At 72.4% G+C, this 55,939-nt stretch carries 54 protein-coding genes, 1 tRNA gene and 5 pseudogenes (2 of these 60 only partly in view); 17 read left to right on the forward strand and 43 right to left on the reverse strand.

Going from position 1 to position 55,939, the window contains the following annotated elements; translation table 11 throughout:
• Nucleotides 1-413, reverse strand: partial view of a cystathionine beta-synthase gene (locus tag Phou_RS14155; RefSeq protein WP_173056474.1) — the beginning only. It extends 961 nt beyond the left edge of the window; only the first 413 of its 1,374 coding nucleotides appear in the window; it begins with the start codon at nt 411-413; the stop codon falls past the left edge of the window.
• A 4-nt stretch (nt 414-417) separates the two neighbouring features.
• Entirely contained in the window at nt 418-771 is a 354-nt protein-coding gene (locus tag Phou_RS14160) for a YkvA family protein (protein ID WP_173056475.1), read from the reverse strand.
• A 94-nt stretch (nt 772-865) separates the two neighbouring features.
• On the opposite strand from Phou_RS14160, the gene Phou_RS14165 reads away from it, so the two are divergent.
• From Phou_RS14165 to Phou_RS14175, 3 genes are read left to right on the forward strand one after another with little or no spacing between them, the layout of a single operon-like run.
• Nucleotides 866-1,930 (forward strand): SGNH/GDSL hydrolase family protein, encoded by a 1,065-nt coding sequence (locus Phou_RS14165; protein WP_173056476.1) that lies wholly within the window; start codon nt 866-868, stop codon nt 1,928-1,930.
• Nucleotides 1,931-1,970: 40 nt separating this feature from the next.
• Complete coding sequence (locus Phou_RS14170; protein ID WP_173056477.1) at nt 1,971-2,759, forward strand: SGNH/GDSL hydrolase family protein; 789 nt, start codon at nt 1,971-1,973, stop codon at nt 2,757-2,759.
• Nucleotides 2,760-2,811: 52 nt separating this feature from the next.
• Nucleotides 2,812-4,059, forward strand: a complete 1,248-nt coding sequence (locus Phou_RS14175) for an acetyl-CoA C-acetyltransferase (protein ID WP_173056478.1) — start codon at nt 2,812-2,814, stop codon at nt 4,057-4,059.
• A 201-nt stretch (nt 4,060-4,260) separates the two neighbouring features.
• Here the strand turns inward: Phou_RS14175 and Phou_RS14180 are convergent, their stop codons facing one another.
• Nucleotides 4,261-5,754, reverse strand: a complete 1,494-nt coding sequence (locus Phou_RS14180; protein WP_173056479.1) for an MFS transporter — start codon at nt 5,752-5,754, stop codon at nt 4,261-4,263.
• Nucleotides 5,755-5,885: 131 nt separating this feature from the next.
• Here Phou_RS14180 and Phou_RS14185 point away from each other — a divergent pair, with 131 nt between their 5' ends.
• Complete coding sequence (locus Phou_RS14185; RefSeq protein ID WP_218579021.1) at nt 5,886-6,365, forward strand: TetR/AcrR family transcriptional regulator; 480 nt, start codon at nt 5,886-5,888, stop codon at nt 6,363-6,365.
• Nucleotides 6,275-6,616, forward strand: a complete 342-nt coding sequence (locus Phou_RS51100) for a TetR/AcrR family transcriptional regulator C-terminal domain-containing protein (protein ID WP_218579022.1) — start codon at nt 6,275-6,277, stop codon at nt 6,614-6,616. Before Phou_RS14185 ends, Phou_RS51100 begins: the two co-directional genes overlap by 91 nt.
• 178 nt (nt 6,617-6,794) lie before the next feature.
• Here Phou_RS51100 and Phou_RS14190 read toward each other — a convergent pair whose 3' ends face one another.
• The 3 genes and pseudogenes from Phou_RS14190 to Phou_RS14200 all read right to left on the reverse strand — a co-directional run bounded on the left by Phou_RS14190 (nt 6,795) and on the right by Phou_RS14200 (nt 8,156).
• Nucleotides 6,795-7,106, reverse strand: coding sequence for a hypothetical protein (locus tag Phou_RS14190; RefSeq protein ID WP_173056480.1), 312 nt, complete (start codon nt 7,104-7,106; stop codon nt 6,795-6,797).
• A gap of 71 nt (nt 7,107-7,177) precedes the next feature.
• Nucleotides 7,178-7,992, reverse strand: a pseudogene (locus tag Phou_RS14195) (Bax inhibitor-1/YccA family protein).
• Between the two features lie 83 nt (nt 7,993-8,075).
• Nucleotides 8,076-8,156: transfer RNA gene (locus Phou_RS14200), tRNA-Leu, on the reverse strand.
• Between the two features lie 97 nt (nt 8,157-8,253).
• Here Phou_RS14200 and Phou_RS52610 point away from each other — a divergent pair.
• Nucleotides 8,254-8,547, forward strand: a complete 294-nt coding sequence (locus Phou_RS52610; protein ID WP_246273544.1) for a hypothetical protein — start codon at nt 8,254-8,256, stop codon at nt 8,545-8,547.
• Nucleotides 8,496-10,094, forward strand: a complete 1,599-nt coding sequence (locus Phou_RS14205; protein ID WP_246273545.1) for a hypothetical protein — start codon at nt 8,496-8,498, stop codon at nt 10,092-10,094. The genes Phou_RS52610 and Phou_RS14205 overlap by 52 nt, the downstream gene beginning before the upstream one ends.
• A gap of 275 nt (nt 10,095-10,369) precedes the next feature.
• On the opposite strand, the pseudogene Phou_RS56035 reads toward Phou_RS14205, so the two are convergent.
• From Phou_RS56035 to Phou_RS14260, 13 genes and pseudogenes are all read right to left on the reverse strand, one after another.
• A pseudogene (locus tag Phou_RS56035) lies at nt 10,370-10,516 on the reverse strand (IS982 family transposase); the annotation flags it as partial.
• A gap of 141 nt (nt 10,517-10,657) precedes the next feature.
• Complete coding sequence (locus Phou_RS14210; RefSeq protein ID WP_173056481.1) at nt 10,658-11,977, reverse strand: NAD(P)/FAD-dependent oxidoreductase; 1,320 nt, start codon at nt 11,975-11,977, stop codon at nt 10,658-10,660.
• 106 nt (nt 11,978-12,083) lie between these two features.
• Entirely contained in the window at nt 12,084-12,401 is a 318-nt protein-coding gene (locus tag Phou_RS52615) for a hypothetical protein (protein ID WP_246273546.1), read from the reverse strand.
• Complete coding sequence (locus Phou_RS52620) at nt 12,398-12,625, reverse strand: hypothetical protein (RefSeq protein WP_246273547.1); 228 nt, start codon at nt 12,623-12,625, stop codon at nt 12,398-12,400. Before Phou_RS52620 ends, Phou_RS52615 begins: the two co-directional genes overlap by 4 nt.
• Nucleotides 12,622-13,959 carry a DUF58 domain-containing protein gene (locus tag Phou_RS14220; protein WP_173058370.1) on the reverse strand — a complete coding sequence of 446 codons (1,338 nt, stop codon included), beginning with the start codon at nt 13,957-13,959 and terminating at the stop codon, nt 12,622-12,624. Before Phou_RS14220 ends, Phou_RS52620 begins: the two co-directional genes overlap by 4 nt.
• A gap of 17 nt (nt 13,960-13,976) precedes the next feature.
• The gene (locus Phou_RS14225; protein ID WP_173056482.1) at nt 13,977-15,023 is read right to left on the reverse strand and encodes an AAA family ATPase; all 1,047 of its coding nucleotides are present in this window, start codon (nt 15,021-15,023) and stop codon (nt 13,977-13,979) included.
• The gene (locus tag Phou_RS14230; protein ID WP_173056483.1) at nt 15,020-15,613 is read right to left on the reverse strand and encodes a hypothetical protein; all 594 of its coding nucleotides are present in this window, start codon (nt 15,611-15,613) and stop codon (nt 15,020-15,022) included. The genes Phou_RS14225 and Phou_RS14230 overlap by 4 nt, the downstream gene beginning before the upstream one ends.
• Nucleotides 15,610-16,308, reverse strand: a complete 699-nt coding sequence (locus tag Phou_RS14235; RefSeq protein WP_173056484.1) for a DUF4129 domain-containing protein — start codon at nt 16,306-16,308, stop codon at nt 15,610-15,612. Before Phou_RS14235 ends, Phou_RS14230 begins: the two co-directional genes overlap by 4 nt.
• A gap of 58 nt (nt 16,309-16,366) precedes the next feature.
• Entirely contained in the window at nt 16,367-17,101 is a 735-nt protein-coding gene (locus Phou_RS14240; RefSeq protein WP_173056485.1) for a uracil-DNA glycosylase, read from the reverse strand.
• Nucleotides 17,102-17,116: 15 nt separating this feature from the next.
• Nucleotides 17,117-17,800, reverse strand: a complete 684-nt coding sequence (locus Phou_RS14245; protein ID WP_173056486.1) for a dienelactone hydrolase family protein — start codon at nt 17,798-17,800, stop codon at nt 17,117-17,119.
• Between the two features lie 165 nt (nt 17,801-17,965).
• Nucleotides 17,966-18,409, reverse strand: a complete 444-nt coding sequence (locus tag Phou_RS14250) for an LppU/SCO3897 family protein (protein WP_173056487.1) — start codon at nt 18,407-18,409, stop codon at nt 17,966-17,968.
• A gap of 84 nt (nt 18,410-18,493) precedes the next feature.
• Nucleotides 18,494-19,186: an HAAS signaling domain-containing protein gene (locus Phou_RS14255; RefSeq protein WP_173056488.1), complete on the reverse strand. Its 693-nt coding sequence runs from the start codon at nt 19,184-19,186 to the stop codon at nt 18,494-18,496.
• A complete protein-coding gene (locus Phou_RS14260; protein ID WP_173056489.1) occupies nt 19,183-19,515 on the reverse strand; it encodes a PadR family transcriptional regulator in 333 nt (110 codons plus the stop codon). The genes Phou_RS14255 and Phou_RS14260 overlap by 4 nt, the downstream gene beginning before the upstream one ends.
• A gap of 161 nt (nt 19,516-19,676) precedes the next feature.
• Here Phou_RS14260 and Phou_RS14265 point away from each other — a divergent pair, with 161 nt between their 5' ends.
• Complete coding sequence (locus Phou_RS14265; RefSeq protein ID WP_173056490.1) at nt 19,677-20,018, forward strand: hypothetical protein; 342 nt, start codon at nt 19,677-19,679, stop codon at nt 20,016-20,018.
• A gap of 1 nt (nt 20,019) precedes the next feature.
• Here the strand turns inward: Phou_RS14265 and Phou_RS14270 are convergent, their stop codons facing one another.
• A complete protein-coding gene (locus Phou_RS14270; protein ID WP_281365071.1) occupies nt 20,020-20,940 on the reverse strand; it encodes a Ppx/GppA phosphatase family protein in 921 nt (306 codons plus the stop codon).
• A 101-nt stretch (nt 20,941-21,041) separates the two neighbouring features.
• Complete coding sequence (locus Phou_RS52625; protein ID WP_246273835.1) at nt 21,042-21,230, reverse strand: hypothetical protein; 189 nt, start codon at nt 21,228-21,230, stop codon at nt 21,042-21,044.
• Between Phou_RS52625 and Phou_RS52630 the strand changes: the two genes are divergently transcribed.
• Nucleotides 21,189-21,515 (forward strand): NUDIX domain-containing protein, encoded by a 327-nt coding sequence (locus Phou_RS52630; RefSeq protein ID WP_246273780.1) that lies wholly within the window; start codon nt 21,189-21,191, stop codon nt 21,513-21,515. The two genes, Phou_RS52625 and Phou_RS52630, sit on opposite strands and share 42 nt — an antisense overlap.
• 103 nt (nt 21,516-21,618) lie before the next feature.
• On the opposite strand, the gene Phou_RS14280 is transcribed toward Phou_RS52630, so the two are convergent.
• The 4 genes and pseudogenes from Phou_RS14280 to eno all read right to left on the reverse strand — a co-directional run bounded on the left by Phou_RS14280 (nt 21,619) and on the right by eno (nt 24,658).
• Entirely contained in the window at nt 21,619-22,125 is a 507-nt protein-coding gene (locus tag Phou_RS14280; protein WP_173056493.1) for an amino-acid N-acetyltransferase, read from the reverse strand.
• Nucleotides 22,110-22,616 carry a DUF501 domain-containing protein gene (locus tag Phou_RS14285; RefSeq protein WP_173056494.1) on the reverse strand — a complete coding sequence of 169 codons (507 nt, stop codon included), beginning with the start codon at nt 22,614-22,616 and terminating at the stop codon, nt 22,110-22,112. The genes Phou_RS14280 and Phou_RS14285 overlap by 16 nt, the downstream gene beginning before the upstream one ends.
• Nucleotides 22,616-23,196: pseudogene (locus tag Phou_RS14290) on the reverse strand (FtsB family cell division protein). Before Phou_RS14290 ends, Phou_RS14285 begins: the two are co-directional and overlap by 1 nt.
• A 178-nt stretch (nt 23,197-23,374) precedes the next feature.
• Complete coding sequence (gene eno / locus Phou_RS14295; RefSeq protein WP_173056495.1) at nt 23,375-24,658, reverse strand: phosphopyruvate hydratase; 1,284 nt, start codon at nt 24,656-24,658, stop codon at nt 23,375-23,377.
• A gap of 206 nt (nt 24,659-24,864) precedes the next feature.
• On the opposite strand from eno, the gene Phou_RS14300 reads away from it, so the two are divergent.
• Nucleotides 24,865-25,554: a hypothetical protein gene (locus Phou_RS14300; RefSeq protein ID WP_173056496.1), complete on the forward strand. Its 690-nt coding sequence runs from the start codon at nt 24,865-24,867 to the stop codon at nt 25,552-25,554.
• 18 nt (nt 25,555-25,572) lie between these two features.
• On the opposite strand, the gene Phou_RS14305 is transcribed toward Phou_RS14300, so the two are convergent.
• The 4 genes and pseudogenes from Phou_RS14305 to Phou_RS55455 all read right to left on the reverse strand — a co-directional run.
• Complete coding sequence (locus tag Phou_RS14305) at nt 25,573-26,130, reverse strand: hypothetical protein (protein ID WP_173056497.1); 558 nt, start codon at nt 26,128-26,130, stop codon at nt 25,573-25,575.
• 81 nt (nt 26,131-26,211) lie between these two features.
• Complete coding sequence (locus Phou_RS14310; protein ID WP_173056498.1) at nt 26,212-27,822, reverse strand: DUF885 domain-containing protein; 1,611 nt, start codon at nt 27,820-27,822, stop codon at nt 26,212-26,214.
• Nucleotides 27,823-27,831: 9 nt separating this feature from the next.
• A complete protein-coding gene (locus Phou_RS14315; protein ID WP_246273548.1) occupies nt 27,832-28,890 on the reverse strand; it encodes an aminotransferase-like domain-containing protein in 1,059 nt (352 codons plus the stop codon).
• 164 nt (nt 28,891-29,054) lie between these two features.
• Nucleotides 29,055-29,228 (reverse strand): annotated as a pseudogene (locus Phou_RS55455) (GntR family transcriptional regulator); the annotation flags it as partial.
• Nucleotides 29,229-29,296: 68 nt separating this feature from the next.
• Here Phou_RS55455 and Phou_RS14320 point away from each other — a divergent pair.
• Nucleotides 29,297-30,106: pseudogene (locus Phou_RS14320) on the forward strand (EamA family transporter); the annotation flags it as partial.
• A gap of 23 nt (nt 30,107-30,129) precedes the next feature.
• Here the strand turns inward: Phou_RS14320 and Phou_RS52635 are convergent.
• The 3 genes from Phou_RS52635 to mfd are packed head-to-tail and all read right to left on the reverse strand — an operon-like array spanning nt 30,130 to nt 35,470.
• A complete protein-coding gene (locus Phou_RS52635; protein WP_246273549.1) occupies nt 30,130-31,077 on the reverse strand; it encodes a nucleoside triphosphate pyrophosphohydrolase in 948 nt (315 codons plus the stop codon).
• Nucleotides 31,074-31,802, reverse strand: a complete 729-nt coding sequence (locus Phou_RS14325; RefSeq protein WP_173056500.1) for a hypothetical protein — start codon at nt 31,800-31,802, stop codon at nt 31,074-31,076. The genes Phou_RS52635 and Phou_RS14325 overlap by 4 nt, the downstream gene beginning before the upstream one ends.
• A 53-nt stretch (nt 31,803-31,855) precedes the next feature.
• The gene (mfd, locus tag Phou_RS14330) at nt 31,856-35,470 is read right to left on the reverse strand and encodes a transcription-repair coupling factor (protein WP_173056501.1); all 3,615 of its coding nucleotides are present in this window, start codon (nt 35,468-35,470) and stop codon (nt 31,856-31,858) included.
• A gap of 144 nt (nt 35,471-35,614) precedes the next feature.
• Here mfd and Phou_RS14335 point away from each other — a divergent pair, with 144 nt between their 5' ends.
• On the forward strand, nt 35,615-36,601 hold the full coding sequence (locus Phou_RS14335; RefSeq protein ID WP_246273550.1) for an ABC-2 transporter permease: 987 nt from the start codon (nt 35,615-35,617) through the stop codon (nt 36,599-36,601).
• Nucleotides 36,602-36,677: 76 nt separating this feature from the next.
• Nucleotides 36,678-39,458, forward strand: a complete 2,781-nt coding sequence (gene ppc, locus Phou_RS14340; RefSeq protein WP_173056502.1) for a phosphoenolpyruvate carboxylase — start codon at nt 36,678-36,680, stop codon at nt 39,456-39,458.
• A 13-nt stretch (nt 39,459-39,471) separates the two neighbouring features.
• Here the strand turns inward: ppc and Phou_RS14345 are convergent, their stop codons facing one another.
• The 10 genes from Phou_RS14345 to Phou_RS14390 form a co-directional block, all read right to left on the reverse strand.
• On the reverse strand, nt 39,472-41,205 hold the full coding sequence (locus tag Phou_RS14345; protein WP_173058374.1) for an ABC transporter ATP-binding protein: 1,734 nt from the start codon (nt 41,203-41,205) through the stop codon (nt 39,472-39,474).
• Nucleotides 41,206-41,213: 8 nt separating this feature from the next.
• Nucleotides 41,214-41,630, reverse strand: a complete 417-nt coding sequence (locus tag Phou_RS14350; RefSeq protein ID WP_173056503.1) for a lasso peptide biosynthesis B2 protein — start codon at nt 41,628-41,630, stop codon at nt 41,214-41,216.
• 6 nt (nt 41,631-41,636) lie between these two features.
• Nucleotides 41,637-41,894, reverse strand: a complete 258-nt coding sequence (locus Phou_RS14355; protein WP_218579023.1) for a lasso peptide biosynthesis PqqD family chaperone — start codon at nt 41,892-41,894, stop codon at nt 41,637-41,639.
• 9 nt (nt 41,895-41,903) lie between these two features.
• Entirely contained in the window at nt 41,904-43,754 is a 1,851-nt protein-coding gene (locus Phou_RS14360) for an asparagine synthase-related protein (protein WP_173056504.1), read from the reverse strand.
• Nucleotides 43,755-43,925: 171 nt separating this feature from the next.
• Nucleotides 43,926-44,036, reverse strand: a complete 111-nt coding sequence (locus tag Phou_RS14365) for a keywimysin-related RiPP (RefSeq protein ID WP_173056505.1) — start codon at nt 44,034-44,036, stop codon at nt 43,926-43,928.
• A gap of 336 nt (nt 44,037-44,372) precedes the next feature.
• Entirely contained in the window at nt 44,373-45,089 is a 717-nt protein-coding gene (locus tag Phou_RS14370) for a DUF2705 family protein (protein WP_173056506.1), read from the reverse strand.
• Complete coding sequence (locus Phou_RS14375) at nt 45,090-46,001, reverse strand: ABC transporter ATP-binding protein (RefSeq protein ID WP_173056507.1); 912 nt, start codon at nt 45,999-46,001, stop codon at nt 45,090-45,092.
• Nucleotides 45,998-46,864, reverse strand: a complete 867-nt coding sequence (locus Phou_RS14380; RefSeq protein WP_173056508.1) for an ABC transporter permease — start codon at nt 46,862-46,864, stop codon at nt 45,998-46,000. Before Phou_RS14380 ends, Phou_RS14375 begins: the two co-directional genes overlap by 4 nt.
• Nucleotides 46,857-47,771 carry an ABC transporter ATP-binding protein gene (locus Phou_RS14385; protein ID WP_173056509.1) on the reverse strand — a complete coding sequence of 305 codons (915 nt, stop codon included), beginning with the start codon at nt 47,769-47,771 and terminating at the stop codon, nt 46,857-46,859. The genes Phou_RS14380 and Phou_RS14385 overlap by 8 nt, the downstream gene beginning before the upstream one ends.
• Nucleotides 47,772-47,852: 81 nt before the next feature.
• Nucleotides 47,853-48,545 (reverse strand): B3/B4 domain-containing protein, encoded by a 693-nt coding sequence (locus Phou_RS14390; protein ID WP_173056510.1) that lies wholly within the window; start codon nt 48,543-48,545, stop codon nt 47,853-47,855.
• A 77-nt stretch (nt 48,546-48,622) separates the two neighbouring features.
• On the opposite strand from Phou_RS14390, the gene Phou_RS14395 reads away from it, so the two are divergent.
• The gene (locus Phou_RS14395; protein ID WP_371872124.1) at nt 48,623-49,153 is read left to right on the forward strand and encodes a DM13 domain-containing protein; all 531 of its coding nucleotides are present in this window, start codon (nt 48,623-48,625) and stop codon (nt 49,151-49,153) included.
• Nucleotides 49,154-49,342: 189 nt separating this feature from the next.
• Nucleotides 49,343-50,872, forward strand: coding sequence for an adenylyl-sulfate kinase (gene cysC, locus Phou_RS14400; RefSeq protein WP_173056512.1), 1,530 nt, complete (start codon nt 49,343-49,345; stop codon nt 50,870-50,872).
• Here the strand turns inward: cysC and Phou_RS14405 are convergent.
• Nucleotides 50,829-52,847: a glycoside hydrolase family 26 protein gene (locus Phou_RS14405; RefSeq protein WP_173056513.1), complete on the reverse strand. Its 2,019-nt coding sequence runs from the start codon at nt 52,845-52,847 to the stop codon at nt 50,829-50,831. The genes cysC and Phou_RS14405 overlap by 44 nt on opposite strands.
• Before the next feature lie 202 nt (nt 52,848-53,049).
• Here Phou_RS14405 and Phou_RS14410 point away from each other — a divergent pair, with 202 nt between their 5' ends.
• Nucleotides 53,050-54,741, forward strand: coding sequence for a Wzz/FepE/Etk N-terminal domain-containing protein (locus Phou_RS14410; RefSeq protein WP_173056514.1), 1,692 nt, complete (start codon nt 53,050-53,052; stop codon nt 54,739-54,741).
• Nucleotides 54,738-55,939, forward strand: partial view of an O-antigen ligase family protein gene (locus Phou_RS14415; RefSeq protein WP_173056515.1) — the 5' portion only. It continues 151 nt past the right edge of the window; 1,202 of the gene's 1,353 nt are visible here — the first part of the coding sequence; its start codon is at nt 54,738-54,740; its stop codon lies beyond the right edge, outside the window. The genes Phou_RS14410 and Phou_RS14415 overlap by 4 nt, the downstream gene beginning before the upstream one ends.

Consider the following 55,939-nt stretch of genomic DNA (forward strand, 5'->3'; position numbering starts at 1 on the left):
TCCCGCGCCAGCCGGTCGGACACGTTGTAGTACGACCGGGGGTCCTCGGGGGCGACGGCGGTGGGGCAGACGACGACCTCCGCGCCGTACGCCCGGAGCACGTCCTGCTTGTCCTGGCTCACCTTGTCCGGGCAGACGAACACGCACCGGTACCCGCGCAGCTGCGCGACCAGTGCGAGGCCCACGCCGGTGTTGCCGCTGGTCGGCTCGACGATCGTGCCGCCCGCCTTGAGCAGGCCCGCCTTCTCGGCCTCGTCGACCATCTTCACCGCGATGCGGTCCTTGACGGAGCCGCCGGGATTTACGTACTCAACCTTGGCAAGGACCATCGCCTCGATGCCGGCGGCGACGCTCCGCAGCCTGACCAGCGGGGTGTTGCCAATCAACTCGACGACGTTGTCGTAGTAGCGCACCTGGTCAGACTACGTGCCCCGGGATGACGCTCCGTTGCCTGGCATCCCACTCGATGAAGCGCTCGGTCTCGGCCAGGATCGCGCCGGCCAGCCAGGCGATCACCACGGCGTCGTCGATGAGGCCGACGACGAGCAGAAACGCCTCGGGCACGAGGTCGATCGGGGAGGCCACGTACGCCGTGGCGGCCGCCATCATCGCCAGCCGCATCCCGCCGTCGTAACGGCCCGTAAACGTTGCCCACATCATGCGCGGCAGGGCGGCCAGGCGGGCGCCCAGCGACGGCCCGCCCCGCGCCCCTGCGGTCAGCGCCCGGCCGAGCGCGGTGAACGCCGCCGTGCGGTTCAAGGTCCTACCCATTCGCCCATAGTGCCCGGCCGTGACAAACCCCAAGCGTGTCGCCGGGCCGCGATAACCTCGTAAGCCTCAGGGGGTAAGGCGGCGGGGGGCGCTGATGAGTCCGAGGCGGAGCGATCCATGGCTGCTCGCGCGGCAGGTGGCGAAGGCGACGGCGGTCGGTGCGGGAATGGCCGGCGCCGCGGCGTTCGTGAGCGTGGGGGTGATCTTCGGCCAGGCCAAGGCGGCCCGGCGGGTGATCCCACAGGCCGAGGCGCCGCCGCCGCGCGGTGACGGTGTGTACGGTCCGCGGCTGCCCGGCAAGCCGATCACGATGGCCGTGCTGGGCGACTCTTCCGCCGCGGGCTACGGGGTGCACCGCCCGCGCGAGACGCCCGGCGCGATGCTCGCCACGGGTGTCTCCCGGCGCCTGCGCCGGCCCGTGCGGCTGCACCGCTTCGCGGTGGTCGGAGCGATGTCCACCGGGCTCGGCCCCCAGGTCGAGGCCGCGCTGGAGGTCAAGCCGGATGTCGTGATCATCCTGATCGGCGGCAACGACGTCACCCACCGCGTGACCACGAGCACCGCCGTGCGACACCTCGTCAACGCGGTACGCGACCTGCGCGCCGCCGGCGCCGAGGTGGTCGTCGGCACCTGCCCCGACCTGGGCACGATCCGGCCGATCAAGCCGCCGCTGCGGTGGCTGACCCGCCACTGGAGCCGCCAGCTCGCGGCCGCGCAGACGATGGCCGTGGTCGAGGCGGGTGGCTGGACGGTGTCGCTCGGCAACCTGCTCGGCCCCCGCTTCACCGCCGAGCCGACGCGGCTGTTCTCCTGGGACCACTTCCACCCGTCCGCCGACGGGTACGCGGTGGCCGCCGCCGCGCTGCTGCCGACGGTGCTGGCGGCGCTGGGCGCGGCCGAGGAGCGACGTCTGGTGCTCGCGCCGGACGAGGGCGTACGGTCGTTGCCGCAGGCCGCGCACGAGGCCGCCCGCCAGCCCGGCACCGAGGTCAGCCCTACTCAGGTCGCCGGCCGCGACCGCGGGCCGGAGGGGCGGTGGGCGCGGCTGCGGCGGCGCTCGGCGTGGTTTGGCCACTCGCGTGCGGAGGAGGCCGAGACCCCGGTCGATGTCGCCGTACCCTTGGAGGGGTTCGTCACCGGCGGCCAGGAGCGAGACTGAGCGGCCCCGGTGGGGTACCCCAGGACGAGAGGACGACGGCATGCCCACGGGGCGACAGCTGGGCCGCGCGACGGCGATCACGTTGGTCGCCGGGACGGTCGGCGGCGCCGCACTGCTGGCCGGTGAGGCGGTCATCGCCCGCAGCCGGCGGTACGCGCAGCCGGAGATGGGACTCGCGCTGCGCACCACCATGGGCCCGCCCACCGCACCTCCCCTGCGCCTCGTGCTGATGGGCGACTCGTCCTCGATGGGCGTGGGCGTGGAGCAGCTCGCCGACACCGTGGGCGGCCAGCTCGCCACGATGCTCGCCGAGGGCACGCCGGCCCTGCCCCCGCGGCACGTGCAGCTCTCTTCGGTCGGTGTGTCCGGTTCCCGTTCCACGGATCTGGCCACCCAGGTCGCGCGGGCGCTGCTCGGCGGCCGTCCCGACGTGGCCGTGATCCTGATCGGGGCCAACGACGCGACCACGCTGCGCCGCCCCACCGAGTCCGCCGCGTACCTGGGCGCGGCCGTGCGGCGCCTTCGTGACGCGGGCGTCGAGGTGGTCGTCGGCACCTGCCCCGACCTCGGCGCGGTCCGCGCGATCGCCCCGCCGCTGCGCCAGGTGACCGGGTGGCTGGGCCGCCGCATGGGTCGCGCGCAGGCCAAGGCGGTGCGGGCGGCGGGCGGCACGGTGGTCGACCTGGCCGGCGAGACCGGAGCGGTGTTCCGGGCGGACGCGGGCACGCTCTGCTACGACGGCTTCCACCCCTCGGCGGACGGCTACCGGGTGTGGGCTCACGCGCTGCTGCCGGCGGTGATCCACGCGGCCGTCCCCACCTCCCGCTGAGCAGGCCGGGGTTCCGCTTCCCGTTGAAGTTACCGGCGAGTACGGTAGCGGTATGCCGAACGCCGTCATCGTCGCCACCGCTCGCTCCCCCATCGGCCGGGCACACAAGGGCTCGCTGCGCGAGGTCCGCCCCGACGACCTGGCAGCCACGATCGTGCGCGCCGCGCTCGACAAGGTGCCCCAGCTCGACCCCGCCGAGATCGACGACCTCTACCTCGGCTGCGGCCTGCCCGGCGGCGAGCAGGGCTTCAACATGGCCCGCGTCGTGGCCACCCTGCTCGGCTACGACCGGCTGCCCGGCGCCACGCTGACGCGGTACTGCGCGTCTTCGCTGCAGACCACGCGGATGGCGTTCCACGCGATCGCGGCAGGCGAGGGCGACGTGTTCGTCTCGGCGGGCGTGGAGTGCGTATCGCGTTACGCGCGGGGCAACTCCGACGGCCTCCCGCCCGAGGCGCAGGCCCTCGTCGGCGGCGGCTGGGAAAACCCGCGCTACGACAAGGCGCGCGCCCGTTCGACGGAGCGGACCCAGGCCGGCGCGCCGGTGTGGCAGGACCCGCGGGACGGCGGCGAGCTGCCCGACGTCTACCTGGCGATGGGCCAGACCGCGGAAAACCTCGCCCAAATCAAGGGCGTGAGCCGCGAGGACATGGACGAGTTCGGCGTACGCAGCCAGAACCTCGCCGAGAAGGCCATCGCGGACGGCTTCTGGGCCCGCGAGATCACGCCGGTGACGGTGCCCTCCGGCGATGTTGTCAGCACCGACGACGGGCCGCGCCCCGGCGTGACGCTTGAGGGCGTGGCCGGCCTGAAGCCGGTCTTCCGCCCCGACGGCCGGATCACCGCCGGCAACTGCTGCCCGCTCAACGACGGCGCGGCCGCCGTGGTCGTGATGAGCGAGACCCGCGCTCGCGACCTCGGCATCACGCCGCTGGCCCGCATCGTCTCGACCGGCGTCACCGCGCTCTCCCCCGAGATCATGGGGCTGGGCCCGGTGGAGGCCACGAAGCAGGCGCTCAAGCGCGCCGGCATGACCATCGACGACGTCGACCTTGTCGAGATCAACGAGGCGTTCGCGGCGCAGGTCATCCCCTCCTACCGCGACCTGGACATCCCGCTGGACAAGCTCAACGTCATGGGCGGCGCCATCGCGGTCGGCCACCCGTTCGGCATGACCGGCGCGCGCATCACGGGCACGCTGCTCAACGCCCTCGACTGGCACGACAAGACGATCGGCCTGGAGACCATGTGCGTCGGCGGCGGCCAGGGGATGGCGATGATCGTGGAACGGCTCAGCTGAGAGCCGATCTTCAAGATGTGAGCTACCGCGACGCCCGTCGTGGTCCGGACCGTTGCTCCCGCGGCCTCACCCTGCGCGTTTGGTCGCGGTCCGGCCCCGTCGCTCCTGCGGGTTGGGTCGCGGTTCGGGCAGCGAGCGGTTCGGGCAGCGAAAAGGCCGGTGCCCTTTCAGGGCACCGGCCTTTGACGGACGGACCGCGGATCAGGCGGTGAGCTCGAGCTCCTTGGCCGCCTCGACGTCGGGCTTCCGCTTCGCGTCGCGCATGACCACGGTGGACAGGATCGCGGCGGCCAGCACGCCGACCGCGGCGATCAGGAAGGTCAGCGACATCGACGAGGTGAACGCCTCGCGTGCCGCGTCGACCAGGCCGCTGTCGCCCGCCGCGAGCGCGCCGCCGATCGACTCCCGAGCCTGCTCCGGCGCGCCGGCCGGCATCCGGCTGGCGTAGCCGCTGGTGAGCAGCGAGCCCAGGATCGCGATGCCGAGTGCGGTGCCGGCCTGCTGGATCGTGTCGTTCAGCGCCGAGCCGACGCCCGCCTGCTCGGCCGGGATGGTGCCCATCAGCGCGCTCACCGCGGCCGGCATCGCCATGCCGGCGCCCAGGCCGAGCAGGCCCAGCGCGACGGCCGGGACGGCGAAGCCGGTGTCCGGCGAGACGGTGGTCAGCAGGCCGAAGGACGAGGCCATCACCAGCATGCCGGCCAGCACCAGCGGGCGGTTGCCGAGCCGGGCCGCGTAGGTGGCGCCGATCGTGTTGCCCACGAGCGCCGTGACCGCCAGCGGCACGAACGCAAGGCCCGCCTTGATCGGCGAGTAGCCGAGCACGAACTGCAGGTACTGGGTCAGAACCAGCAGCAGGCCGCCGTTGCCGATCTGCAGCAGGGCCAGCGAGAGCGAGCCGCCGCTGAAGTTGCGGTGCTTGAAGAGCACCAGCGGGACCATCGGCGCGGGCGTGACGTTTTCCCAGATCACGAAGCCGACCAGCGCCACCACCGCGACCGCGAGGACGATGCCCGAGCGCTCGCCGAACGCGCCGTGCTTGGGCAACTCGATGATCCACCACACCAGCGCGGTCATGCCGACGGCGGAGAGCACCGCGCCGAGCGGGTCCGGCTTCTGCCACTGGCCCTTGGACTCAGGCATCAGCAGCACACCGGCCAGGATCGCGAGACCCACCACCGGAACGTTGATCAGGAAGATCGCCTGCCACGAGAAGTGTGCGATCAGCACGCCGCCGAGCACCGGGCTGCCGACCAGGCCGAGCATCGACACCGAACTCCACGCGGCCATCGCCTTGCCGCGCTCGGTCTCGTCGAAGACCGTAATGAGGATCGACAACGTGGACGGCATGATCAGCGCGCCGCCGACGCCCATCGCGACGCGCAGGGCGATCATCTCGCCCGGGTTGGCCACGAACATCGCACCCAGTGACGCCGCCCCGAAGAGCACCAGCCCGATCAGCATCACCCTCCGCCGGCCGAACCGGTCGCCGAGGCTGCCGGAGGTGAGCAGGAGCCCGGCGAAAACCAGGATGTAGGAGTCGAGGATCCACTGGGTGTCCTGCGGGCTGGCGCCGAGGTCCTCGGTCATGGCCGGCACCGCGACGGTCAGCGCCATGCCGTCCACGACCAGGACCAGGCTGCTCAGGCACAGCACGATGAGGATCCACCAGCGGTGTGGATTACGGGTTTCCATGGCGGCTTTCCTTTCGGCCTGCGTACGTCGTTCCGCTTCTGCGAACACTGTACGCACAGCGGAACAGCGTGCGCAAGGAAGAACTTCTGTACGCTGGCCGCGTACGATGTACGCAGCGAGAGGAGCGCATCATGGCCGCCAGGACGAAGCCGATCCCGTCCGTGTGGGCCCGGCAGGAGTCCGGGCCCGACCAGCCAGCGCTCAGCCGGGCGTCGATCGTGCGGCAGGCGATCGCGATGCTGGACGCCGAGGGCATCGAGGCGCTGAGCATGCGCAAGCTGGGTGCACGGCTCAATGCCGGCGCCACCTCGCTGTACCGTCACGTGGCAACCAAGGACGAGCTGATCGAGCTCGCGGTCGACGAGGTCTTCGGCGAGATCGCCATCCCCGACGCGGGCGGCGCTGGCTGGCGGGTCGCGGCCGCCGAAGCCGCCCGTTCCTTCCGCGCGACCGCGCTGCGCCACACCTGGCTGCCCCGATGCTCGGCCAGGCGGGGCTGGCCTACCTGGGGCCCAACCTCATGTCGTTTACCGAACGGCTGGCCGCACTCTTCGTCGAGGCCGGCTTTCCGGAGCCGAGCGGCGCGATCGACGCCCTGCTGTCTTACGTGATCGGGATGAGCACCACCGAGGCCGCCTGGCTCACCACGGTCGCCCGCTCCGGGGAGACGGAGGCGAGCTTCATCGCCCGGCTCATGCCCGCCGCGCAGCAGGCCGCCGTCGACTACCCGCACCTGGCCCAGGCGCAGGTCGACGCCACAATCGACCCCGCCGAGGTCCGCGAGAGCAAGTTCGCGTACGGCCTGGAGATCGTCCTGGACGGCCTGGCGACCCGCATGCCCACCGGCGGCGTTGACCACTGACGCGGTGGGGTTGGTTGGGCACCGCGGAGGGTGAGGCCGCGGGAGCAACGGTCTGGACCACCGCGGACATCGCGGTAGCCCGGCCTATCTCCGGACCCACCGACCGCCATCAGCCGCTGGCGCGCCCGGAGAAGGTCGGAGTCCGCGGCGCCGAGCATTGGTCGCGCGGCGAGGCCTGCTAGCCGAGCGCGGCCCGGACGGCCTGGACGTCGGCGGCGGCCTCGGCGATGACGGCGGCGGGCGGGTTGGCGGCGATGAGGTCGGCGGCCACCACGCGCAGCTGGTCGGTCAGCGCCGGGTCGGCGACGAGGCGGGGCACCGGGCGGCGTGGCTCGCCCTCGGCGTCGGCGGCGCGGTCGGCGATGCGTTGCACGAGGCCGTGGGTCAGGTCGCCGCGGGTGCCCGCCGCCCCGGCCGGCTGTGCCCAGCGGGACGCCGTCCAGTGTCCGGTTTGGCCGACGAAAAGGTCTACCGCACGCCGCAGGTCCACGAAGGGCTCCCCCACCACAAGCAACGAGGGCGCCCCCGGCCTGGGGGCGCCCTCGTCATACTGCCAAATTGTCAGTCGTCGCCCTGGAAGTAGCTGATGAGGCGCAGCATCTCCAGGTAGAGCCAGACCAGGCTGACCACGATGCCGAACGCGGCGACCCAGGAATAGCGCCGGGGCAGGCCCATCCGCACGCCCTCTTCGACCTCGTGGAAGCTCAGGATGAAGCTGAGCGAGGCCACCACGATGCAGACGAGGCTGAACCCGATCGCCAGCGGGCTGCCGTCGCGGAGACCGGTGTTGATGTCGAAGAAGAAGCCGAGCACGAAGTTGATCAGCATGACGGCGAAGACGCCGGCCATGGCGGCAATGACGCCTCGGACGAATCGGGGCGTCGCCCGGATCGCGCGGATCTTGTAGAGGATGGCCATGAGGAAGAAGACGCCGAAGGTCGCCGTCACCGCCTGGAGCACGATGCCGTCGTAGAAGCTCTCGTACGCCTTGCTCACCATGCCGACGAATACGCCCTCGGCGATGGCGTACGCCACGACGAGGACCGGGTTGGCCATCCGGGAGAAGGAGATGATCAGACCGAGGACCAGACCGACGACCGCGCCGCCCATCCAGGCCACGGTGGTTAGCGAATCGGGAACCAGCGCCCACGCGCCGGCCGCGGCGATGCCCAGGATGCCGAGCATGACCACGGTCTTGACCACAACGTCGTCGACGGTCATCGGCTGCACAGTGGGGGAGCAGCCGGGTAATCGGTCGTCGGGTACGGTCCGCCGTATTCTGGCTGCCCGTACTGGCCGACCGGCGCGTACCCGGCGGCCCGCTCGCGCTCGGCCGCCTGGCCGAGCCGTGCCAGCACCGGGTTGGAAGTCTTCACGTCAAGCCTCCCTGACAGGGTTGGTGCACCACTCCGTGCCCCACCAAGGGTAAACGCCAATCGCGACAAACAGGGAGACGAGGTGCCCGGGGCGGGACTCGAACCCGCATGCCTCGCGGCAGCCGCTTTTAAGGCGGCCGTGTCTGCCGTTCCACCACCCGGGCCGGCGTAGGGATGAATGTCGCGCAGAATGCCACGGTAGCGGGTCCACGCCCGCCAGGGCGCACCCGGACGGCGACGCGGGGCACTAGGGTCGAGCCCGTGACCAGCACAGCCCGCGCCGCTACCGGCCAGGCACATGCCAGCACCCCGAGCCCATCCCGCACCGTCGAGGCGATCGGCTCGCTGCGCACCAGGCTGGCCGCGCTGGCCAGGTCGCACGGGCGGGACGCGGCGGTCTGCCTCGCGTTCGTGGCGCTCGCCGGCTGGGTCACACACGGACTCTGGCCCGACCCCAACAACAGGGTGCTCGCCCTCAACCCCGAAGACCAGACCCTCTACGAGTGGTTCCTGGCGGCGGACACCAAGTTCGCCTTCGGGACTGGGGGCTGCTGACCCACCGGCTCAACGCGCCGGACGGGGTCAACCTGCTCAACAACACCACGGTGATCGCGCTGGGCACGCTGTTCACACCGGTCACTCTGGCTTTTGGGGTACCGGTGACGTTCGCGCTCATCGCCGGCACCAACCTGGCCGGCACCGCGATCGCCTGGTACTTCTTCTTCTCCCGCGTGCTGCGCGGCAGCCGGGCCGCGTCGGCGCTCGGCGCGGCGCTGTGCGGCTTCGGGCCGGGCATCATCTCGCAAAACAACAGTCACCTCCACATGACCGCCCAGTGGCTGGTGCCGGTGATGGTGTGGCTGGTGATCCGGCTGGCCCGCGCCGCCGACCCGGCCGCCCGCCCCGACGGGGTCGACCGCCGGCGGGTGCTCACCTCCGCGCTGTGGCTGGCCGCCGTCGTGACGCTCCAGGTCTTCATCGGCGAGGAGGTCCTGTTCCTCACGGCCGTGACAATGGTGATCATCGCGGTGGCGTACGGGCTGGCGCGCCGGGAGTACGCCCGCCGGGTGCTGCCCAAGTTCGTGGCCGGCATGGTGATCGCGGTCTCGGTGGCCGGCACCGCGCTGATGATTCCGCTGTGGTTTCAGTTCAAGGGCCCGGGGAGCATCCCCAACGGCGTGTTCAGCGCCTATTTCTTCTCCGCCGACCTGGCCAGCTGGACCGCGATCTCCCCACTGTCCGTGCTCGGCTCGCCCGAGTCGGCGCGGCTCTCCACGGGCTCGGCGGAGTACAACACGTTCCTCGGCTGGCCGCTGGTCCTCGTCGCCGCTGGCTGCGTGATCTGGCTTGTCCGCGAGCCGCTGATCCGCGCGGTCGCCACGGCCGGCGTGGTGATGGCCTGGCTCTCGCTCGGGCCCAAGATGGTGATCGACGGGGAGCGGACGAGCATCCCGGGGCCATACCTGGCGCTGGTCGGGCTCCCGGTCGTCGAGGGCGCGCTCCCGATGCGCTTCGCGCTGACGCTGCTGCCGCTGGTGGCGACGCTGCTGGTGATCGCCTTCGACCGCGCGCGGGCGCACGAGTCCCGCCCGGTGCGCCTTCTCGTGCCGGCCGCTGTCGCGGTGTCGCTGCTTGCGATCTTCCCCAAGCCACTGCCGACGGAGGAGCGCCCGCCGGTGCCGCAGTTCATCACCGGCGGCCACTGGCGGGAGTGTGTGAAGCCGGGCGGCGTGCTCGTGCCGGTCCCCCTGCCGACGCCGCCGGAGCCGTGGGCGATGCGGTGGGCGGCTGCGGCGAACGCGGAGTTCGGCATCCCGGAGGGCTTCTTCATCGGGCCGTACGGAAAGCGGGGCCGGGCGTCGATGGGCACGTACAAGCGGCCCACCTCGCAGCTGCTGGCACAGGTGGCCAAGCAGGGCGGGCGCCCCGAGATCGGCGAGCCGCAGCGGCGGGCCGCGCGGGATGACGTCGCGTTCTGGGGCGCGTCGTGCGTGGCTGTGGCCGCGGACCAGCCGCACCGCGAGGACCTGGTGGTCACGCTGGAGGCACTGTTCGGGCCCAGCACCAAGATCGCCGACGCCTGGACGTGGAAGGTGGGCTAGAGGTTCGGTCTGACCGATACCGCGCGGCGCGGACCGCGTTTGGGGCCGGTTGAAGCAGGCGGTGATCGCGCTGGCCGAGGCCGACGGCATCGGATGCCAAGCAGCTGGGTTCATTTGGGCCGGCCGTGGCCGGACTCGCTGACCACGGACATGGCCAATTCCAGCGAGGCGAATTGGGCCGCGCTGGGAGGGCGGAAGGTCGCTGCGGCGATCCCTGAACGCGACGGCCAGAAAGGCCAACCAGGCCCTTGACTGGCTCCGCGCACTCCCGGACGCGCTGCGGTTGACGCTAGGACGCGTACGGCGAGGTGTTGTTCCAAGCCGGGTTGGCCTTTGAGGGCGTCGTTGACTGACTCGATGATCTGACGCACGGCGCGTGGCGGTCTTCGGCAGGGGCGAGGTTTTTCGCCCCTGGCGTTCGGCGAGCGATCGTTCGCAAGGTGTCATCGATCGTCACGGACAGTGCGGTAGCGAGGGCATCCAGAGCGACGCGCACGAGACCTCCACGGTCATCGTCGCGTCAGCGACGTCGACCCTGGAGGCGTGCCCGTCGGAATAGCTCCCTAGTCAACGCGGGGCGTCACCCCGGTGAACTCCTCGCGCGGGTCGTGCAGCTGGCCGAGCGCGACCACCTCACGCCGCAGGAAGAAGGCCAGCGTCCAGTCGATCACCACGCGCACCTTGCGGTTGAAGGACGGGATGCGGCTCACGTGGTACGTGCGGTGCATGAACCAGGCGATCGGGCCCTTGAGCTTGATGCCGTAGACCTGTGCGACGCCCTTGTGCAGGCCCAGGCTGGCGACGCTGCCAACGTGCTTGTGCTTGTACTGCACGGGCTCCTTGCCCCGGATGACCGCGCGGATGTTGTCGGCCATGCGCACCGCCTGGCGCACCGCGTGCTGGGCGCTGGGCGAGCAGAACGTGCCGGGCGGGCCGGTCAGGTCGGGCACCGCCGCGCAGTCACCCGCGCTCCACACGCCCTCCAGCACCGTGTCGCCGTCGACCACCTGGAGCGTCGGCAGGCAGGTGATCCGCCCCCGGTTGTCGCGCGGCAGGTCGGTGTCGTCGAGCATGGGCGAGGGCTTGACGCCGGCCGTCCACACGAGCGTGTCGGAGGCGAAGCTGTCGCCGTCGGACAGCTTCACCACGCCGTCCAAACAGGACTCCAGGCGGGTGTCGAGGCGGATGTCCAGGCCGCGCTTGAGCAGCTGCTGCACCGTGTAGGCACCCATGTCGCGGTCGACCTCGGGCAGCACCCGCTGGGTCGCCTCGACGAGCACCCAGTGCATGTCGCCGACGGTCAGCTCCGGGTAGTACTTGAGCGCGTCGCGCGCCATGTCTTCCATCTCGGCGAGCGCCTCGATGCCCGCGTAGCCGCCGCCGACGAAGACGAACGTGAGCGCGCGCCGCCGCGTCTCCAGGTCGGTGGTGGCGGCCGCCACGTCGAGCCGGTCGAGGACGTGGTTGCGCAGGTAGATGGCCTCACCGATGGTCTTGAACCCGATGCCCTGCTCGCGCAGCCCGGGAATGGGCAGCGTGCGGGAGACCGAGCCGGGGGCCACGACGATGTGGTCGTACTCGATCTCCAGGGGCGGGCCGATGATCGGCTGCACGGTGGCCGCCTTGCGGGTGTGCTCGATCCGCGTGACCGCACCGGAAACGATCTTGCAGTGCTTCAACTCGCGTCGCAGCGGCACCACGGAGTGGCGCGGCGAGATGTTTCCGGCCGCTGCTTCCGGCAGGAACGGCTGGTACGTCATGTGCGGCTGCGGATCGACGACCGTGACCTCGGCCTCGCGCGCCCGGAGTTTCTTGGACAGCCGCAGGGCCGCGTACAGGCCGACGTGGCCGGCCCCCACCACAAGGATCCGTTGCGGACTCACGACCTACATCATTCCCCTGTGTGCGCCGTTACACCTGGTCCATGCCGGCATCTGTGACCGCCGATACGACCGGTGTGACGGCGGCTACCATGCCGCGCGGCGAGGCTCAGCGGCGGCGCAGCAGCCAGGCGAGCAGCGCGGTGGCGCCCAAAGCCACCGCCAGGCCGGCCAGCGCGGCCGCCAGCAGGTCGCGGTCGCCGCCGCGGTTGGCCGCGCTGAGCAGCAGCACGGTGAGCACGGCGGAGCCGAGGACCACCGCGAGCGCGCGGGAGAGCCAGCGCACCGTGACCTCGGCCGGAATGTGGGCGTCGTAGGGCAGGAGCGCGGTGAGCGCGGCGAGGCTGTGGGTCAGGTAGAGGAACGACGCGAGCGCGATCAGGCGCCACAGCTCGACCGGGTCGTCGTACCAGATCGTGGAGGTCACCCACCCCCGACCGCGACGAGGATCGCCACGGTGACCCACGGACTGCGCGGGAGGATGGCGGCGACGGCGGCCTGGATCACCAGCGCGGCGACGAAGTAGCCGCCGCGCAGCTCCGCCGGAAACGCGACCACGAGCGCGGCCAGCGCGACCGCGAAGACGCCCGCGCGGGCCAGCAGCGGTCCGACGGTGGCCCGCGACAGCACGTGCGAGACGCGGCCGATCATCGCAGGGCCCCCTTCGGCGCGGAGGCCATCCGCGCGACGTCGCGCAGCACCAGGTCGAGGCTGCCGGCGCCGGCCCAGCGCACCACCGGCACGCCGTGCTCGCGGAGCTGGCCGATCGTGTTGTCGCGCTCCAGCCGCCACAGCCGGTGCGCGACCTCGGTGTAGTCGCTGCGGTGCGGCGGCTTGACGCCCTCCGGCAGGGTGTCGACGGCGAGCACGAACCGGCCGGCGCGGGCCAGCCGGGCGAGCATCTCGGCCGAGCGGCTGTCGACCAGCGGGGTGAAGACCACCACGAGCGCGTCCGAGGAGAGCAGGTGCGGGCCGAAGACCTGGTCGTACGGCTCGTACGGGGACGGCTGCGCCTCGACGTCGAGGAGCCACTCCAGCACCGTCAGGTACTGCCGGCGGCCGGTCGCCGGGCGCAGGCGGCGGGCTGACGTGCCGTACTCCAGCATGGACACCCGGTCACCGCGGTGCAGGTAGTGCTCGGCGATGGCGGCCGCGGCCCGCACGGTGGTGTCGAGCACCGACGCGGTGCTCCCGACGCCGCCCGAGCCGCCCGCCTCGGCGAGCACGTCGAGCAGCAGCACCACCTCGGCGTCGCGGTCGGAGAGCGTGGCCGCCACATGCAGCTGCCGGGCCCGCAGCGACACGCGCCAGTCGATGCGGCGGAGGCGGTCGCCGGGCTGGAAGACGCGTACGCCGGCCAGCTCGCCGCCCTCGCCGGGCCGCCGCGACCGGTGGCCGCCGACCAGGCCGGCGGCGCGCGGCATCGCCTCGTCGGCGTCGAAGGGCTCGGTTATGGGGTACACCTTGACGTCCTGGGCGTACGCGACGCCGGGCCGGCTGATCAGGAGCCCGTCGCAGGCGGCGGCGCGCGCGGCGGCCGGGCCGAGCGGGTGGCGCCCCCACCGCAGCGCCGTGCCGCGCAGCTCCACCTGGTCGACGGCGCCCGGCGCGAGGGTCAGCACGGACGGCCGGTCACCATCCTTGATCCGCAGCCACCGCGGGATGCGGGTGCGGACCACCACCAGGTCGTACGCGGGCGGGTCCGGGTTGCCGACGGTGACCGCGGCCAGCGCCTCGGCGCCCTCCACGATGTAGCCCTCGTCGACGTCCAGCGCGATCCGCGGCCGCTCGCGAGGGCGGCGGTGCAGCGCCACGGCGGTGCCCAGCGCGAACGGGATGGCCAGCACCACCAGGTCGACCCGCCCGGCCAGCACGCCCGCGATCAGCAGCAGGCCGCTCACGAGTACCGCCCGGCCGAGTGCCCGCGTCGGCGCCCACTCCGGCTGGGTGTCGAGAAACTCGCCGCTCGCCTCGACCCCTGGCACCGCCGGCCGGAGGAGGGTCACCGGCCGTGCTCGAGCGGCTCGGTGACCCGCGTGCCGGGGTCCGGGCCGAAGCCGGCCGCGTACGTGGGCAGGGCGCCGCTCGCGGGAGCCGGCACCTTTTCCAGGACCTCGCCCACCACAAAGGACGGATCGACGCGGCGCAGCCACATCTCGGGGCGAAGCGTGATGCGGTGTGCCAGGGCCGGCGCGGCGACCTCCTTGACGTCTTCCGGGATCACGAAGTCGCGGCCGGCGAGCGCGGCCCGGGCACGGGAGAGCAGCAGCAGCGCCAGCGAGCCGCGCGGCGAGGCGCCGACCATCACCGAAGGGTGCTCGCGGGTGGCGGCGGTGAGGTCCACTATGTACCGCCCGATCGAGTCCTCGACCGCGATGTCCTCCAGGGCGGCCTGCATGCCGCGCAGCGTGCGGGCGTCGACCACCGCCTGGAGCTCGGCCTCCTCGCGGCGGCGGGACATCCGGCGGCGCAGCACGTCCCACTCTTCGTCGCGGGCCGGGTAGCCGAAGGAGACCCGCAGCAGGAAGCGGTCCAGCTGGGCCTCGGGCAGCGGGTACGTGCCCTCGTACTCGATCGGGTTGGCGGTGGCCAGCACGTGGAAGGGCTCGTCCAGCCGATACGTGACGCCCTCGACGGAGACCTGCTTTTCCTGCATCGCCTCCAGCAGGGCGGCCTGCGTCTTGGGCGGCGTGCGGTTGATCTCGTCGGCGAGCAGGAGGTTGGTGAAGACCGGGCCGGCGCGGAACGTGAAGTCGGAGCTGCGCTGGTCGTAGAGGAACGAGCCGGTGACGTCGGCGGGCAGCAGGTCGGGCGTGAACTGCAGCCGGCGGAAGTCGAGCCCCAGCGCCTGCGCGAACGAGCGCGCGGTCAGTGTCTTGCCCAGCCCGGGGAGGTCTTCGAGCAGCACGTGGCCGCCGGCGAGGATGCCGGAGAGCACCAGCTCCAGCGCGCCGCGCTTGCCCACCACGACTGTGCCGACCCTGTCCAGCACGGCGTGGGCGAGGCGGCCCACCTCGTACACCGGTATCGCTTGGACATCGTCGCTCATAGTTTCTCCAGTCGGGAGACGGACGCCGCCAACTCGCGCGGCGCCAGCGGGCGCTTGACCGGGGTGGTCAGGATCTTCCACAACTCTTCGCCGAGGAGCGCGCGGGCGCTGCGCGGGTCGCTGGCGATCGTAAGGCCATGGCGCTGCCGCAGCCGCTCGTCGGCGAGCTCCCGGAGCATCTTCGGCACGGTGCGCAGGTAGCGGTCGGCGTCTTCGCGGCGCGACCAGCCCAGCGGCACCTCCCACCGGTGCACCGCGAGACGCAGCGCGTCCTGGCTGGCCGACCAGTTGTAGTCGCCGCTCTCCTCGCCCATCACCCGGCGGAGCCCCACCTTGACCAGCGGCGGCGCCGCCACGGTCGCCACCACGCGGCGGAGCAGGAGCAGGGAGAGGCAGCCCGCGAACGCGAGGGGGATCGACAGCTCAAGCCCACCCATCCGCATGCCGAACACGGCGACCGCCGCGAGCCCCGCGGCGGTCAGCACCGTGCGGATCCACCACCCGACCCCGCTCGACTCCTTCTTGGCCTGCTGCTGCGGCGCCGGCTCCTCGTCATGCCGCAGCAGGTCGTCGATGCTCGCGTCGCTCACGGCCGCCCCACCCCCGCGGTCAGCTCGGCGCGCAGGCGCTGGAGGGCGGCGCGGGCCTGCTCGCGCATGCGCTCGTCGACGGCGTGCGTCGCGTACCGCGCCTCGCGGTAGACGTCGGCGAAGCTGCCCAGCACGTCACCGCTCACGTTGTGCTCGCCGAGCAGCCGGGTGACAAGGTCGGTGGGGGTGTCGGTGGCCTGGCGCGGCGTGCCGGCCGCGGCCGCCGCCTGCTCCAGCCGCAGCCAGCAGGCGATCACCGCCCGCCGCGGGTCGAGGTCGGCGTCCGAGAGGTCGATGAGGCCGGCGTCGAGCGCGGCGACGACCTCCTCGGCGCTCGCCGTGCGGCTCAGCTGCCGTGGCGGCATCTTTCCGCGCACGCGGCGGCGGGTCACCTCGCGGGCGAGGGTCCAGATCATCACACCCAGGAGTACGGCGAGGATGACGCAGCCGATGACCACGGCGGCGGTGCGCAGCCAGCCGGGCACCTCGGTCGGGTCGGTGTCGACGAAGTCGCCCGGCTGGGGGGTCACCTGCACCTCCCGCTCCTGAAACTCGGGAGCTGGGCCGGAACCCGTCGACGGCTCGTCGACCCGCCCTATCTGCGGCGACGAATGGGCGGCAGCGACCGTCGCGAGGGCGAGCAGCAGGACCACCGCGGCCAGGGGCCACCATTTGCGCAGGGAACCAGGAGTCATTTGGCGTTATGTCCGGAATGTTAAGCGTCGGGCGTGCCTGTAACCGTACCGTCCGGTGTCAGGCAAGCCCTGCGAGGTGCTTCGCGGCGGCGAAGACATCGTCCAGCATCGCCGGTGTGAGCCGCCCGGTAAAGGTGTTCTGCTGGCTGACGTGGTAACAACCCAGCACCGTTGGCACACCTTCGGCGCTCCACCTGGCGCCGTGGCCGAACGCGGGGCGGGGCACGGGCGGACGAAACCCGTACACCGCGGCCATGGCCGGCCACCACGCGGCCCAGGCGAACGCGCCGAGCGCGACCACCACCCGCACCGTGGGTTTGACCAACTCGATCTCGCGGTGCAGCCAGGGCGCGCAGGTGTCCCGCTCCCCGGGAGTCGGCTTGTTATCCGGCGGCGCGCAGCGGACCGCGGCGAATATGCGGGTGTCGCGCAGCGCCAGCCCGTCGTCGAGCGACACGCTGGTCGCCTGGTTGGCCAGGCCCGCGCGGTGCAGCGCGGCGAAGAGCACGTCACCGGAGCGGTCGCCGGTGAAGATCCGGCCGGTGCGGTTACCGCCGTGCGCCGCCGGCGCGAGGCCGAGGATGGCGAGCCGGGCGCCGGCCGCGCCGAAGCCCGGCACGGGGCGGCCCCAGTACTCCTGGTCGCGAAACGACGCGCGCTTGGTCGCGGCCACCTCCTCGCGCCAGGCCACGAGGCGGGGACACGCGAAACAGGACGAGACACCGGCGTCGAGGTCGGCGAGACTGGCCGACCGCCGCGCGCGTTCGGCCACCTCATCGGGGGTACGGATCATCCGGCGACGCGTGTGTCAGGCGAGCTTCTTGCGGAAGAAGTCGAGCGTGCGGGCCCACGAGCTGGCGGCCGCCTCCCGGTCGAAGACCTCGGGCCGGTCGTCGTTGAAGAAGGCGTGCTTGGTGCCGGGGTAGTCGTACAGGCCGCAGTCACCGCCGGCCTCCTCGATCGAGCGCCGGGCCAGCTGCACGCCCTCGGCCGCCGAGGTGCCGTCACCCTCCGAGCAGTGGATGATCGCCGACTTGCCGGCGTAGCCGGCCCAGTCCGGGCGCATCCGCTCCCACGGCAGCACCGGGTAGAAGCCGACCGTGGCGGCGATCTGGTCGGAGAGCGTGGCCGACCACAGCGCGAGGCTGCCACCCGCGCAGAATCCCACCGCGCCCACCTTGCCGCCGGTCTCGGGCCGCTCCGCGAGGTACGCCGCGGCGCCGGCGATGTCCTTGGCGGCCTGGTCCATGGCGAGACCCATGATGAGCTTGCCCGCCTCGTCCGGCTCGGTGGTGTGCTTGCCGTGGTAGAGGTCGGGCGCCAGCGCCACGAACCCCGCCTCGGCAAACCGGTCGGCCAGTGAGGTGATGTGGGGCACCAGTCCCCAGTACTCCTGGATCACCACGACGGCGGGAGCACCCGGGGCGGGCGGTAGAGCGAGATATCCCTCACTCGTGCCGCCATTGCTGCGGTAGCTAACCATCTCGCCCATGGGCCGTCCTCCTGCCGGTCAGTCATCGTTGGCTGGTCGCACAGTGGCGTTCTTGCGGTGCGCGTAGCCTGCCATGCCGTACCAGGGCGAGGAAAGACAACGGCGGCGTGGCGTACACCTCCCTGTCGTGCGGTGTACGCCTCGCTGTCGAGGGGAACCGGGGAATCAGGCCGGCTTCAGGCAGAGCACGTAACCCTTGCCGCCGGCCGGGATCGCATAGAAGCGCATCGTCGTCTCCGCGAAGGCCTTGCACACCTCGTCGACCGATGCCTGCTCGGCGGTGACGTCGTCGACCCGGCCCACCACCGAGTACTTCGCGTCGGCGGCTTCGCACGCCACCACCTTGACGTCGTTGACGCTGGTCTCCTCGCCGGTGACCGCCTGCGGCAGGTTGGCGAGGCAGTCGCCGGCCTTGGCGTCCTGCGTGGGGTCGGTGGCGGAGAGCACGTTGCGCACGACGACGACGGCGACGACCGCGAGCACCACGACCGCGAGGATGCCGACGATGGCGACGATCACCTTGCCTGCGCCGCCTTTCTTCTCGGGCGCTGGCGCGGCCTCCGACGCCGCAGGCTCTTCCTGGGTCGGCGCGGCTGGCTGGTCGGTCACGGCGGCGTCCTCTCGGGATGTGTGTGTCGGCGGTGGCAACCTAACGAGCCCGCCCAGCCGCCGCCACCCCGTAGCGGAACGCGCCTATCCGGTCGCGGACGGCGATGGCGCGGGAGTCACGTCGACGATCGTCGGCGCCACCTCCCACTCGCCGCGGCGCTGCGTGTCGTGGTCGACCTGCATGAGGTTGCCGATGCCGGGGAGGATCAGCAGCGCGATGACGGCGGCCAGCCCGATCCGGTGGGGACGGGGCAGGCGGCCCTGCCGCTGGCCGAGCCAGACGGAGCCGATCACGAAGCCCGCCAGCAACACGAGACCCGCCAGAGTGGAGTCGCCCACCTGGATCCGGGGCAGCAGGCCGATCGAGTCCTTTGCGGGGAGGTCGGCGAGCGCCATCGCGAGCAGGTAGCCGCGCACAACCCACCAGGCCGGTCGCAGTAAGAGAAGAAAGTCGCTTCCCCTCGCGTACCCAACAAGGGGTCCGGTCCTTGTGTCGATCACCTGGAGGCGGGCGCGGACCTTGCCCACGACGTCGCGCAGCCGCGGGTCGACGGTGAGCCGCCGGCGGCGACGGCCCGCGGGCACGCCGGCCGCGGCCCGGAGCTCGGCGGCGTAGGCGGCGGGCGGCCCCAGCCGCTCGGCCAGCGACCCCTCGCCCTCGGCGGCGACCTCCGCGAGGTGCTCCGGCAGGTCTTCGAGCAGCTCGTCACGCGCGGTCGCGGGCAGGTCGGCGAGCGCGGTGCGGACCTGTGCCACGTAGTCGGCGACCTCGTTCACGCCACCATCCCCCGATCCGCGAGCAGAGTGTCCATAGTGGACGCGAACGTGCGCCAGACCTTGCCGGACCGCTGCAGCTGGTCGCGGCCGCTGGCGTTGAGCCCGTAGTACTTACGGTGCGGCCCCTCTTCGCTCGGGACCACGTAGGTCGTCAGGAAGCCAGCCTGGAAGAGCCGGCGCAGCGTGCCGTAGACCGAGGCGTCGCCGACCTCGTCGAGCCCGGCCGCGCGGAGGCGGCGCAGGATGTCGTAGCCATAGCCGTCGCCCTCCTTGAGCACCGCCAGCACCGCGAGATCCAGGACGCCCTTGAGCAACTGGGTGGTGTCCACGGGCGTGGACGCTACTCTGCACTGCGAAGTACCGTCAAGCCCGTAGTAGTGCCACGAGAGGCTAGTGTGTCGCCGTGCAGGGCGAGGATGTGTTGGGGCGCTTGGCAAATGCCACTGGCGTCTACCGTGGGCGCGGCGACGGCCCCGAGAGCGGACCCTTCGTGGCTCGGATGGCGGTGTCGTCGGCCATTCGCGGCCGCGCGGTCACCCTCGACTACGAGGCCACCAACGACCACAACGGCCTGCAGCACATCGAGCACACGGTGCTTGTGGCCGGCGAGGCGGGGCGCCTGGAGCTGCACGTCGCCTGCCTGGAGCTGCCCGGTGTGGTGCGCTTCACGCAGACCAAGCCGGGCGAGTTCACGGCGTACGAGGGGCCGCTGGTGGCCCGCATCCTCCTGCTCCTGCCCCAACCGGGAGCGATCAGCTACGCGTGGTGGTGGTCGCGCGACGAGTCGGACCCGCGCGAGCAGTCCCGCGCGGAGCTGCGCCGCACGGGCTGACTCACGGTGTGGGCTGGATGCTCCACGCGATGCCGTCGAGGATGTCGTGCTCGCTCGCCACGACCGCGGGCATGCCGGCGCGCTCCATGATGACGCGGAGCACCAGCGCGCCCGCGACGATCACGTCCGCCCGGCCCGGGTGCATCACCGGGATCTCCAGGCGCTGGGCGGTGGTCATCGCGAGCAGGTCGCCGGTGACCTTGGCCACCGCGTCGTACGACACCACGGCATGGTGGATGCGACTCGGGTTGTACTCGGACAGGCCCAGCGCGATCGCGGCCACCGTCGTCACCGAGCCGGCCAGGCCCACCAGCGTCCGCGCCTCGCGGCCCGGCACGGCGGCCAGCGCGCGGTCGACGGCGGCGGTGATGTCGCCGGTGGCGGCGGCGACCTCGGCGGGCGTGGGCGGGTCGCTGTGCAGGTGCCGCTCGGTCATCCGCACGCACCCGATGTCGACCGAGATCGCACCCTCCACGGTGGACTCGCCGACCACGAACTCGGTGGAGCCGCCCCCGATGTCCACCACCAGGTAGGGCGGCTCCGCGGCCAGGCCACGCACGGCGCCGGTGAACGAGAGGCGCGCCTCCTCGTCGCCGCTCACCACCTCCGGCTCGACACCCAGCGTCTCCACGACCATGGCGCGAAAGTCTCCCGCGTTCGCCGCGTCGCGGGTGGCCGACGTCGCGCACATCCGCACCCGGGTGGCGCCCAGCTCGCGGATCTGCGCCGCGTACGACGCGAGCGCCACCCGCGTGCGCTCGATCGCCTCCGGCGCCAGCCGCCCCGTGCGGTCGACCCCCTGACCCAGGCGGACGATCTCCATGCGCCGCACCACATCGACCAGCGGAGCGTCCCCGCCCGCCGCCGGAAGGTCGGCCACCAGCAGGCGGATCGAGTTGGTACCGCAGTCGATCGCCGCCACCCTCGTCATGGGTGAGACCCTATCGGGATGCGCCCGCCGGTCGCCGCCGTCCACGAGATCGTCGCGGCACTCACACCCCTGGACGCCGTGGAGGCGACCCATCAGCGGGAGACGCTCCGCTGGCTGGAGAGCACCGACGACGTCTTCCGCCGGGAGAAGCCGGCCACACCGCCACGGCACCTCGTGTCGTACGTGGTGCCGGTCTCCCCGAGGGCGACATCCTGCTGGTCGACCACGTCAAGGCCGGCCTGTGGCTTCCGCCGGGCGGCCACGTGGACCCGGACGAACACCCGGCCGACACGGCCCGCCGCGAGGGGCGCGAGGAGCTCGGCGTCGAGGTGGAGGCACGGCCCCTCTTCCTGACCGCGACGGTCACCGGTGGCGTGGGCGCGGGGCACACCGACGTGAGTATCTGGTACCTGGTCGAGGGCGACCGCGGCTGGGTGGTGCCGGAGAGCGGAGAGTTTCGCGAGGCCCGGTGGTGGACACGCCGGGAGGTCGAGGCCGCCGGCGAGGTGTTCGACCCCCACTTCCGGCGCTTCCTGCGCAAGCTCCAGCCACCCCTCGCGGGTTGAGCTGAACCGGACGCGGAGGGTGAGGCCGCGGGAGCAACGGTCGGGACCACGACGGGCGTCGCGGTAGCTCGCGTCTGGTTTGGGTTGGATCTCCTGGAGGCCTCTAAAGGTGCAGGAGCATGCGGGTGTTGCCGAGCGTGTTGGGCTTTACCCGCTCCAGGCCGAGAAACTCGGCGACGCCCTCGTCGTACGAGCGGAGCAGCTGCTCGTACACCGCGGGCGGCACCGGCGCCCCGTCGATCTCCACGAAGCCGAACGAGCCGAAGAACCCGGTCTCGAACGTCAGCACGAACACGCGCGCGACTCCGATCTCGCGCGCGACGTCCAGCAGCTCGGCGACGATGCTGTGGCCGATCTTCAGGCCGCGGCTGGCGGGGTGTACCGCGACCGTGCGGATCTCGGCCAGGTCTTCCCACATCACGTGCAGCGCGCCGCAGCCCACGACCGGGCCGTCGGCGCCCTGGGTGGCGACCCAGAACTCCTGCACGTCCTCGTAGAGCGTCACCGTCGCCTTGCTCAGCAGGCGGCGCTCCTCGCTGTACGTGTCGATCAGGTCCCGGATGGCCCGCACGTCCGCGGTGCGGGCGCGGCGGATCACGACGTCACGCATGGACCGTCCGCCCACCACGCGCCGACCTGCTCGACCACCTCGTCGCCGAAGGGGTTGACGCCCGCGCCCACCGCCAGCGCGTGCCCCATGTGCACGTGCAGGCACTTGACGCGCCCCGGCATGCCGCCGGCAGAGGTGCCCTCGATCTCCGGCACGTGCTCGATCTCCTCGCGCCGGGCCAGATAGTCCTCGTGCGCAGCGAGGTACCGCTTGGCCAGGTCGGGATCGGTCGCGAGCCGCGCCTCCATCTCCTTCATCAGCCCGGCGGACTCCAGGCGGCTGCAGGCCGAGGTCGCGCGCGGGCAGGTGAGGTAGTAGAGCGTCGGAAACGGCGTGCCGTCGGCGAGGCGCGGGCGGGTCTCGACCACCGCGGGCAGGCCGCACGGGCAACGGTGCGCCACCGCGCGGGTGCCGCGGGGCGTGCGGCCGAGCTGGGCGGCCACCGCGTCGAGGTCGGCGGCCGTCGCGGGCTCGGGCGGTAGCGGACTCACTAGTCGCTCTCCGTGCTGTCGGCGGCTTGGATGCTGGACCAGAGCGTGTCGTACCAGGGGTTGGCGGGCTGGCTCTCGCCCTCCTGCGGCGGCGCGCCGGACTCGTTGGCCGCCCCGGGTGCCCCGGTGAGCACCACGAGCGGCACCTCGCCCGGCTTGACCATGTAGAACCGCTTGCGGGCCTGGATCTCGATGTACTTCGGATCCCTCCAGAGCGCCGCCTGCTCGCTCAGGTCGCTGATCCGCTGCCGCTGGTCCGCCTGCGCCTGCTCCATGCGGGCGATGTCGGACTGCTGGGTCAGGTAGACGCGCACCGGGTACGTGTAGCCGAGCGCGAGCGCGATCAGCACCACCAGCAGCACGGTGGCCCGGCCGGTGAAGCGGCGCGGCTGCGGCGCGTTGGTGCGGCGCACCGGTGCGCGGCGGGCGGCCGGGCGGTTGGCGGAGCGGCCGGTGTCACCGCTGTCCTTGGCTTCGGCACCCGGGCCACCGGGCGTCCGGTCCGCGGGGGCGCGGCCCGGCTGCGCTGTCCCGGGCGCCGGGCGGGACCCTGCCCGCCCGGCGTGAGCCTCTGCGTCATCACGTCCTCCCCGCAGGCCGGGGCCGCGACCTGGCCGCGGTGCCGGGCCCGCGAGGCGAGCCCGGGCCGACAGTCGCAGCCCTAGGCCCTGTTTCATGCGGCCTTACGGCCGACGCCGCCGGTCGTCGTCTGGGCCCGGCGGAGCCCGGCAAGGATTTCGAAACAGGGCCTAGATCAACTAGGACAGATGGTACCGCGGGAAAGCGGCCGCCCCGGCGTACCGCGCCGCGTCGTCCAGCTCCTCTTCGATGCGGAGCAGCTGGTTGTACTTGGCGACGCGGTCAGAGCGGGCCGGCGCGCCGGTCTTGATCTGGCCGGTGCCCGTGGCGACGGCAAGGTCGGCGATCGTGGTGTCCTCGGTCTCGCCCGAGCGGTGGCTCATCATGCACGTGAAGCCGGCGCGGTGGGCGAGGTCGACCGCGTCGAGCGTCTCGGTCAGCGAGCCGATCTGGTTGACCTTGACGAGGACCGAGTTGGCCGCCTTCTCCGCGATGCCGCGCGCGATCCGCTCGGGGTTGGTCACGAAGAGGTCGTCGCCGACGATCTGGATCTTTTCGCCGAGCGCCGCGGTGAACGCCGACCAGCCCGCCCAGTCGTCCTCCGCCAGCGGGTCCTCAATGGACACGATCGGGTACGAGTCGACGAGCTTGGTGTAGTAATTGATCATCTCGTCGGTCGGCTTGGGCGAGCCCTCGAAGACGTACGCACCGTCCTTGTAGAACTCGGTCGCCGCCACGTCCAGTGCGAGCACGATGTCGTTGCCCAGCCGCAGTCCGGCCGCAGCCACCGCCTCGGCGATCAGGTCGAGCGCGGCCGCGTTGGTCGGCAGGTTCGGCGCGAAGCCGCCCTCGTCGCCCAGCCCCGTCGACAGGCCCTTCTTCTTCAGCACCGACTTGAGCGCGTGGTAGACCTCCGCGCCGGCGCGCAGCGCCTCGCGGAAGGTCGGCGCGCCGATCGGGGCGATCATGAACTCCTGCACGTCGACGTTGGAGTCGGCGTGCGCCCCACCGTTGAGGATGTTCAGCATCGGCACCGGCAGCACGTGCGCGTTCGGCCCGCCGACGTAGCGGAACAGGCTCAGCTCGGCGCTGGCGGCCGCGGCCTTCGCCACCGCGAGCGACACGCCGAGGATGGCGTTTGCCCCGAGATCCGACTTGTTGGGCGTGCCGTCCAGGTCGAGCATCTTCTGGTCGATGGCACGCTGCTCGCTGGCCTCGTAGCCGATCAGCTCGGGGACAATGCGGTCCTCGATGTTGGCAACGGCCTTCTCGACGCCCTTGCCGTTGTACCGGTCGCTGTCGCCGTCGCGCAGCTCGACCGCTTCGAACGCGCCGGTGGAGGCGCCCGACGGCACCGCCGCGCGAGCGATCGTGCCGTCGTCGAGCCCGATCTCGACTTCGACGGTCGGGTTGCCGCGCGAGTCGAGGATCTCCCGCGCGACGATTCCCTCGATGGTGGCCACTGTGACGCTCCTCGCCTAGGTTTTCACGGGCCGCCGCACTGCGGCCGAGGCTTCGCCGATGAGCCTAGTGCGGTGACCACGGCGGTTTGCCGGGTACCCCGGGCGAACCCACCCGCTGTTCGAGCACCAATCAGGGCGAACGACCCGACTCGCCGCCGCGTTATCAGAGTTGCGCCCATCGGGCCGAATCAAGCAGGGTTGCCCCCATGCCCCGCGCCCGCCTCCTCCCGCTCGCGCTGGCGGTGGTGGCCCTGGGCCCCGCGCTGGCCGGTTGCGGCGACGCCGGCCAGGTGATGGACCGGGCCGATCTCGTCAACGAGCTGGCCAGCCGGCTGGACGGCTCGGGAGAGCTGACCTACTCGGCGGAGTACCAGCTGCCCGGCGGCGGCTCCGCCACGATCGCCCAGGCCCAGTCCCCGCTGCGCTCGGCGTACATCTACCCGGACGGCAAGCTCACGGTCACCGACGAGGCCACCGCCGACTGCCGCCGCACCGGCACCGCGATGACCTGCACGCTCACGGCCGCGCCGTCCCCCAACAACGAGCCGGCGGTCGCCGCGTTCAAGGACGCGGGCGCGCACGGCCTGATCGCCCCGACCGTGGTCATCGGTCTCCTCACCGCGGCGGCTCTGGACACCGACGCCACGATCGACCAGAGCGACACCACGATCGCCGGCCGGCCGGCCACCTGTGTCAAGGTCCGCGGGGTGCGCGACGCCGGTGCCTCCGCCTTCGACGCCTGCATCACGACCGACGGCGTGCTCGGCAGCTTCGCCGGCGCGGTGGACGGCAGCGCGGTCGACATCGCGATGACCCGCTTCCGCGACACGGCCGACCCCGACGCTTTCGCGCTCCCCGCGGGCGCCAAGGTCGTCGACAAGCGTTCCGGCGCCTGACATTTAGGGCGGTGACCACTATGGTTCGCCGGGTTCCCCGGCGAACCAGGCCCTGCCAGGCGCAGGGTTTCTGGGTCCGCCCCTCGCCGGCTGGCCCGCGCCGGCCGGTGCCTGGATCTGGGTGTCGGCGCGCGGCGCGCCCGTGGCCAGGTCGATGACGGCCACGCGCGGCGCGTTCGCGCGCTGGTAGGTGATCGCGGCCAGGCGGCCGTCGGGTGAGATCTTGATGCTGCCCGCGTCTTCGCAGCCCCGCCGGGTCAGCGGGTGGTCCGCGAAGGTTCGGGTGCGCGTGCCGACCACCCGCACCTGGCAGGCGGACGGGCCGACCCCGGCGATCACGAGCCGGTCGCAGAGAAGGTCCGCGTCGGCGGTCTCGGCCGTGGACAGATCGAGCAGTACCCGGCAGACGATCACAGCGCGCTGGGCGAGCGGCAGCCGCGCCAGGGCTTCGCGGGCGGCGAGGGCGGCCGGGTCGGTCGCGGCGGTACGGGGATGCCGCTCCTCGGTGAGCGTGCCCTGCTCCCGCCGCACCTTGCGCCACCACGACGTGGCCCAGTTGAAGCGTTGACCGGCCACTCGACGCCACGTCTGTCGCCGTCGGGATGCTCACACCGGTACAGGCGCGTGGCCGCGTCCGGTTCCCTCGGACGGCCGGGATCAGACGCCGAGCAGCGCGCGCAGGTGCCTCGGCGGGGGCGAGCCGTGGGCGAGCATCGCGTCGTGCCACTCGCGGGGCGACGTGCCGGCCGGGCGGGCGGCCGCGATCTCGGCGACCTCGGTGTAGCCGACGAAGTACGTGGAGAGCTGCGTCGAGGTGAGCAGGGCACGCCGCCACTTGCCGGCCGCCTCGCCCTCCTCCTGGAAGCCGGGCCCGGTCATCAGCGCCATCGCGTCCGCCTCGGACAGCTCCTCGCAGTGCACGAGCTGGTCGAGGATCGCGTTGATGCTCATCCGCAGCTGCATCTTGAGCTGCTGGAGGCGGACCGGCAGCCCGCCGAAGCCGAGGCCGGCCATCAGCTCCTCGGTGTAGACGGCCCAGCCCTCCACGAACGGGCCGGACGTGCCGATCGCCCGCACCCGGGTCGTGCCGCGGAAGCGGCGGGCGTGCGCGAGCTGCAGGAAGTGGCCGGGCATCGCCTCGTGCACGGTGAGGTTGCGGATCATGTGGTCGTTGTACTCGCGGTAGAACGACTCGACCCGCTCCGCCGGCCAGTCTCCCGGCGCCGGCGCGATGCAGTAGAACGTGGGCAGGTCGGCCGTCTCCAGCGGGCCGGGCGCGTCGCAGTACGCCACGGCGACGCCGCGCGCGAACTCGGGCATCGGCAGGATCTCGCACGGGTCGTCGACGAGCCCGACGAGGTCGTGCGCGCGGACGAACTCGGTGGTCTCGCCGAGCGTCACCTTGGCGAGGTCCACGATGGACTCCTCGTTAGGGCGCTGGGTGGCGAGCTGGTCGAGCGCACGCCGTACCGTCGCGTCGTCCGCCGGACCACCGACCAGCTCGGCCGCCGCCGCGCGGATCTCCTCGGTGACCCGCTCGAGGTTTGCCTGCGCGCGGGCGAGCACCTGCGCCGCGGGCAGCTCGGTGTCGAGCGTGTGCCACAGGCGCGCCTCCCACAGCCGCCGCCCCAGACGCGGATCGCGGCCCGCGGCGTCCACCCTGGAACGCAGCCATGCCGCGAAGGCGTCCAGCTCGGCCGCGGCGGACTCGGCCACCGGTGACACGGTGGCTCGCATCCCGGGTGCTGCGGCGAGCATCTCCGGCACCTCCTCGCGCACGAGCGCGGCCGCGCCGGCAAACTGCCCCGCCGCCGTCTCCACGTGGACCCGCGGGCTGTCGCGCAGCGTGGCGCGGGCGGTGGCCAGCGCGTCGGGCACGGCGGCGAGGCGGCCCGCGAGGCTGCCCAGCCGCTCCTCGGTCGCCGCGAACGGGCGGGCGATCAGGTTGTAGATCAGCGGAGCCGGGTTGTGCTCGAGCGGGTCCCACTCGTGCCCGCGCACCTCCGTGGCCTCGAAGAGCCCGCGCTCGACGAGCGCCGACAGCACGGCGTGGTCGACCTGCTCCGACGGGTCGAGGGAGTCGGCGTCGACCTCGGCCAGCGCGTTGCCGGCGTCGCGCAGCATCGCCACCTGGGCTGCCACCCCGCTCGCCGACAGGTCGGGCAAGCGGTCGTCGAACCGGTGATCGCCCACATAGGAGGCGAGCGCCGGGTTGCTTTCCAGGACTGCGTCGACGATGCGCTCAGCGAGCGGTACGAACTGCGCCATACGAAGACGCTAGCGCCTCGGCGCGTGCGACGCGGCCACCAGCGCCGCCAGAACCGAGACCGCCGTCTCCAGCTCGCCCGGCGGGTTCGCCGCGTAGCCGATCACGAGGCCGGGCGGTCCGCCACCGGTCAGGCGCATGCGGGACAGCGGCAGCGGGCCGAGCCCGGCGGCGCGTGCCCGCTCGGCAAGCGCCTCGTCGTCCACATCGTCCGGAAGTTCGACGACAAGGTGCAGGCCCGCCGCGACGCCGGAGATCCGCAGCCCGGGCAGGTGCAGCCGCAGGGCAGCGACAAGCGCGTCCCGCCGCCGGCGGTGCTCCAGGCGGGTCCGGCGCAGGTGCCGGTCGTACCCGCCGCCGGCCAGCAGCTCCGCAAACGCGAGCTGCTCAAGGACAGGCCCGCCGAGGTCGGCCCACGCCTTCCGCTCGACCACCGCTTCCCGCCATTTCTCGGGTACGGCGAGCCAGCCGAGCCGCAGCGCCGGGGCGAGCGCCTTGCTGACCGAGCCGATGTACGCGACCGCGTCCGGCGCGACGCCCTGCAGGCAGCCGACCGGGTCGCGGTCGTAGCGGAACTCGGCGTCGTAGTCGTCTTCGACGATCAGCCCACCGGTGCGCCGCGCCCACTCGACCAGCGCCGCCCGGCGTGCCGGTGCGAGCACCACGCCGGACGGAAACTGGTGGGCCGGCGTGACGAAGACCGCGGGCGCGCCGGTGCGCTCCAGCGCGGCCACGTCGAGCCCGTCACCGTCGACCGGCACGGGCACGAGCTTCAGCCCGTGGCTCTCCAGGTGTCCCCGCACCCCGTAACTGCCCGGCTCCTCGAACCCGATCGTCGACGCCCCGCTCGCCCGCAACGCCGCCGCCAGCACCGCGAACCCCTGCGCCGCGCCGGTGGTGACGACGACCGCGCCGGCCTCGACCCGCGCTCCCCGCACCCGACCGAGATAGCTGGCCAACTCCGCCCGCAACCGCGGCGCCCCGGTCGGATCCCCGTAGTCCAGGACCGCGTCCACCATGCCGGTAAGCGTCGTCTCGTAGACCCGCCGCCAGGCACTCCGCGGAAACATCCCCAGGTCCGGCACCCCGGCCGCAGCAGCATGTGCGGTTGATCAGGGAGTTGGTCGGGCCGGTCGCCGGCGCGCCGCTCCACCGGCTCCCTGATCAACCGCGCGACGACGGTGCCGGCGCCCTGGCGGGACAGCAGGCGCCCCTCGGCCACCAGCTGCTCGTAGGCCTCGACGACCACGCCGCGGGAGAGTTTCAGGTCGGCGGCCAGGGCACGGCTCGACGGGAGCCGCGTGCCGGGCGCCAGGCGGCCGTCGGCGATCGCGTCCCGCAGCGCGTCGATGAGCTGGTCGGCCAGGCCCGGCCGGCCGCGGTCGAGCTGGACCAGCGTCTCCCACAAAGTGGTCCTCCATCATGGCGCGAAAGTGGCCCTGTCTCGTGGACCATTGCCACCATAGCGTCGCTTGCATGAAGACGGGTGCGCTGCTCTGCATCGCGGGCATGGTGATCGTCGGCAGCTCGGTGTCACTGAGCCAGCTGATCCTCGACTACCCCACACTCACCGGCCAGGCCCTCCGGTACGCGCTGGCCGCGCTCATCCTCGCCCTGCTCGTCCGCGGGCGCGTCCGCCCGACCCGGCGCGAGCTGGGCATCCTCACCGTGCTGGCGGCGACCGGGCTCGCGGCGTTCAACGCCTGCATCCTCATCGCCCTGCCGCACGCCGACGCGGCCGTGGTCGGCACCGTGATCGGCGCCGCCCCACTTGGCCTCGCGCTGCTCGCCCCGCTGCTGCGCGGCGCCCGCCCGTCCACCCGCATCGTGGTGGCGGCGGCCGTGGTCGTCGGCGGTACCGCCCTCGTGCAGGGCTCCGGCCGGGCGGACGCGATCGGGGTGCTCGCCTCGCTCGGCGCGCTGGTGGGCGAGGTGCTCTTCTCGCTGCTCGCGGCCGCGGTGCTGCCCAGGCTCGGCGCGATCAGGGTGGCCGCGTACAGCTGCGGGCTCGCCGTCCCGCTCCTCCTCCTCGGCGGCCTCGTGACCGGCGAGGTGGCGCAGTGGCGGGTGCCGACGGCGGTGGAGGGGACCACGCTGCTGTACCTGGCGCTGCTGATGACGGTGGTGGCGTTCGTGGCCTGGTTCACCGGGCTGCAGCGGCTGGGCCTCGAGCGGGCCGGAATGATCGTCGGCCTGATGCCGGTGGCGACGCTGGTCACCGCCGCGATCCAGGCCGGCCAGCTGCCCGACCCCGGACAGAGCGCGGGGGTCCTCGTGGTCGCGCTCGGCCTGGCCGTGGGTTTGACGGCTCAGCCGGCCTCGGCCGCGCGCACCGCCCCGGCATACGAGAGCGCGGCCCGGCGCAGCGCCGCCTCCGCGTCCAGCCCTCTTGAACGCGCGTCGGCGACGATGGCCAGCAGCGCGGCGCCGAGGTCGTCCACGGCCTGAGGCAGCGGCACGTCGAGTCCGGCGCGCTCCGCCCGCTGCATGATCTTGGCGGCCAGCGAGAGCGCCGGCTGGGCGAGCGCGATGCCGTCGACGGCGGACTCGCGGGACTTTTCGGCCCGCTTGATCTGCTCCCAGTTCTCCACGATCTCGTCGACACCGGCCACGGCGGTACCGGCGAAGACGTGCGGGTTGCGGCGGATCAGCTTTTCGACCAGGTCACCGGCGACGTCGTCGACCGACCACCGCTCGTCCTCCGGAAGCTCCTCGGCCAGCCGCGCGTGCAGCACCACCTGCAGCAGCACGTCGCCAAGCTCCTCGCGGAGCGCGCCAAGGTCGCCGGCCTCGATCGCGTCGTACGCCTCGTAGCACTCCTCCAGCAGAAACTGCGCGAGCGTCGCGTGCGTCTGCTGCCGCTTCCACGGATCGCCGCCGGGCGACATCAGCCGGTCCATGACGGTCACCGCGTCGAGCATGCGCGCGCCGGGAGGGTCCCACGAGCCGTACATCAGCTCCAGCTCGGCCCGGCCCGACTCGCGGAGCAGCCGCAGGCCGAGCTCGCGGGCGAAAGCCTCGTCGCCGCCCGGGCCAGCAAGCCACACCGCGGTGCCGTCCGGTCCCGCCGCCTCCAGCAGCGCGTCGGTGCCGCCGGCGATCGTGACGGTGCCGCCCGCCGCGCGTACCGCCGCGGTCAGCTCACTCTCGGCACCCGCGAGCACCGGGTGCGCCCGCACCAGGTCCCAGGCCTGCGCCGTCAGCAGGCCGGCGGGCAGCCGCGGCGAGGTGACGAGCAGTACCAGCCGAGCGGTCATGAAGATACGTCGGTCACCAGGTCAGACGAGATGAACGGCAGGTTGTAGAAGACCGGGCCCTGCTGCGTGCCGACCGCCATCGGGGCGCTGACCGGGTCGTACTTCGGGTTGACCTTGGTGTCGGTCCTCTCCGCCTCCGCGCCGAGCGAGGTCGACACGAGGATCGCGGCCTCGGCGAAGATCGCCGCCCCGAACTGCTCCCGCACCTGGGCGACGGGCAGGCCCGCCTCGATGGCACCCGACTCGGCGAGCGCGTTGTACACCTTCATGATCCCCTCGTCCGTGAGCTGGGCGCGGGGCGTGTTTTCGGTGATGACCGTCTGCAGGTCGAGCCACTCGGCCCACAGCTTCACGTACTCGCTGTCGCCGGACACGGCCAACGCCTGGGCGATCTCGCCGGGCTCGGTGGGCTCCTTCGCCGGCGGCATGTTCTTTTCCTTGACCACCCGGCGCGCCAGCTCGAGGCTCACCAGCAGGTCGACGACCTCCTGGCGGGTGACCGGCAGCTCCGCGGCGGGCGCGGGCGAGCCGGACGCCTCCGGTGCGGGCTCCGGCGTGGGCGTCTTGGCCACCGCGTCGTCGTACACCTGAGACACGCGGTCCTCGGTGATCGTCGTGTCGCCCACGAACGCGGCCTTGCCGGACTCGGTCTCGCAGCCGGTGAGGCTGCCCAGGCCCAACGAGGCGACGACGAGAATGGATGCCAGCCGGCGGCCACGGTTCATGGCCGACACTCTCTCACGCGCTCCTCACAGCGGCCGGTACGGGGTCTGCCATGCTAGCTCTCGCTCCGCGAGGGCGGATCGCCCAGCACGTCCTTGAGCAGCTGCACGCACCACTCCAGCAGAGCCTGGTCGCGCAGCGGCTCGCCGCCGATCCGGCGGGTGCTCGGGCGCGGCACGCTGACCTGCTCGGCCGCCAGCTTGTAGACGGCGTCCGGGTGGTAGCGCTTGAGCCGCAGCTGCTTGGAGTCGGGCAGCGCCAGCGGGGCGAAGCGCAGGTGCTTGCCCTGCACCGAGACGTCGGTGAGGCCGTACGACCGGGCGACCAGCCGGAACCGGGCGACCGCGACAAGGTTGGCGACGGGTGCGGGCGGCTCGCCGTAGCGGTCGCGCATTTCCACGACCGCCTCGTCGAGCTCCGCGGCCGTGCGGGCCGAGGCGAGCTTGCGGTACATCTCCAGGCGCAGCCGCTCCACCCCGATGTAGTCGTGCGGCAGATGCGCGTCCACCGGAAGGTCGATCTTGACGTCGACCTCCTCCTCGGCCGGCCGCTCGCCCTTGAACTGCTGGACCGCCTCGCCGACCATCCGCACGTACAGGTCGAAGCCCACGCCCTCGATGTGCCCGGACTGCTCGCCGCCGAGCAGGTTGCCGGCACCCCGGATCTCCAGGTCCTTCATCGCCACGTACATGCCCGCGCCCAGCTCGGTGTGCTGCGCGATCGTGGCCAGCCGCTCGTGGGCGTGCTCGGTCAGCGGCTTGTCGCGGGGATAGAGGAAGTACGCGTACGCCCGCTCGCGGCCGCGCCCCACCCGGCCCCGGATCTGGTGCAGCTGCGCGAGGCCGAGCAGGTCGGCCCGCTCGACGATCAGCGTGTTCGCGTTCGGGATGTCGATGCCCGACTCGACGATCGTGGTGCAGACGAGGACGTCGTACTCCTTCTCCCAGAAGCCGACCATGACCTTCTCCAGGGCGTCCTCACCCATCTGGCCGTGCGCCACCGCGACCCGCGCCTCGGGCACCAGCTCGCGGATCCGGCGTGCCGCCCGGTCGATCGACTCGACCCGGTTGTGCAGGTAGAAGACCTGCCCGTCGCGGAGCAGCTCGCGGTGGATGGCGGCGGCGACCTGCTTGTCGTCGTACGCCCCCACGAACGTCAGCACCGGGTGCCGCTCCTCCGGCGGCGTGGCGATCGTGGACATCTCCCGGATACCGGTGATCGCCATCTCCAGCGTGCGCGGGATCGGGGTGGCCGACATCGTGAGCACGTCGACGGCGGTGCGCAGCTGCTTGAGGTACTCCTTGTGCTCGACGCCGAAGCGCTGCTCCTCGTCGACGATCACCATGCCCAGGTTTTTGAAGCGGGTGGACGTCTGCAGCAGCCGGTGCGTACCGATCACGATGTCCGCGCTGCCGTCGGCCGCCTTGCCCAGCGTCTGCTCGGTCTCCTTCGGCGTCTGGAAGCGGGACAGCTGGCGGATCTCCAGCGGAAACTGGCCCATCCGGTCGGTGAACGTGTTGTAGTGCTGCTGCGCCAGCAGCGTGGTCGGCACCAGCACCGCCACCTGCTTGCCGTCCTGGACCGCCTTGAACGCGGCGCGTACCGCGATCTCGGTCTTGCCGTAACCCACGTCGCCACAGATCAGCCGGTCCATCGGGGTCGGCTGCTCCATGTCCTGCTTGACCTCCTCGATGGCGGCGAGCTGGTCGGGCGTCTCCGTGTACGGGAACGCGTCCTCCAGCTCGCGCTGCCACGGCGTGTCCGGGCCGAACGCGTGCCCCTTCGAGGCCTTGCGGGCGGCATAGAGCTGGATCAGCTGCGCGGCGATCTCGCGGACCGCCTTGCGCGCCCGCGCCTTCGCCTTCTGCCACTCCGCGCCGCCCATCTTGTGCAGCGCCGGGTTTTCACCACCCACGTAGCGGGAGAGCTGGTCGAGCTGGTCGGTCGGCACGAAGAGGCGGTCGCCGGGCTGGCCGCGCTTGCTCGGCGCGTACTCGATGACCAGGTACTCCCGGGACGCGCCGTTGACGGTGCGCTGCACAAGCTCGACGTACTTGCCGATCCCGTGCTGCTCGTGCACGACGAAGTCGCCGGCCCGCAGCTCCAGCGGGTCGATCGTGTTGCGCCGCCGGCTGGGCATCTTGCGCATGTCGCGGGTGGAGGCGCCGCGGCCGCCGGTGATGTCGTTGCCGGTGATCACGGCGAGGCGTGCCACCTCGTCGAGGAAGCCGTGGTTGAGCTCGCCGCAGCTGACCAGGAGCTGGCCGGGACGCGGCGGGGCGTCGATCGACTCGACCATCGTGGCGCCGAGCCCGGCGTCGTGCAGCACCTCGACGGCCCGCTGGGCCGGCCCGTGCCCCTCGAAGACAAGCGCGACAGCCCAGCCGTCGCCGGACCACCGCTTGAGGTCGTCGACCACTCGCGCGGTCTCGCCGTGGTAAAGCGGCACCGCCTGCGCCGCGACCGTGACCGCGTCGGCGAGGTCGGGCGACACCGTCACCTCGGGCAGCGGGTCTTCCCATGGCAACGCTTCGGGCGCCGCGACCTCCGACTCGCCGAGGCCGAACGGCGACACCGTCCACCAGGGCAGGCCGAGGTCGCCGGCGACCGCGCGTACCTCGGCAAGGGTCCGGAAGGCGGCGGCGCCGAGGTCGACCGGGGCCTGGCCTCCGACGGCGGCCGCGGCCCAGCTTGCCTCGAGAAACTCCGCCGAGGTACGGACCAGGTCGTGCGCCCGCGTCCGGATCCGCTCCGGGTCGCACAGCAGCACGTGCGTGCCCGCCGGCATCGTGTTGACCAGCAGCTCCATGCTGTCGGTGCCGTCGAGCAGGGCCGGGGCGAGCGACTCCATGCCTTCGACCGGGATGCCCTCGGCGAGCTTTTCGAGGATCTCCTCCAGCTCGGGGTGCTTGACCGCCAGCTCGGCCGCCCGCTCCCGCACGTCCGGGGTCAGCAGCAGCTCCCGGCAGGGCGGCGCCCACAGCTGCTGTACCGCCTCGATCGTCCGCTGGTCGGCGACCGCGAACGTGCGGATCTCCTCGACCTCGTCGCCCCAGAACTCCACCCGCGACGGGTGCTCGTCGGTCGGCGGGAAGATGTCCAGGATGCCGCCGCGGACCGCGAACTCGCCGCGCTTGGTCACCAGGTCCACCCGCGAGTACGCCATGTCGGTCAGCCGCCGCGCCACGTCCTCCAGCGCCGCCTCCGCACCCGGCCGCAGCTCGACCGGCTCGAGGTCGCCAAGCCCCTTGAGCATCGGCTGCAGCACCGACCGCACCGGCGCGACGACCACCCGCAGCGGGTTGCCCTCGGGATGGGCGAGCCGGCGCAGCACCGCCAGCCGCCGCCCCACCGTGTCCGAACGCGGTGACAGCCGCTCGTGCGGCAGCGTCTCCCAGGAGTGGAAGACCGCCACCTGGTCCGCCGGCAGGAGGCTGCCGAGCGCGAGCGCCAGGTCGTCCGCCTCCCGGCTGGTCGCCGTCACGGCGAGGACCGGCTTCTGCGCCCCGCCCGCGTCGGCGTCCGCCGTCACCGTCGCCACGACGAACGGCCGGAGCGCCGCGGGCGCGGTGAGGTCGAGCCCGTCGGACCCGCCACCCCTGGCCCGGTCCCGGACGCGGGCCAGCGCCGGGTCGCCGAGAGCGGCGGGCAGCAGACCGGCGAGCTTCATGAGAGGCCTCCTGGGTTGCGGGCACGCACGAAGGCCCCGCGCCCGGACCGGACGGGGGGTGTCACACCAGCCTAGCTCTCCGCCCGCCTGGCGATACGCGGGTGAACGACCACGCGGGACGGGCGCATCTGGTATGAGTCATGCGTGGGCAAATGGAGCAAAACGGGCGCACTGCTGCTCGGCACGCTGGCGGTGGCGGCGGCCTTCGTCTGGTCCTACGCCGGGGCGCTGCACCAGCCCACGCCGCGGGACGTGCCGGTCGGCGTGGTGCGCGGCGACAGCACCGCCGCCACCTTGCTGTCCGCGTTGCGCCCGCAGCTCAAGGCCATCGAGTACCCGGACGGCGCGGCCGCCGCGGACGCGCTGACCCGCCGCAAGGTGTACGCCGTGCTGGCCGCCACCGACGCGGGCGGCGCGCCCGGCCTCACGCTCACCACCGCGAGCGCCTCGGGGCCGATGGCGACCGACCTGATCACGCAGGCCACGACCGCGGCGGCGGCAACCGGCGAGGTGCCGCTGACGGTGGCGGACGCGGTACCCACGTCCGGCGGCGACCCCCGCGGGCTGGTGCCGTTCTACCTGGTCGTGGGTCTCGTCCTGGGCGGCTATCTGGCCGCCACCGTGCTCGGCCTCACGACCGGGACCGTCCCCGCCGACCTTGACGACGCGGCGCTGCGGATCGGCGTGCTCGCGATCTTCGCCGCGCTGCTGGGCACGGCCGGGGCGATCATCACCGGCCCGGTGCTGGACGTGTTCACCGCGCACCGGCCGGGCATCGCCATCGCGGGCGCACTCGTCACGTTCGCCTCGGGGCTCGTCGCGTCGGCCGTGCAGGGGTGGCTCGGCCTGTTCGGCACGGGCTTGGTGATCTTCCTGTTCGTCGTGCTGGGCAACCCGGGCTCGGGCGGGATCTATCCGCCGGAGTTTCTGCCCGCCCTCTTCCGGGGGATGCACCGGTGGAACCTTCCCGGACTCGGCACCGATCTCGTCAAGTCCGTGGTGTACTTCGACCGCAAGGCGGCCGGCTGGCCGATCACCGCGCTCGCCGTGTGGGCCGCGGCCGGTGTGGGGGTACTGCTGGCGGCAGCCGCGGTACGTGGCCGGACTCTGAGACATGACTCACCAGTTTGACCAGGTGGCAACGTGGCGTCGGTAACATCCTTTTGTCGGACAGCGCCGTCCTTCGTACTCACGTAAGGAGCGCACGGTGACCGAGCACGCCGACGATCCCAACCAGGCGCTCCGCGCAGACATCCGCCGCCTTGGCACGCTCCTGGGCCAGACCCTCGCGCGGCAGGAGGGTCCGCCGCTGCTCGACCTGGTCGAGGAGATCCGCGCGCTGGTGCGCACCGACGCCGAGCGGGCGGCCACGCGGCTGGGCACGATGGACGTCACCACGGGCACCCAGCTGGCCCGCGCCTTCTCGACGTACTTCCACCTGGCCAACATCACCGAGCAGGTGCACCGCGCCCGCGACCTGCGGCGCCAGCGGGCCACCCAGGGCGGGTGGCTGGACCAGGCGGCCAAGCTCATCGCCGAGCGGGGCGTGCCGACCGACGAGATCGCGGCAGCGGCGCGGCGGCTGGCGGTGCGCCCTGTCTTCACCGCGCACCCCACCGAGGCGGCCCGCCGCTCGATCCTCTCCAAGCTCCGCGCGGTGGCCGACGAGCTCGACGCCGAGGCGGCCGACGCGATTCTGTACGGCGCGACCGAGTCCCCGCAGACCGAGCGCCGCCTCGCCGAGCTGATCGACCTGCTGTGGCAGACCGACGAGCTGCGCCTCGACCGCCCCGACCCCACCGACGAGGCGCGCAACGCGGTCTACTACCTGCGCGACCTCTACTCCGACGCGGCGCCCCAGGTGCTCGACGACCTCACCGACACGCTGCGCACGCTGGGCGTGGAGACGGCACCGACGGCGCGGCCGCTCACGTTCGGCACGTGGATCGGCGGCGACCGCGACGGCAACCCGTTCGTGACGCCACGGGTGACCCGCGACGTGCTCATGATCCAGCACGAGCACGGCATCCAGGCCACCGAGGCGGCCATGGACGCGCTGATCAACGAGGTCTCGGTGTCCCGCCGGCTGCGCGGCGTGTCGCTCGACCTCTCCGCCAGCCTGGCCAAGGACCTCGACGCGCTGCCCGAGGTGACACAGCGCTTCCGGCGCACCAACGCCGAGGAGCCCTACCGCCTCAAGGCCCGCTGCATCAAGGCCAAGCTGGCCAACACGCGGCGCCGGCTTGGCCAGGGCACCGCACACGTGCCGGGGCGCGACTACCGCGGCTCCGACGAGCTCCTGGCCGACCTCGAGCTGCTGCGCGCCTCGCTCGCCCGCAACTCCGGCCAGCTCACCGCCGTGGGCCGGCTGGCGTCGGTGATCCGCACGGTGGCCGCGTTCGGCCTGCACCTGGCCACGATGGACGTGCGCGAGCACGCCGAGGCACACCACGCGGTGCTCGCCCAGATGTACGCGCGGATCGGCGAGGTCGCCGACTACAACACCCTCTCCCGCGCCGAGCGCACCAAGCTGCTCTCCGACGAGCTCACCGGCCGGCGCCCACTGTCCAGCCTGGACACCCCGCTCAGCGAGTCGACGCGGCGCACCTTCGAGGTCTTCAGCACGATCCGCGAGGCGCAGCAGCGCTTCGGCCCGGAGGTCGTCGAGTCGTACATCATCTCGATGACCCTCGGCGTCGACGACGTGCTGGCCGCGGCGGTGCTGGCCCGCGAGGCCGGCCTGATCGACGTGCACAGCCACAAGGCCCGCATCGGCTTCGTCCCGCTGCTGGAGACGCCCGCCGAGCTCGACGCCGGTGGCGAGCTGCTCGACGAGATGCTGTCGCTGCCGGCGTACCGCGCGCTGGTCGCCGCCCGCGGCGACGTGCAGGAGGTCATGCTCGGCTACTCCGACTCCAACAAGGAAGCCGGCATCACCACGTCACAGTGGTCGATCCACCGCGCCCAGCGCGCCCTGCGCGACGTGGCCGCCCGCCACGGCGTGCGGCTGCGCCTCTTCCACGGCCGCGGCGGCACCGTCGGTCGCGGTGGCGGCCCGACGCACGAGGCGATCCTGGCCCAGCCGTACAACACCCTCGACGGTGCCATAAAGGTCACCGAGCAGGGCGAGGTCATCTCCGACAAGTACACGCTGCCGGCGCTGGCCCGCGAAAACCTGGAGCTGACCGTCGCCGCGGTCCTCCAGGCCACTCTGCTGCACACCACCTCGCGCGTCTCCACGGATGCCCTGATCCGCTGGGACTCCACGATGGACACCACGTCCGCGGCGGCCTTCAAGGCGTACCGCGAGCTGGTCGAAGACCCGGACCTGCCGGCGTACTTCTGGGCCTCCACGCCCACCGAGCTGCTGGGCGCCCTCAACATCGGCTCCCGCCCCGCCAAGCGCCCCAACACGGGTGCCGGGCTGAGCGGCCTGCGCGCCATCCCGTGGGTGTTCGGCTGGACCCAGTCCCGCCAGATCGTCCCCGGCTGGTACGGCGTGGGCACCGGCCTGGCCGCGGCCCGCGAGGCCGGCCTGGCGGACGTGCTGGCCGAGATGCACGCGAGCTGGCAGTTCTTCCGGACCTTCCTCTCCAACGTGGAGATGATGCTCTTCAAGACCGACCTGAAGATCGCCCGCCGCTACGTGGAGACGCTCGTCCCGGAAGAGCTGCGCCCGATCTTCGGGAAGATCGAGGCCGAGTACGCGCTCACGGTCCAGGAGGTGCTCGCCATCACCGGCGAGTCGGCACTGCTCAACGGCCAGCCGGTCTTGGAGCGCACGCTCGCCGTCCGCGACACCTACCTGGAGCCGCTGCACCACCTGCAGGTGGCACTGCTGCGCCAGTACCGGGACTCGGGCGCGGCGGCGCGCGCGGTGGCGACAGCTCCGGGAGCCCGGCGGGCACCCGGCGACGGGACCGCGCTGGAGAGGGCCCTGCTGACCACTGTGAACGGCATCGCCGCGGGCATGCGCAACACCGGCTGACCAGCCCACGGGGTCAGCTTGCGCTCCCCCACGCCGCCCCCGCCGCGAGCAGCTCGTCCGGCCGGCCCTCGTTGGCGACGGCGCCGTCGCGCAGGACCACGACCCGGTCGGCGCACCGCACGGTCGCGGGGCGGTGGGTGATGACCAGCAGCGCACAGATCCGCGACACCTCGCGGATGGTACGGGTCAGTGCCGCCTCGTTGGCCGGGTCGAGGTGGGCGGTGGGCTCGTCGAGCAGCAGCAACGCGGGCCGAGCCAGCAGCGAACGGGCGATCGCCAGCCGCTGGCGTTCCCCGCCGGACAGGAGCCGCCCATGCTCGCCGACCTCCGCGTCGAGGCCGCGGGGAAGCCGCCGCACCAGGCCGGTCAGGTTGGTCATCGCCAGCGCCCACCGCAGGTCGTCGTCGTCGATCGGTGAGCCGGAGTAGGTAAGGTTTTCGCGCAACGTACCGGCCAGCACGGGGCAGTCCTGCTCGACCAGGCCGATCGCCCCGCGGTACTCGTCCAACGGGATCTGCCTCGCGTCCCGGCCGCGGTACAGCAGGCGGCCGCGATCCGGCTCGTAGAAGCGCTCGATCAGGCCGAAGACGGTGGACTTGCCCGAGCCGGACGGGCCGACGAGCGACACCTGGCCCGTCTCGGGCACGCGCAGCGACAGTCCACGAAGGACCGGGCGTCCGGGTTCGTAGCCGAACCACACGTCCTCCAACTCAAGCAGGCAGGGCCGGGGTTTGCCGTCAACACCGGCCACCGGCGCCGGCGCGCGGACGGCCGCCGGCTCGCGGGGCAGCGCGAGCACCTCGTTGACCCGGTACAGCGCGCCGGCGCCCTGCTGCACCGCACTGACCGCCTGGAAGATCGCGCCAACCGGCGTCGTGAGGTATGTGAGGTACAGCATGAAGGCCACCAGCTCACCGACGGTGCTGGCGCCGCCTGCCACCCGAGCGCCGCCGATCAGCAGTATGACGAGGTACGAGCCGGTCAGCGCGAGGTCGTTGACCGAACCCGCGCCGGCATCCAGCCGGGCCATCCGCAGGCGCGCCGCACACACCTGGCTGGCCCGCGCGAAGATGCGGTCGCCCTCCACTCGTTCGGCACGGTTGGCCCGGACCGACCGGATCGCGGACAGCGCGCGCTCCAGATCTGCTGTCAGCTCCCCCTCCGCCCGCTGCGCGACGGCAGACGCGCTCCGGATCCGCCGGACGACGGCCAGCAGCACCGGCAGCGCCACCCCGATCAGCACGGCGACCACGAGGAAGAGCGTCCAGTCCAGCCACACCATCACGGCCACCAGGCCCACCAGCCCGACGGCGCCGGATGCCGCGTTCGTGACGCTCTCCGCGACCAGCGTGCGGATCACGGCGGGATCACCGGTGGCCCGCGCGATCAGGTCACCGCCACGGTACCGGTCGAAGACGGCTATCCGCAGCCGCAGCAGGTGCTCGGTCACCGCCCGCCGCAGCTCGAGCGTCACCGCCTCGCTTGCCTGTGCCTGTGCGTAGCGGGCCACGCCGAGAGCGCCCGCCTGGAGCAGGAAGAGGGCAACCAGGAGAGCGACCGGACCGGCGGGAAAGGCGCCGCCGGCCGTCGCGTCGACAGTGCGCCGGACCAGCAACGGCTGGACCAATCCGCACCCGGTGGCACCCACCCCGAGCACGACCGCCAACGTCAGCCACCGGTAGTGGCCGCGCAACAGGCGCAGCGCTTCACGCCAGCCGGCGCGGTCGCGGGCACCGGCGGAGCGCACGCCCACCCCTAGGCCACGGTGAAGAGCGGGCGGAAGTAGTCGGCGGGGAACTCCTCACCGACCGGTGCGCCGTCGACTTCCACCCACGCGTGCGCGGCGAACGGGGGCAGCCGCCGGGTGCCGACGCACCACGCCGCCCACCCGCCGCGCATCCGGCACAGGAGCGCCACCGCCAGCGAGCGGGGCAGGCAGCCTTCGCGGGCCGCGCACACAAGGCTGACCGCCGTCACCGCCTGCCGGGCGGCGAGCACCTCTTCGCGCGTGGACGGCACGGCGCCGCGGCGCAGACGGGTGAGTACACGCCGGATCTGGCGCGGTGGGCGCCGGGCGAGCAGCCGGGCCGCCGCGACCGCGGTGCGCGCCGCGAGCCGCGTGGGCAGCGGTACCGACCGGGGGTCGTAGTAGATCGCCTCTGGCATCGACATGGCGCGCTACCGCTCCATCAGGCCCGAGGCGCACAGCTCACTGACCAGGCACGAGACGTCGTGCTCGGCAGTGGCCCGATCGACGTCGAACTCGCGGCTGAGGGCAGCGACGGCCGCCTCTGCGTCGCCGCCCTCGGCTATGGCGCGCACGACGGCGACACCGGTCTCGTTGAGGGTCCAGAAGGCGCCGCTCTCCTCGTCCAGCAGGACCGCGCCGTAGTCGGTGTCGGTGACCAGCACTCCGCTGCGCAGTTTCAAGCCCATGACCACTCCTCAGGACACGACGGCCGTACGGTTCGTGACACGTTCGACGGAGCGCAGCCACACCTCGGCGGCGACCGTCTGGTGCAGCACGCCCATCTGCAGGTGCTTTGGCAGTGGACGGGAGCACAGCTCGCGCAGCGCCCGAGCATCGATGAGCCCGATCCGGGCCAGCGACGAGTCCTCCCAGAGGGCGAGCAGCGAGTCCCGGTGGACCCGCAGTCCCATCTCCTCCTCGACCATCGCGTTGGCCTTGGTGGCCCGGGTGCGGGAAGCCTCGGGCACGATCCCGCGCATCGCCTCGCTGATCAACGGCTTGTACCGCCACGGCGTCACCCGTTCCTCGGGCCGCACCGAGAGCGCCGCGGTCACGACCAGGTCGTCGTAGTACGGCGCGGTGTACCGCACGCCGCGCTCGGCGGCGAGCTGCTGAAGCTGGCGGGTCATCCGCGACACAAGACCGATGGCCGCGAGCTCCCGGTGCTGCCCGCGGTGCGCGCTGAGCGGCTCGGCCTCGCCGCCCTCGGCCCGGAGCAGCGCGCGCACGGCGGCGACGGCGTCGGGCGTCGTCCACGGCGGCAGCCGCGGCTCGCTGCCCCAGTCGAGCATGGGCTCCGTCAACAGCGGTGGCGCGGCGGTGAGGTGAGCGTCGACGCGGCGCAGCCAGTCGCCGTACGAGTGGTTCGTCGCCAACTGCCGCAGCACCCTGCCGGTCCGCCAACCGTATTTCGCGGCGAAGCCACGGATCAGCCGGTGGGCGGGCAGCGGCCGCCGGCGCGCGAGCTCGTGCAAGTAGGCGGTGGAGCCGTGCAGGAGCTCGTCACCGCCGATGCCGGTGAGGTGCACGGCCGAGCCGTGGTCGGCGGCCCGCTGGATCACCGCGACCCAGCGGTCGCGATCGACGGTGGTGTAACAGGGCTCGTCCCAAATGTCGGTCATCCGGTCGACGCCCGCGTAGGTCAGCGGCATTTCACCGGAGTGCACGGTGTGGTGCTGGATGCCAAGGCCGGCAACGGTATGCCGGGCCCACTCGGTGTCGTCGGCTAGCGCGTCCCGCACGTCGACGGTGAAGGCGACGACCTCGGCGCCGCCGAGTCGCGCGGCGACGGAGCACACCGCCGTGGAGTCCACGCCGCCGAGGTCACAGGTGACGATCGAGCGACCGTGTGCCCGCACCGCCACCGCCGCGGTGAGTGCGTCGGCCAGCTCCCGCACGCCCTCGGCCAGCGGTACGACCGGTTCGGGTGGTGACCACCATCGGGCCGAGCGGGCTGACCCGTCGGGGCCGACGGTCACGTGGTGCCCACCGGCGACCTCGGTCAGGCCGCGCCAGACCGGCTTGCCGGTGACCGGGTGCAGCGTCTGCGGGTCGAGCAGGTGCGCCGCGACCCGGTCCGGGTCCAGTTCGGCACCGGTCAGCGCCGCGAGCACGTCGGCGCGGTCAGCCACCACCGGAGTCTGGCCGGCCGTGCCGACGAACACCCTGCGCAGCCCGCTCACGCCGCCCCGCACGCGCAGCTGGCCGGCCGCCGAGGCGAGCACGTGGTAGCTGCCGGGCCAGTGCGGTGAACCCGCGCGATCGAGGTGATCGACGCCGGATCGGGCCAGGCGTTCGACGGACGGCTGGAGCTCCTCAGGTGCCAGCGTGTGCTCGCCGAGGACGGCGAGGGCGGCGGTGCCGGCGGTGGCGAACGCGACCTCTTCGTCCGACCACCGGCCGAGCAGCCATGGACGGCCGGAGGGGTGGTCGAGTGCCCGGGTGGCGTACGGCTGGACGGAGCGGGCCACGGTGTCAGCGGCGGCGGTGTCGGGCAGTGCGATGAACCAGCTCTCCAGCATCGCGAGGACAGCGACTGGTGGCATAGAGCGACCCTCCAAGGTGGACGGACGGCTGCTGGACGTACTTTCCGCGGGCCGGCACCGTGGCAATCGGCTGGCGGACCGGGCGGGCCCACGCGGCATGCTCCGCGCGGCCCACCCGGCTGACCGTTCCCGCCGGCCCAGACACATGCTGGTGCCGGCGAGCCAGGCCGGTCAGAGCAGCTGCTTGCCGCCCAGCAGGTCCTTCGGGCCGTGCGCGCCGATGCCGGTCTCGGCCCGGAAGTCACCCTGCTTCGTGAGGGTCGGACGCTCGTACCTGCGCATTTCTGTGCTCCTCTCAACGGCGAATGATGAGACAGATGCAAGCGCGCAAGGGATTAATCATCGCCACCGAATCCCTGCGGTGACAAAATGATTTGCGCCTCCGATATCCGTCATTGAGAACGCTATGTCGCGCAAACGCCGGAGAGCAATGCCATTCACAGTCACGAGTGAATTCGAGCCAACCCCTTGTGACCATGGCCAATCTACTGAACTCGATTCACCGTCGATCATAAACCGTCGTGAGGCGGTTGTTGAGCACGAGCCCGCGGCCTGGACGAATGGCGACAGGCGCGCTTTTCGTCCAGGCCGCGGACCACGGCCGAGCCAGGTTATTGCCTAGGAGGTTTCGCCGGCCACCGAGAAGGAGCGGAGCCGGTCGATCGCCAGCACCGTAAAGCCGACCACGAAGATCACGGACATGATGATGGCTACGGGCAGTGAGACCTTCGACTGGAGTAGGCCCGTCGGGGCGATCTTGTCGGCGATCGTCAGCACGTACTGCTGGATGGAGAGCACGCGGGTGCCGGACACGAAGTTGCCCAGCAGGCCCTCCCACACCAGCACATAGACGAGGCCGAGCAGGACCGGGCGGCGGGTGGCGAGGCTCATCAGCATGAACAGCGCCGAGTACGCCAGCGAACCCACAAGCCCGGCCGCCGCCAGGCCGAGGCCCAGGCGTACCGAATGGGCGAGGACGCCCGCCACGTAGAGCGAGATGGCGACGGTGACGGCCGTGACCGCGGTGGCCACCACCAGCTTGGGGAGCACGATCTGCCATCTCGGCAGCGGCTTGGTCAGGATGTGCACGATCGTGCCGTCGTCGATCTCCGACCCGAGCACGCCCGTGCCGACGATGAGGGCGATCACCGGCAACACCACGGCGAGGCCGAGGCCGACCAGGACCGGCTGGGCCCAGTTTTCCGGTGCGACGCCGAAGGCGCGGCTCAGCACGGCCAGGCCGATCACCAGCAGTGGCAGCGGGATGAGCAGGAGGAACCGGCGGCGACCGAAGAGGCCGCGGGCGGTGATCCACGCGATCGTCTGGGTTACCACCTAGGCCTCCACGAGGTAGGAAAAGACGCTTTCCAAAGATTCGTCCGAAGGGAGCAGCCGCCGCACGCGGATGCCCTCGGCGAGCGCGATCTTGGGTAGCGCGCGGGTGAAGCTGCCGTAGTCGCCGGCGCGCACGGTCAGGCCAGTGCGGTCGATCTCGACGCCGGTGACCGACGCCTGCCCCATCAGGGCCACCGCGAGCCGCCGGTCGTCCGTCGAGTGGACGGCGAAGACGTGCGGGCGGTTGGACATGAGGCGGCGGATGGCGCGGTAGTCGCCCGAGGCGGCCAGCCGGCCCGCGACGATCACCTGCACCGTGCCGGAGACCTGCTCGACCTCTTCGAGGATGTGCGAGCTGAAGAGGATCGTGCGGCCGGCCTCGCCGAGCTTGTGCAGCAGCTCCATCATGTGCAGCCGCTGGCGCGGGTCCATGCCGTTGAACGGCTCGTCGAGCAGCAGCACCTGCGGGTCGTGCACCAGGGCCGCGGCGACGCGGGTGCGCTGCCGCATGCCCTTGGAGTACGTGCCGATGCGCCGGTCCTGCGCGCCGGTCATCTCGACCAGCTCCAGCGCCCGCTGTGCCGCCGCCTCCGGGTCGGGCAGGCGGTGCAGGCGGGCACTGACCAGCAGAAACTCGCGGGCGGTCAGGAAGTCGTGCACCGCCTCGCGCTCGCTGACCAGGCCGAGTCGCTTGTAGACGTTCGGGTTGCGCCAGGTCGGCTCGCCGTCGATGCTGACCGTGCCGCGCGACGGCGCGAGGAAGCCGGCCATCATGTGCAGGACGGTGGTCTTGCCGGCGCCGTTCGGCCCGAGCAGGCCGGTCACCCCCGGGCCGAGGGTCATGGTGACGTCGTTGACCGCCACCACGTTGCCGTACCAGCGGGAGACACCATCCAGCGTGACGTCGCTCATGAGGATGCGACCTTCCGGTAGCGGGCCTGCAGGAGGGCGACGCAGCCGGCCACCAGGCCGATGAGCACCAGCAGGTAGACGGGGCCGAACGGGCCGATGGTGTCGGTGTCGCCCTCGACGGTGCCGAAGATCCATATCCCGACCCCGAACACGAGGCTCGACGGGCTGAAGAGCAGCGCCAGCTCGTTCAGCGTCTGCGAGGGCATCACGGACATCACGCCGACGATCGGCGTGGTCATCAGGAACACCGCGACGATGCCGCCGGCGGCGAAGGCGCGCTTGCCGGTCAGCGACGCGACGAGCAGCCCGATGCCGGCGAAGAGGGCGGCCCACATCGCCGCGTAGAGCAGCCCGGGCCCGACGTCGCCGACCTCGGTCCAGAACTGCTTCATGCTGTCCGCCGAGAAGGCGGCCACCAGGAACATCAGGATCTGGGGCGCGCCGAGCAGGATCCACACCGCCGTGGCCAGGGCGGCCAGCTTCGCGTACGCGTAGTCGGCGCGGTGCAGCGGCCGGGAGAAGTAGAGCGGCAGCACGCCGGCCCGCAGGTCTCGGGAGACGAGCTCGGGCGCCACGACGGCCACGAAGAAGATCACCAACCAGGCCATCATGTCGACGAACGCGCGGTAGGTGACCCCGGCGTCCGGGACCTGCGCGCGCACCGCGGCGAGGACCACGCCGGTGAGGAAGACGACGCCGAGCACGAACCAGGGGAAGATCTTGGCCTTCGCGCTGCGGCCGAGGCCGAACGCGGTGCGCAGCCCGTGCACGTACAGCGACGTGAACACGTACCCCCGGCCGAGGCGCGGCCCGGCGTAACGCTGGTATCCGATGTCGTGGATGACACCCGCGGCATCAGACATGGGTCACCTCCCGGGTCGCGAAGAGCTCGGCGACGCGGTGGCGCCGCTGGTCGAGGCGGTGCAGCGGAAGGTCGAGCTCGGCCACCGCGGTCAGGATGCGGTCGTACGTCGCGTCGTCCTCCAGCGGCACGAGCAGCAGGCGGCCGTCGCGCCGCACGCTGAGGCCGAGCAGGTCGAGCCGGGCGGCGAGCTCGTCGATGCCCTCGCTCACCTCGACGGCGAGCACGTCGGTGACCGTGGTCATCGCGGCGATGTTGTCCGAGCGCAGCAGCCGCCCGCCGTCGATCGCGACCAGCGAGTCGCAGATCCGCTCGACCTCGCCGAGCAGGTGCGAGCAGACCACCACCGAGATGCCGAACTCGGTGCCGATCCGGTGGATCAGCGCGAGCATGGCGTCGCGGCCGGCCGGGTCGAGGCCGTTTGTCGGCTCGTCGAGCAGCAGCAGGTCGGGGTCGTGGACGAGCGCCTGGGCGAGCTTCACGCGCTGCTTCATGCCGGTCGAGTAGCCACCGATCTGCCGGTAGCGCTCCTCGTACAGCCCGACGTGGCGCAACGCCTCCGACGCGCGCTCACGGGCCGCCGTGCGCGGCAGGCCGCTCATCCGCCCCAGATGGGTGACGAACTCGGCGGCGGACAGGTCCGGCGAGAGCGACTCGTGCTCCGGCATGTAGCCGACGCGGGCCCGGACGGCGGCCGCGTCGACGGTGGGGTCGAGGTCGAGCACGCGCACCCGACCGCTGGTGGGGACGAGCAGGCCCAAGAGGATCTTGATCAACGTGGACTTGCCCGCACCGTTGGCTCCGACCAGCCCGACGATGCCGGGCTCGACGCTGACCGTCAGGTCGGACAGCGCTGTCACCCGACCCCCGTAGGTCTTGGTGAGCGATTCGGTCGCAATGAGGGTCACGCGGTCAGCGTAGGTAACCGAGCGTGGCCGCAGGTATCGGGCGTAACCCTGGACCTGTCCTCAGGGTCTCACCCGACGGGCCTATGCCGTCGGTTGTAGCGTGCGGCTCTCCAGCCGTACCCCAGGGCTGGTGGCGCGGAGCGCGTCGACCAACGCCGATCCCGCCTCGGCCAGCGCCGCGCCGTCCATCGGCCCGAGCGCGTCGAGGATGAACACCGCCCGTGTGGTGGTCGGGCCGAGGCGGGTGCGTACGCACTGGCGCCAGTTCCAGCGGCGGCAGGTGACGCCCTCGTCGTCGCGCCAGACCACCTCCCCCGGGCTGGGCCGCTCCACGGCCGGCTGACCCTCCACGATGGTGTCGAACGGCTCGTCGCCGGTCGCGCGCACCAGCCGCAGCGGCCCTCGGTACCGGTCGACGTCCTCGCCGCCGATCGGCAGGGCGTGCAGCACGGACACCGCGTTGTACGCGTCCGTGAGCCGGTCGACCCGTGGCAACCCCTGCGGCACGCGGCGCAGCAACGCGTCGACGCTGGGCCGGGTGCGCTGCGGCTTGGCGCCGAACGCCCGGAACGCCTCCCGCCACGCCTCCACGTGCGGGTGGTCGGCGGGCGCCCGCTCCTCCGCCGCGTGCAGCAGCTTTTCGGTCACCTCGTCGCTCGGCCCCGGGATCAGCCCGTCGGCCAGGATCAGCAGCGCCCGGTAGTCGGGCCGGAGGGCGAACACCTCTGGCGCCACGTACGCGCTGCCCAGCCACTGGTCACCTTGCTGCACCATCCGGTCATAATACTGACCGCGCGCGGTAACAGTTTCATAAGGGTCGTCCGGCCGGTATGGGCGGTGTACTTGAAGGCATGCTCCGAAAGCCGCTGACCTGGGTGGTCCTGGCCGTGCTCGCCGTCGGCGGGGTCGCCGGCCTGTACTGGTTCCAGCCGTGGAAGCTCGTCACCGACAAAGAGGTGGACGAGACGCTGGCGGTCGCCGAGACACCGGCACCACCGGCCACCACCGGGAGCGCCACGCCGGAAGGACCGAGCGTGGTGCGGCAGGGCATGTTCATCACCCACGAGCACGACACCTCGGGCACGGCCCGGATCATCCGGAACCCGGACGGCTCGCACCGCCTCGAGCTCGTCGCCCTCGACACCTCCAACGGGCCGGACCTCCGGGTCTGGCTGAGCGACCAGCCGGTCAAGGAGGGCACCGCGGGCTGGCGGGTCTTCGACGACGGCCAGTGGCTGGAGCTCGGGCGGCTCAAGGGCAACAAGGGCGACCAGGCCTACGCGATCCCCGCGGGCACCGATCTCGACCGGCTCGGCAGCGTCGCCATCTGGTGCAAGCGCTTCTCCGTGTCCTTCGGCGCCGCCACCCTGCGACCTGTCTAGGGACTCAGCGAACGGGCACCGAGTGTAGTTGGTCGATGCCCATACACCCTGCGGTGGAGTAGGGGGACGAAGCTCGTCACGTACCGGTATCGTCGCTGCGTCCGGTAGCAGACGCCGGAGAGCCGTGGCACTCTCGACCGATGAGCGGACGGCTGAGAAACTGTGAGCCTGTTCGCCGTTGGGGGTGGGATGAGCAACGGGTGGGTGATGCCCGACGAGGTGCTGCGCGACGCGCCGGCCTACACGCCGCGCTCATTTGAGCTGGCCGACCTCGAGCTGCTTCTCTCCGGGGCGTACACGCCACTGACCGGCTTCCTCGGCCGCGCGGATCTGTCCGGCCTGGCCCGGCGTGGACGCCTTGCCGACGGCACCCCATGGCCCGTCCCGGTGACCCTTGAGGTCCCCGGCGAGCTGATCCGCGACCTCGACCTGGAAAACCCGCTCCAGCGCGCACTCGTGCTGACCGACCTCGAGGGTGCCCCGGTGGCCGCCGTCGACGTCACCGACGCCTGGCCGACCCGCGAGGGGCGCCACGGCATTGGCGGAGCCGTGCGGCGGCTGGGCGATGGCGGGCACGGCCCGTTCCAGCGGCTGCGGCGCACGCCCGAGGAGGTCAAGTCCCTCCTGCCGCCCGGCCGGGTGCTCGGCGTGATCGCCGACCGGCCGCTGCACCGCCCGCAGCTGGCGCAGATCGCGCACGCGGCCCGCACCCTCGCCGCCCACCTGCTGATCCTCATCCCGGTCGCCGACCAGGGCCCCGACGGGCTGCCGCCCGAAGTGCTGGTCCGGGCCGTGTTCGCCGCCCGCGACCGCATGCCTCCCGCCACCCTGGTCGCGGTGCCGCTGGCCCGGCGCGGCGACGAGATCCGCGACGCGCTGCTGCGCGCCAGGGTCGCCGCGGCCTACGGGGTGACCCACCTGCTGTCGACCGGCGAGATGCTCTCCGGGGGCGGCCCGCGGGTGCTCGTGCCGCGCGAGCTGGCGTATGACAACCGCGACGGCCAGTGGCGATGGCGCGATGACATCCCGCCGCGCAACCGCCGGCTGGCGCTGCGCCCGGAGGAGATCGAAGACCTGCTCGACCGCGGCTTCCCGCTGCCGGAGTGGCACACCCCGCCGGCGGTCGCCAAGGAGCTGTCCCGGGCCCGCCCGCCCCGCCGCCACCGCGGCCTCGTCGTCTTCTTCACCGGCCTGTCCGGCTCGGGCAAGTCGACCATCGCCCGCGGGGTCTCGGACTCGCTGCGGGAGAGCGGCGACCGCACGGTCACCCTCCTCGACGGCGACGTGGTGCGGCGCGAGCTGACCAAGGGCCTCGGCTTCACCAGGGAAGACCGCGACACCAACGTGCGCCGCATCGGCTGGGTCGCCGCCGAGGTGGCCCGCCACCGCGGGATGGCGCTGTGCTGCCCGATCGCGCCATACGCGAACGCGCGGGCCACCGCCCGCGCGCTCGCCCACGAGGCGGGCGCCGGCTTCATCCTTGTGTACGTGTCGACTCCGCTCGCCACCTGCGAGCAGCGCGACCGCAAGGGCCTCTACGCGAAGGCGCGCGCCGGCCAGCTCAGGGGAATGACCGGGATCGACGATCCGTACGAGGTGCCGACCGACGCCGACCTTGTGCTCGACACGAGCGAGATGTCGATCGACGAAGCGGTGGAGGTCGTCCTGCAGCACCTCACGGAGACGGGGTGGGTCGAGCCGCGCCTGCAGCCGGCCTGACCCGCACCTGGAAGGTGCGCTGCTGCCCCAGGTCGCGGTAGGCGGTCAGCCCGTCCTGCGTGCGGTCCACACGGGAGTCACGGCCGCGCTGGTCGGCGGGGGTGTCGAAGTACACCATCGCCTTGATCCGCGGGAAGAGCGGCATCTGCTTGGCGACCGAGCCGTAGAAGTCGGCGCGGTGGCCGGGGTTGGTGGCGTGGTGCCAGACGCCCCACTCGCCGAGCATCAGCGGCTTGTCGGGGTGCCGCTCGGCGGCCCAGTCGTAGAAGCCGGGCCAGGACGGCTGGCTGCTGGAGCGGCGGTTGAGCATCTCGGCGAAGTCGCCGAAGCCGTACTCGCCGCGCTCGCTGTACGCGTAGGCGTCGAAGGCGATCCAGTCGATCACGTCGTCGCCGGGGTAGAGGCTCTCAAACCACGGCTGGGTGTTCCACGGCACGTACGCCATGTAGTTCATCACCGAGACCAGGTTGGACACTCCCCGCTCGCGGAGCCCGGTAAGCACGTGGCGCACCATCGCCGCGTAGTCGGTCGCGGTGAGTCCCGAGCCGGCGCGCGGGTCCACGTCGTTTTCCGGCTCGTGGTGCACGGTGAAGAAGAACGGCTCGGTGAGCGAGCTCTTCATGCGGCCGGCGAGCTTGTCCAGGTACGCCTCCGTCGCCGGGTGCCCCTTGGCGATCTGCGCCCAGGTCGCGCCCTGCGGCTTCCAGTTCAGGAAGAGCACCCGGTCACGCGCGATCTCGATCTCTTCCGCGGTGGGGAAGTTTTCCTGGCCCCGGTGGTACGCGTGGTAGATCGCCTGCTGGCGCCCGGTCTTCTGCTCGAACTCCCGCAGCGCCTGTCCGCGCGGCGTGTCCGTGTGCGCGCCCGGTGCCACGCCCCACAGCACCCCGCAGCTCGGCACGAGCTTGGCGTCCGTGGCGCAGCTCGGGTCGGGGTCGCTCGGCGGCGTGGGTGACGGCGTGACCGGGCTGGCCGGAGCGCCCGTCGGCGCAGTCGGCAGCGTGGGCGACGCCGGCAGCGTGGGCGTGCCCGGCACCGTAGGCGTAGCCGGAAGCGTGGGCGTGGCCGGCACGGTCGGCATTCCCGGCAGCGGCGGCAGGACCGGCAGGCCCGGCGTCGAGGGCAGCGCCGGCATGGACGGCGGCGTGGGCATCCCCGGCATTGTCGGCACGCCGGGCAGCGAAGGCAGCGGCGGCATCCCCGGCAGCGAGGGCACGGCGGGCACGTCATCGAGGTCGATGTCATCGGCCGGCAGGTCGACCGAGGGGGACGCGTCATCCGCGGCCGGCGCGCCCGTGGCCGGAAGCGACGGCGACGGGATGGCTGGCGTCGGGATCGCGGGCGTGGGGATCGCCGGCGGCGAGGTGCCCCACGGCATGACCTTGCCGATCCAGGAGAGCCACAGCGTGGGGCGTACCAGCGAATTGATCGGCGGCACGCCCTCGTTGGCCCAGAAGCTCGCGTAGCCGTCGCCGGCCGGCGCGGTCACCGCGAAGGCGTACGTCCCCTCGCGCTGGATCACCCGGCTCACGTCGAAGACCACGCTGCCGTCGTGCGGCCCCGGAGCCGCGCTCGCCACGACCGTGCCGAGCTGCGGCGCGGTGCGCGCGTTGAGCGTGCCCTCGCGCCAGTCGGTCGCGGGCACCCGGGTCAGCTCGATGCGGCGGGGCAGCTCGCCCGCGCGCCGGCTCAGCCGCACCTCGGCCCGGGCCGGCGCCTTGCCGCCGCGCAGCCCCTTGACGGTGAACTTCAGGAACGTCACCGCCGCGCCGCCGCCCATCCCGCCGGCCATGAGCTCGGCACCCGCGCCGGCGCGGCTGTGCGGGTCGCTCGTGCTGGCAAACGTGTCCTCGGACGCGGTGATCCGCTGGTCAGGAGCCCTCCCGAGCTGACCTCCGGCGTAGCCGATCAGCACCGCGAGAGCCGTGGCGCCGACCGCGATTCCGGTCATGCCCAACATGTGCGCTCTGGCCATGGGAAGACCTCCCGAAAACCACGTGACGGGTGTGCGGGGTGGTGCCGTCGTGACGGCTGGTACCCATGGATACGCTATATGGCTTTAGCCCGTTTCACACCTTTTATTTCCATACACGGAACGACACGCCGGTAGTTACGAACTCGCCCGGCTGGCCGTTGAGCCCTGAGACCCGAACCCGCCGAAAGGTCCCGCCCCACCCATGGACTCCTCCACCGACGTTTCCGACTACCTCGGCATGCTCCGGCGGCACTGGTGGGTGGTACTCCTCCTCACGCTCGCCGGCGTCACCGGCGCGGTGCTCGTCACGCAGCTACAGCCCAAGGTGTACGAGTCGGCCACCTCGGTGCTCGTCCAGCCGGCCGGCCAGGACACGAACGTGGCCGGCGGCCGGACCAAAGGCGACATCAACCTGGACACCGAGGCCCAGCTCGTGCGCTCCACCGCCGTGGCCGCCGGCGCCGCCGAGCTGCTGCGCGCCACCGTCACACCGGACGAGCTGGCGCACCAGGTCGCGGTCGAGGTACCGGCGAACACCGCCGTCCTGGTCGTCATCTTCTCCGCCGGCGACCCGGAGTCGGCCCGGGCCGGCTCCCATGCGTTCGCCGAGGCGTACCTGCGCAACCGCGAGGAGAGCGCGAAGGCCGACCTGAACGCGCAGATCGCCGCGCTCAACTCCAAGGTCAAGCAGCTCAGCACCACGCTCACCCAGGTGAACGGCCGCCTCGCCGCGCTGTCCGACAGCAGCCCGCTGCGCCCCAACCTGGAGAGCCAGCGGAACACCACGCAGAACCAGCTCAACAACCTGAGCGGCAAGCTGAACGACCTCACCACCGCCACGGTGACCGGTGGCAAGATCATCAGTGACGCCCGGCTGCCCGAGACGCCCGTCAAGCCGGACCCGATGCTCAACCTGGCGACCGGCGCCATGGTCGGCCTCCTGCTCGGCCTCGGCGTCGCGCTGCTGCGCGAGCGGCTCGACCGCAGGGTGCGGGTCGCGGCCGACGTCTCCCGGCGCACGCGGGTACCCGTGCTGGCCGAGCTCGCCCGGGGCGAAGACTTCCGGCTCGACGCGGTGCTGGCGCCGCACGGCGAGGGTGGCCGCACGTTCAACCGGCTGCGCAACGAGGTGGTCGCCAGCCTCGGACCGGACGACAAGGTCGTGGTGGTGGCCGGCACCAGCCGCGGCGTGGCCTCCACGCTCGTCGCGGCCAACCTGGCCGCCGCGCTCGCCCGCACCGGGAGCGACGTCACGCTTGTCGGCGCGCACCTGCCGGACAGCGTCGCGGACACCGCGCCACTTGCCACGATCTTCGGCGTCGCCGCCACGCCCGGCCTCTCGGACGTGCTCGCCGGCCGCGTGGGGCTCGCGGCCGCCGTGCAGCACGCGCCGCGGATCCCGTCCCTGCGAGTGATCACCACTGGCGGTACCGCCAGCGCCGCCGGGCTCATGCAGTCGCAAGGCCTGCGCGACGCGCTAGACCTGCTCAGCGCCCGGCCCGGGTACGTGGTGATCGAGGCGCCGGCCACCTCCAGCAGCGCCGACGCGCAGAGCCTCGCGAGCCTCGCCGACGCCGCGATCATCACGGTGGAGCTGCGCCGCACCCGGCGGCCAGACGTCAGCGACGCGGCCGAGCAGCTGCGCCGGGTCGGTACACCGCTGCTCGGCGCGGTGGTGGTCCCCCGGCTCGCGACCACTGCGGCGATGCCCGGCCCCCGCCCGCCCGCGCCGAGCCGCGTCCTGCCCGCCGCGGCCCTGCCCGCGGCACCGAGCGCGTACGAGCCGCCGCCGGGTGAACCCGCCGACCTCAGCTCCGCCGGCCTCGCCGAGGTCGACCTCACCTCGTCCACCGCGGTCATCCGCCTGCCTCCGGGTGCGGGCCCGCGCAAATGACCACCCTGCTGGGGGCGCGTGCCGAGCCGCAGGCGCCCACTCGAAAAGCCCTGCCCGCCTGGCCGCTGGCGGGCGTGCTCCTGCTCTATCCACTGTGGTGGGCGCTCGGCCTCGGTGTACTGATCTTTCCCATCGTCGCCGTACCGATGGCGGTCCTGCTGCTGCGCGCCCACGTCGGCGGCCGGCCGGTCCGCCTCCCGCCCGGCTTCGCGCTGTGGGCCGTCTTTCTCGCCACGGTCCTGATCGGGGTCGCGGTGCTCGGCGCCGAACCCGCCGGCGCGGTCGACGAGCACGCCAAGAGCCGGCTGCTCGGCGCCGGGTACCGGGTGAGCCAGTACGGTGCGCTGACCGTGCTGCTGGTGTACGCGGGCAACCTCACCGACGCCGAGCTGTCCCGCCGCCGGCTGGTCCGCCTCCTCGCCTGGCTCTTCGCGATAACGGTCGCCGGTGGGCTGCTCGGCGTCTTCGCCGGGCACTTCGAGTTCACGTCGCCGGTCGAGATGCTGCTCCCCTCCCACGTGCGCAACAAGGGCTTCGTGCAGTCGCTCGTGCACCCGTACGCGGCGCAGGTGATGGACCTGGTCCGCGACTCGCACCCGCGGCCGGCCGCGCCCTGGGGGTACACGAACACCTGGGGCAACAACTTCTGCCTGCTGGTGGTCTGGTTCGTCGCGTGGGCGTGGGGGTACCCGGCCAGCCGCCGAACCCGGCTGTTCGCGCTGGCCTGCCTCGCCGTCTCGGTCGTACCGGTCGTGCACTCCCTCAACCGCGGGCTGTGGATCGGCCTCGGCGTCGCGGCGGTGTACGTGGCCGTCCGCCTCGCCATCACCGGCCGCGCCTGGGCGATCGGTGCCCTGGCCGTCACCGCCGCCGCCCTGGCCGCCGCGCTGGCGGTCACCCCGCTGGGCGGTGTCGTTGGCGCGCGGCTCGACGAAGGCAAGTCCAACGGCGTCCGCTCGTTCCTGATGGAGCGCGCGGTCACCGGGATGGCCGAGTCACCGATCGTCGGGTTCGGATCGACGCGCACGACGATCGGCGGGCGCAACTCGATCACCGTGGGCGAGAGCGCGGCCTGTGAACGCTGCGGCAACTTCACCGTCGGCGGCAACGGCCAGCTCTGGCAGCTCCTCTTCGCGCACGGCCTGGTCGGCACCGCCGCCTACCTGGGCTTCTTCTGTTACGGGCTGTGGCGCTTCCG

This window comes from Phytohabitans houttuyneae (assembly GCF_011764425.1).
GTDB classification, from domain to species: domain Bacteria; phylum Actinomycetota; class Actinomycetes; order Mycobacteriales; family Micromonosporaceae; genus Phytohabitans; species Phytohabitans houttuyneae.

Coding starts and splice junctions, on each gene's coding strand:
- Phou_RS14165 (WP_173056476.1), top strand. CDS start 866: ATGAGTCCGAGGCGGAGCGATCCATGGCTGCTCGCGCGGCAGGTGGCG.
- cysC (WP_173056512.1), top strand. CDS start 49,343: ATGAGCAACGGGTGGGTGATGCCCGACGAGGTGCTGCGCGACGCGCCG.
- Phou_RS14180 (WP_173056479.1), bottom strand. CDS start 5,754: ATGGAAACCCGTAATCCACACCGCTGGTGGATCCTCATCGTGCTGTGC.
- Phou_RS14380 (WP_173056508.1), bottom strand. CDS start 46,864: ATGTCTGATGCCGCGGGTGTCATCCACGACATCGGATACCAGCGTTAC.
- Phou_RS14365 (WP_173056505.1), bottom strand. CDS start 44,036: ATGCGCAGGTACGAGCGTCCGACCCTCACGAAGCAGGGTGACTTCCGG.
- Phou_RS14235 (WP_173056484.1), bottom strand. CDS start 16,308: ATGACTCCTGGTTCCCTGCGCAAATGGTGGCCCCTGGCCGCGGTGGTC.
- Phou_RS14245 (WP_173056486.1), bottom strand. CDS start 17,800: ATGGGCGAGATGGTTAGCTACCGCAGCAATGGCGGCACGAGTGAGGGA.
- Phou_RS14355 (WP_218579023.1), bottom strand. CDS start 41,894: ATGGGCTTGAAACTGCGCAGCGGAGTGCTGGTCACCGACACCGACTAC.
- Phou_RS14405 (WP_173056513.1), bottom strand. CDS start 52,847: ATGGCCAGAGCGCACATGTTGGGCATGACCGGAATCGCGGTCGGCGCC.
- Phou_RS52620 (WP_246273547.1), bottom strand. CDS start 12,625: ATGATCGGCCGCGTCTCGCACGTGCTGTCGCGGGCCACCGTCGGACCG.
- Phou_RS51100 (WP_218579022.1), top strand. CDS start 6,275: ATGTCGTTTACCGAACGGCTGGCCGCACTCTTCGTCGAGGCCGGCTTT.
- Phou_RS14360 (WP_173056504.1), bottom strand. CDS start 43,754: ATGCCACCAGTCGCTGTCCTCGCGATGCTGGAGAGCTGGTTCATCGCA.
- Phou_RS14300 (WP_173056496.1), top strand. CDS start 24,865: ATGCCCCGCGCCCGCCTCCTCCCGCTCGCGCTGGCGGTGGTGGCCCTG.
- Phou_RS14310 (WP_173056498.1), bottom strand. CDS start 27,822: ATGGCGCAGTTCGTACCGCTCGCTGAGCGCATCGTCGACGCAGTCCTG.
- Phou_RS14350 (WP_173056503.1), bottom strand. CDS start 41,630: ATGTCGATGCCAGAGGCGATCTACTACGACCCCCGGTCGGTACCGCTG.
- Phou_RS14375 (WP_173056507.1), bottom strand. CDS start 46,001: ATGAGCGACGTCACGCTGGATGGTGTCTCCCGCTGGTACGGCAACGTG.
- Phou_RS14240 (WP_173056485.1), bottom strand. CDS start 17,101: ATGATCCGTACCCCCGATGAGGTGGCCGAACGCGCGCGGCGGTCGGCC.
- Phou_RS52635 (WP_246273549.1), bottom strand. CDS start 31,077: ATGACCGCTCGGCTGGTACTGCTCGTCACCTCGCCGCGGCTGCCCGCC.
- Phou_RS14160 (WP_173056475.1), bottom strand. CDS start 771: ATGGGTAGGACCTTGAACCGCACGGCGGCGTTCACCGCGCTCGGCCGG.
- Phou_RS14315 (WP_246273548.1), bottom strand. CDS start 28,890: ATGTTTCCGCGGAGTGCCTGGCGGCGGGTCTACGAGACGACGCTTACC.
- Phou_RS14175 (WP_173056478.1), top strand. CDS start 2,812: ATGCCGAACGCCGTCATCGTCGCCACCGCTCGCTCCCCCATCGGCCGG.
- Phou_RS14280 (WP_173056493.1), bottom strand. CDS start 22,125: ATGCGTGACGTCGTGATCCGCCGCGCCCGCACCGCGGACGTGCGGGCC.
- Phou_RS14395 (WP_371872124.1), top strand. CDS start 48,623: ATGCTCCGAAAGCCGCTGACCTGGGTGGTCCTGGCCGTGCTCGCCGTC.
- Phou_RS14185 (WP_218579021.1), top strand. CDS start 5,886: ATGGCCGCCAGGACGAAGCCGATCCCGTCCGTGTGGGCCCGGCAGGAG.
- Phou_RS14225 (WP_173056482.1), bottom strand. CDS start 15,023: ATGAGCGACGATGTCCAAGCGATACCGGTGTACGAGGTGGGCCGCCTC.
- Phou_RS14390 (WP_173056510.1), bottom strand. CDS start 48,545: ATGGTGCAGCAAGGTGACCAGTGGCTGGGCAGCGCGTACGTGGCGCCA.
- Phou_RS14325 (WP_173056500.1), bottom strand. CDS start 31,802: ATGAACCGTGGCCGCCGGCTGGCATCCATTCTCGTCGTCGCCTCGTTG.
- Phou_RS14410 (WP_173056514.1), top strand. CDS start 53,050: ATGGACTCCTCCACCGACGTTTCCGACTACCTCGGCATGCTCCGGCGG.
- Phou_RS14170 (WP_173056477.1), top strand. CDS start 1,971: ATGCCCACGGGGCGACAGCTGGGCCGCGCGACGGCGATCACGTTGGTC.
- mfd (WP_173056501.1), bottom strand. CDS start 35,470: ATGAAGCTCGCCGGTCTGCTGCCCGCCGCTCTCGGCGACCCGGCGCTG.